The organism is Aetokthonos hydrillicola CCALA 1050 (genome assembly GCF_017591665.1).
Lineage (GTDB): Bacteria > Cyanobacteriota > Cyanobacteriia > Cyanobacteriales > Nostocaceae > Aetokthonos > Aetokthonos hydrillicola.
The window spans coordinates 1-43047 of the sequence record NZ_JAAKGC010000067.1; the positions used below are offsets into that span (position 1 = coordinate 1).

Genomic DNA, 43047 nt, shown 5'->3' on the forward strand with positions numbered 1-43047 from the left:
CTGGTGCGGCATTCCTCGCTCTTCACAATCCCCAAAGCATCCAACCCCGAACACGCTGCTGAAAACGCGGGAGCCGGGGAACTCAATCTGACCCAAACCGAACTTGATCAAATCGACGCAGCCTTCCCGACCGGATCTCGTCCCCGCGTGCTTCCCATGCTGTAAGCCTGATTGGCTCACCTCTAGGCTGCTTGCTCATGAATTGAAGGCACCGCGCTGATGGAAAAGACTTGCTAGCATTTTTGCCTAGCCGCCCACCATTTAGGAGGTTGGCATCGTTAGCTAGTCAAGCTTCCTTGATGGGGGAAAGTAGCTTTGCTACTTTCCCCAGCCGCCACGCAATGGCTGAAACCGTTTCTCTAACAACTTCAAAGAATTTTTTAGGACTATACCCCGTTAATGAAACCTCATTTTACGTTATGTGCAAATGCTAAAGGCCGACTCAGATGTACTGAATCGGCCTTCGCTCAAGAGTCGAAGGAAAGTTAAGCAGCTAAAGCAGCACCCTTATCAGCAGAGTTCATTACTCGGAGCAAATAATTTGTCAAATAATCCCTGTTACCACTGCGAGAGAGCATTTTTCCTTTTTCATCAACAACTTGGTTTTTCCAATCTGGATTCGCCTTAGACCAGTCCATCTCTTTAAGAGGCATGAGCAAGTCTCTGACCTTGAGCGGCTCATCCTTACAGTTGCCAGCTAAGACCTTTCCAACGTCTCCTAAAGCATCAATAAACACCCCATGAGAGCAAATAAAGCCTTTCCTGACATCTGTGGGGGTCATGCTTCCATTGTAGACCGCTTGCCATTGCGGAATAATGTCGAAGAGGGTATGCCAGAAAGTTTTACAGTACTGAGTGTCAAATTCTTCGTTAATACCAGGCATCATTCTTTTAGAAGCATTGTATAGCCATCTATAGACAAGCAGTTTTGGGCTTTTCTTGGTAATGTTGGTCTTCTCTTTCTCTACGAATTGATCTGAGAATAGGGGAACATCGTTGATAATATCGTGGATCGCCTGACTAAGAGGGTCGGCTCCATAGAACAGCGTTAGGTTTTTCGAGACTGGCTTTGCTGTGTTATTCAGAACTTTGAATAATGTTTGGGCTTTGGGAAGATCAATATTCAATAGAAAGTCTACAGTGATCGCTTCATCTTCAAACTTAGCTGCAAGCTCTTCGTTCTCTATGATTTCTCGTATAGCTTGCGAGCGGTGTTGACCGTCCAAGACGCTATACTTTGACCGCAAATGGATTTTAAGTAGCCCGTTTGAAGCATCATCCTTAAAGGGGGTAAACTTCACATCACCTTTGATGGAAACAACCAGCGGGGGGAGGTAGTAATCCTCATTGTTTTCAATGTACTTGCGGATGTCAGCCGCGTGTTTCGGGTCGAGCAGACGCTGCGATCGCTTTTCCGGGGGAACGTCGCCTTCTACAGGTGTAAAACGTTGGGCTACAAACGAAAATGGAACAGATGCGCTGTAGATTTCAAGTCCTTGTTTATTTCTTTTTATCGCTGATATTTGATATAGATTATTTGAACTCATTCCAATTTTCCTTATGATAAATTCTTAATTTAAGCGGTACATTTTTTGGAATGTAGCGTCAAGAAAATTGATATTTCGTAAAAGATTTTTTGTATTTTTGCTTTGACATTAAAGTCTATTCAGAAGCCAGATACTCTCGTTTAAGTAACTTATATCAACTTCTTTTTGTAAAAATTCTATTAGTTCTGCTGTTTTCTTGCCTCTGGCTTTATTTCCTAATTGCACAAATCAATTCGTTGATTTGTTCATTTCCATGTATCCAGGCTCAAAACAAAGGAGTTAGTATGGATTTTTTGACATTAATTAATAATGCTAAAGAAGCATTAAACGCGATCGCAGCACATGACGAGTTTGTTCGCCTTTTAGAATTAGAACTGTGGGACGACCCCGCAATTTCTTTATCAGATGCAAGACAAGCTCTTGACGACCTAGAAAAAATTTACGAATCTGAGGTGCAAAATCCTTCAGGCTAATGAGTAGCTTCTTTGATACACCAAAATCTCTTGAAATTGGTGTATCACCTTTCCATTTTACAGACAACAAAACTGGAGAACCCTTCTAGGCTAAAAGTCGTGAAGGTAACATGATCTTGCCCAATGCTACCTACCAGATTTTGAGTGAGCCTTTTTCTCGGATTTAGAAAACATTTGAAGCAGAAACTTTAATTCATCGTAATCAAGCTGCAATTTGTGGAATTGTTTATAGCTTTCTCCCTGACCAGGCTGTGCGTTGAACCCAAATCTATGTGAAGGATTGTTCCTGGAAGGGAAGAACGAGAACACTTCAACTGCCTGATCCTTGGGAATGTATTTTCCTTCATTGATAAGCCAAATTCTCAAAGCTTCCCTTAACAGCAGTGATAGATATGTAATTTGTAAGCTGGCTGTGTTTCGCAGGCTCCAGTTTAAGTGAACCCCTGCGGTATACCAAAAGCTTGTGCCTTGAAGCCTTCTCAATTCTTGTGCTGAGCAAATTTCTAGCTTGCTCTCAGTAAATTCTCCCTCGTTAACCTGCTCTTGAAGCGTAAGGGCAGCGTCTTCAGTGAGCGGCCAATGCATTACAGCTCCAGCAATTATCTGTTTTTGGAAGAAGAGAGCCTTGATCCCATTCGGGTATGCTGCCCACCATTTCTTTAGCGTGGCAAGATCCAGGGTAGGGGAGGGGGATTTATAGGAGATTAACTCATGAACATGCTGAAGCTCATTGGTGCTGGATATATTGCGTACTGAAAATTCGTCAAGGTCTGCTCCTGCAAGATCTAAAGCACTGGTGTCAGTATCTGATAAATCTACGCCAGTCCAATCGACTAAGGCTCCTTTAGCGCCTTCTAGATTGGCATTACCAAACTTTGCACCGTTGACATTGGCATTGCTGAAGTCTGTCTTCACACAGATCGCACCAGATAAATCAGCGCCTTGCAAGTTAGCTTTTTGCAGGTTGCTTTTAGTTAGGTTTGCATCCATCAGCCATGCTTGACTTAGGTCAGCTTTTCCCATGCGGCAGTGACTCAGGTTAGCGCTAATAAATTCAGCACCAGCGGCGTTGATTTTTGAAAGATTAGATTTTTCCAAATCTAAGCCGACCAGGGTCTCATCCTGCATATCGTAGCCAGTGAAATTTCTCTTACCTTCCAGGGTGTGTTCGTACCAGAGCTTCAAAGCTACTGAAGCATCATATCTAATGTCACAGGGTTTCACGATATTAATGCTTGCGCCCTTGAAAGCAGTCGGATCGTGCGTCACAATCCCATCAAGCTCCCAGGCTTCTAGACAAATAAGTTCAATTTTATTCTCAAACAGCAAATCGTAATATCCAGGTGCCAATCTCGTATCGGTCAAGTGGTGGTCTTCTAAGAAGCAGATTTTATTATCACTTTTCATTTTCGTGATAAACTTGTTCGCCCAGTCACTACCACCTTGTAAGCGACAACAGAAATGGGCTTTTTGAATTGCGAGGTCTGTAATATAAAATTTTAAGTTTTCGCTTTCTATGATCTTCCAGATGATTTCATAGTCATGTTCTTCGATATATTTGTGCTGACCTCCGTCCATCAAGCACTTTAGAAGGGTGTCATGGTTAAGTAGTAGATTTTTCATTTTGCTTTATGGTGAGGGGCGATCGCAAATCTTCCCAGACCGCGACTCGTGTTTTAGTGGCTCTGGCTCTCAGTGCTCTGGTATTTTTACCCTGGGCTGATTTGTCTTTTTTCGTTCTTCTGGAGTTAGAGGGTTGGGGGGAAGGTGTTTCCTCAAGTTCTGTATCAGCTATGTCTTCGTCATCTGGTACGTATTCCAGTAAATCTCCAGGCTGACAGTCAAGTGCTGCGCATAATAGATCCAGAGTGGTATCTTCTAGGCGGCTAGGCATACGTAAGCTGCGGAGCTTAGAAATCGTAACTTCATGGAAATTTATTAAGTCAGCAAGTTCTTTATTTGACAAACCCTTTGCTGCCATGAGAGTTCGCAAGTGGAATTTTATCATGGTCTGTAATAGAGGCGATCTTTTCCTCTATTATAGACCATTTTAAATGTATCGGCTTATCTGTGGTGAAAATTAACTGGTAGGGCTAAAGTGGGGAGGGGAGGGCGATCGCTATTCTTCTCATACCACGACTAGTGTTTACTGGTTGTGACTCTCCTCGCTCTGGAATCTTTGCTTAGCTTAGGCTGATACGTTGTTGTTTTTCAAGTATAATCTCAAATTTATCCAGAATTGAAAATTCGGTTTTCTATATCTGGCGAAAACTCTGGCTTAATGACAGATACTTTTTTCTTATCGAAGATTTTCTATTAAGTTCAAAATGCCAAACCACCGTCCCATACGGGTTTCAGATCTAGTGATCGCATCGCAAAAATAAATAAAGTTGAGATGAGTGTGATGGGTTGAAGGTGATGCCTCAGCTTCTGCCTCAGAACGATAACAACCGATGTAATGATTTATTTTCAACGTCGAGAACAGTTCTTTTATATCCAGTTGTTTAAACCGCTACAGCTAGAAGTTTCCAACAGCATTTCTCTTTGTATTCTTCTAGAGAACTTTAACGGGGAAAATCAGGGTCACGGTAAAGCCTTGTTAAGTTATTATAACTGTTAACAAATTCAGGGTGCTTTTTTCCTACCAGGGTTTGGAAAATTCTTAATGCCTTCATAAACCAAGTTTCGGCTTCGATATATTGCTTTTGAGAGTGACATATACTTCCCAGATTATTATAGCTAATTGCACTGCTAAAATGTTCTTCTCCGAACAACTTTAGTCTAAGTTTCAACCCTATTAAATAATAGTTTTCGGCATCGTTGTAGCGCCCTTGATTTTGGTACAGTACTGCCAAATTATCGTAACTGTTGGCAGTTTCAGTGTGTTCTTCTCCCAATAGTTTTAGTCTAAGCTTCAGCACCATAAAATAATAGTTTTCCGCTTCGTTGTAGCGACCATTGTCACGGTACATTATAGCCATATTGTTGTATGTGATGACCACATAAGAGTGTTCTTCTCCTAGCAGTTCTTGCGTGAGTTCTAAAGCCTTAAGATACAAGCTTTCAGCTTCATTGTAGCGCTCCTGAGCATGGATCACTTCTGCGAGATTGTTATAAGCGGCAGCGGTATCAAGGTGTTTCTCTCCCAGAAATTTTTGGCTAAGTTCCAGCGACTTTGAAAACCATTTTTCAGCTTCACGGCAACGTCCTTGGTCTCTATACAGTCCTGCCAGATCGCTGTAATTTTTGGCAATATTAGGATGTTCTTCTCCTAGCAGTTCTTGCGTGAGTTCTAAAGCCTTAAGATACAAGCTTTCAGCTTCATTGTAGCGCTCCTGAGCATGGATCACTCCTGCGAGATTGCTATAAGCGGCAGCGATATCAACGTGTTTCTCTCCAAGCAGTTTTTGCCTGAGTTCAAGTACCCTCAGATACCAGGTTTCAGCTTCGCTGTAGCGTTCTTGTTCATAGTATATTCTCGCCAGATTATTGTAAAAGGTAACAGTGTTGGGATGGTATTGTCCCGGTGGTTCTTGCCTGAATTCAAGTGATTTAAGACACCAAGTTTCAGCTTCGTTGTATCGTCTCTTGTAACGGTACAGTACCGCCAGATTGTTGTAACTGGTGGCGATATCAATGTGGTTCTCTCCAAGTAGTTTTTGCCTGAGTTCAAGTACCCTCAGATACCAGATTTCAGCTTCGCTGTAGCGTCCTTGGTCACAGTACAAATTTGCCAGATTGTTGTAAATGGTTGCGGTAGCAGGATGTTCTTCTCCTAGCAGTTTTTGCGCGAGATCTAATGCTCTCAGATACTTGGTTTCAGCTTCGCTATAACGTCCTTGGACACGGTACAATCCTGCTAAATTGTTGTAACTGTGGGCAAGATCAGGATGTTCTTCTCCCCACAGTTGTTTCCTAATTTCTAATACTCTTAGATAGTTAGTTTCAGCTTCGCTGTAGCGTCTTTGGTCACAGTACAGTCCAGCAAGATTGTTGTAAACGGTGGCTGTGGCGGGATGTTCTTCTCCCAATATTTGTTGCGAAAGTTCTAATGCTTTGAGATAATTGGTTTCAGCTTCGCTATAGTGTCCTTGGTCATAATACAGTCCAGCAAGATTGTTGTAAACGGTGGCTGTGGCGGGATGTTCTTCTCCTAACAGTTGTTTCCTAATTTTTAATGCTTTCAGAAAGTTGGTTTCAGCTTCGCTGTAGCGTCCTTGGTCATGGTACAGTGAAGCCAGAGTGTTGTAACTAGTGGCTGTGTCGGGATGTTCTTCTCCTAACAGTTGTTTCTTTATTTCTAAGGCTTTCAAAAAGGTGGTTTCAGCTTCGCTGTAGCGTCCTTGATCACGGTAAAGTTTTGCCAGATTGTTATAACTAGCGGCGACAAGAGGATGTTTTTCTCCGAGCAGTTTTTTCAAAAGCTTTAATACTTTCAGATACTTGGTTTCAGCTTCACTGTAGCGTCCTTGATCACAGTGCAGCCCTGCAAGATTGTTGTAACAGGTGGCTGTGTCGGGATGTTCTTCTCCTAACAGTTGTTTCCTGATTTCTAAGGCTTTCAAAAAGGTGGTTTCAGCTTCGTTGTAGCGTCCTTGGTCACGGTACAATGAAGCTAGATTGGTGTAACTGTTGGCTGTGTCAGGATGTTCTCCTAACAGTTGTTGCGAAAGTTCTAATGCTTTCAGACAATTGGTCTCAGCTTCGCTGTAGCGTCCTTGATCATGGTAAAGTTTTGCCAGATTGTGGTAACTGGCGGCTGTGTCGGGATGTTCTTCTCCTAACAGTTGTTGCGAAAGTTCTAATGCTTTCAGACAATTGGTCTCAGCTTCGCTGTAGCGTCCTTGGTCACAGTACAGTACAGCCAAATTGTGGTAACTAGTGGCTGTGATGGGATGTTCTTCTCCTAACAGTTGTTGCGAAAGTTCTAATGCTTTGAGATAATTAGTTTCAGCTTCGCTGTAGCGTCCTTGATTCAGGTATAGTGTAGCCAGATTGTTATGACTGATGGCTATATCAGGATGTTCTGCTCCCAAACGTGATCGCACTATATTTAAACATTGCTCATACAAAGGTTCTGCTAATACGTACAAACCTTGCTCTTGATAGAACCTAGCCGGTCCATTAAAGAAATTAATTAAATTATCATCTTTGATTCTAGCTGTGTGTTTTAGTGCAACCTCGGCTAAGTGTGGTATAATACTTTTTACAGAGTTTATTATTTCTTGGGTAATTAAATTGGGAATTACCTTAGCGATCTCCACAAAAGTTTCTACGAAAGCCTCTTTTATTTTGTCGGCTTGTTCTGGTACTTCAAGTAGTTTTAAGTGGAAAAACTCTCTTATTAATGTATGAATAATAATATAATCTTGTGGATCTTCTAACCATTTTATCAAATGGCGATCATAAAGCTGCTGATTTGCATCATCCAACTTTTCCCAATTTAATTTTTTCGCTGTTGTTTCTACCCATTCCCAAGCAAAAATATCTGGCGCGAACAGACTTAGTAACGTACCCACATTTCTTGCAGGGGGCTCAAGTTGTTCCCAACTCAACTCAAACGCAGCTTTCACTCCTTTCTGTGCCGTACTAAACGATTTTTGTAATGTTTTATCCTCTGGGTTGATAGATTCTTCTTTTAATCGCTGGTCTTCCAATCGCCGTAACATTTCCTCCAATTTAAAACTAGGACGTTGTTTCACAATATACCGTCCAACCAGTTCTATCCCTAAAGGGAGGTATCCCAACCACTCACATAATTTTCGAGCGGTTTCTGGCTCTTTTTTAACTCGATTATCTCCGATCAATGCTGTCAAAAGCTTTAAGGCTTGTTCGGGTAATAAAACATCTAAAGGAATGTCTATAATGTTTGGTTCATAAAGTCGTAGTCTTGTTGTCATCAATACCCGAAAGCGGTTTATTTTGGGGAAAAAGGGACTACAGCTATCAAAATCTGTAACATCGTCCAAAACTATAAGTACTAATCCCTCTGGTGGATGCCAATTTTGCCAACACCACTCCACCTTTTCTTCAACACTCATTAACCTTCCACTTTTGTCTTTTTTAGGAACGTTCAGGTGCTTGGCGGCCTGAATAATATTAGAAGCTAAATTTGATCCACTTGCATTCAACCAGAAGATGCCGCCTGGGTAATCAGCCTCATGCTCGCGAGCAAATTGAATTGCTAATTCAGTTTTTCCAACTCCTCCCATGCCAGCTACCGCAGAGATCACTACTTTAGATGATTCCTGGAATGCCTCGTCTATCGTGTTTAATTCTTGCTCTCTTCCAACGAAATTAGCAGAACCATGATGAGCTAAGTTTTGTATGGGGTTTATAGAGCGATCGCTCTGGGGTACATCACCAGCTTGCTCTTCTTCTGGAATAGGCAGTCCGGCTATTTCCCACCATTTAAGACCCAATTTAATGCAAATAGCTTTAAAATTCCTAGTGTCTATAGGTACCCCTTGAAAAAACTTGTTAATCGTACCTTCGCTTAAGGGGATTTGTTCAGCTAGTTCCTTTTTTTGAATGCCTTTTGATTTAAGAGTTTCTATAGCTTTATCTATTCCAGCGTTACATGCATTGATGCTTCGTGTACTCGCCATATATTGATAAAAGAAATTGAAATGTAAAGTTCACCCACAGTACTTTGATTGTTGATGGGTTTTTAAATTATACAACTTAAAAACATTTTTATTGAAATCCGGTTTTGGTATGTTGTAGTAATTATAGAGAAAATATTACATTTCAGCGAAAACATTAAAATGTTTGTCTGTATTATTATTAATATTTGTGTTTTTTAATTAAAATATATTAATTATAGGGTTCGTTCTCTATCGCTCTTCAAGGAATCCCAGAAATAGAAAGCTTATGATATGTCAGGTAGTCTTGCTTCAGTTCTAGAAAAAATCTAAGAAACTCACAAAATAGATAGCTCTACTTTCAAAACTGTCCAATATATCTATGATCGCAAAGGGACAGCTTTGAATGTTGTAGCTCAACAATGTCTAGACAATAAAAATCGCTCTCTTTGACTGATCACTAGCTCAATGTTCACTCTCCTGGCATAATTACCCAGCGATTCTAAGCAGCTGTCCTCAATGAGGATCGATACGTCGTTCTCCACTTATCGAGTATTAGAATTGATTGCCGCTACAAGGGGAAAAATATACTTTAAAATTAGATTTTTGCGAGCTCATCTTTACACTTAAGTGTTTCAGGATGGTATTCTCCTAGCTTATTTTCATAAATTTTCAACGCTTGTAGGTAGTAATGTTTCGCCTGATCACGTTGATCTTGAGATGCATAAACGCTTGCTATACCTTCTAAACTTTGACCTACGTGAGGATGGTCATTCCCCAACAACGACTCTCGCATTTCTAATGATCTCTCAAATAGGGTCAGGGCCTCTTCGTATTTTTTTTGACAAGCGCAAACATTTGCTAAATTGTAAATACTACCTGCGATCGAAGGGTGAGCTTTGTCGAAAAATTTTTCTTTAATATTTAAAGCTTCTTTATGCAATTCTTCTGATTCTCCATATTTCTCCTTATACTTATAGATTATCGCTAAGTTTGAAAGAGTTATTGCATATTCTAAATGTTTATCCCTAGCTAGAAACTTTTGTATTTCTAAAACTTGATTGAAAAGAGCTTGTGCAGCATCATATTTGCTTTGGTATAGAAGAACAGATGCCAAATTATTCAAGCTAGCTGCAACCTCTGGATGCTTATCGCCTAATATGGCCTTTCTTTGTTCTAAGGCTTGTTCATAAAGTTTCTGAGCCTCACTGTACTGCCCTAAACGTATATACACGCCTGCTAGATTATTTAGAGTGTTTGATGTATCGATATCTTGCTTGTCAACAAAAGATTCTTCAATTTTTAGTGCTTGTTCATAACGTACTCGGGCTTCTGCATATTTTCCTTGAGCAGTAAAGTCTAAAGCGAGATTGCCGAGGATCGTTGCGTATTCAAGGTGTTGATTACCTAGCTTTTGTTCTTGTATTTCTAAGGCTTCTTGGTGAATTAATTGTGCTTTTTTATATTGTCCTTGCGCATAGTAAACATTTCCTAAACTGCCTAATATATCTGCAACCTTGGCGTCTATATGTCCAACATCAAGCCTTAATTTTGATAATATGTATTCTAAAATATTTACAGAGCGAGAATACTGTCCTTGCAATTGATGAATTTTCGCCAAATAATGGCGACTGTCTGTCACAACAGGGTGATCGTCGCCCAAGCGTGATCCCATCACTGATAAACTTTGTTCAAGTAAAGGTTGGGCTAACGCATATAAACCCTGTCCCTCATAAAATCGTGCTAACCCTATAAAAACGTGGGTTAAATCTTCATCGTTAACTGCGCCAATAAGTCTTTCTTTTAATTCAGTCAAATGCGGCATGTCATCTTTTACCGACTGAATTAACTTTAAAGTTGGCGCGCGCGGAATTATTTTAGCGATCGCCACAAAATACTCTACAAAAGCACCTTTAATATCATCGGCTTGTCCAGAACGTTCTAACTCCATACCCATGAAGTCTCGAACTAAGGGATGAATGTTATAATAAGCGCCGTCTTTCTTCAACTTTTTAATAAAATGTAATCTATTAAGCTGTTTTTTTGCATTTTTGATATCGGTTACGGTCCAGCCGAGTGATTCACTTATGGATTCAACTGTATCCCAAGAAATTTCAACTGGGTCAAACAAACTCAGTAGCTGACCTATAAGCCTTGTTGCGGAATCAAATTTCTCCCAGCTCAACTTGAAGGCATCTTTTACATCTAACTGAGCGGGACTATCAGCGCCAGGGTCTTGGTTTCGCTCAAGAGCTTCATCATCAAGTCTATTCGCCTTTAGTTGTTCCAAGACTTCTGACAAAGAAATATCTTTTTCATATACTAAATAGTATCCTACTAATTCCAAGGCTAACGGGAGGTAACCCAAATTTTTGCACAATTCCTGCGCAGCTTGTGGTTCATCTTTTATGCGGTCATCTTTCTCAGTTAGAGTGTTAGACAAAAGTTCCAGCGCATCGTCTGGCGACAAAACATCTAGATTTATCTCTTCAATGGTACGAGGATCTAAATCTTGCAATCGTGTAGTTATTAAGACTCTGAAGCGTTTTTCTGTTGGCTTTGCTTCTTTATAAGTTTCCCAGCTTTCTTCGGTAAGATCATCTAATATCACTAGTGCCAGACCTTCTGGCGGTTTCCAGTTTCTCCAGAAATACTCAGCTTGTTGTTTGACAGTGAGGCGCTGCCCGCCAAACTCATCTGGTATTGTAATCCCTCTTCCTGGCGCATAAGCCTTTATTTTTGATATCATTGGCGCATCTCCAAGGGTTAACCAGCAGTATCCTCCTGGATAGTCAGCTTCATGTTCATTTGCATACTGTATTGCCACTTCTGTTTTACCAACGCCTGCAAGTCCACAAACCGCAGATATAGCAACACAGTTTTTTTATCTAGCGCTTGATGGATTGCTGCTAACGTGTCTCGACGACCTGTAAAATTTTTAGAACCCACATAGTCGGTGGCATATGAGGGGCGATCGCTTTGGAGTGCTTCACTAACTAGCTCTTCTTGTGGTATGGGCAGTCCGGCTATCTCCTGCCAAATAAGACCCAATTTACTGCAAATAGCTTTAAAATTCCTAATGTCTATAGTACCCCCTTGAAAAAATTTGTTAATTGTACCTTCGCTTAGGGGTATATTTTCAGCTAGCTGCTTTTTTTGAATGCCTTGTAATTTAAGAGTTTCTTTGGCTTTGTCTATTCCAGGGTGACATGCCTTGATACTTCGAGTACTAGCCATAGGTTAATAAAGGAAATGAGAACGACAAGTTCACCCACAGCATTTTTAATTCTTGATGGGTTTTTAAATTATACAACTTAAAATTATTTTCTAAAAACCTTGTCGTGGGAGCCGTTTAGGGATTCAAGGTAAAAACTTATATTTGTGCAAATAACTGTAATATTTTTCTTTACTATTATTAATATTTGTGTAATTTAATTAAAGTAGGTTAATTCTAAGACTAATCCTTTATTGCGCTTCAAGGAATCTCAGAATAAGAAAGCTTATGATATGTCGGGTAGTATTAGTTCAATCCAAGAAAGAATCTTGGAAAAGCATAAAGTAGATAGCGCTACCTTCAAAACGGTGCAATACGTATATGATCGCAAAGGAGCAAATCTGGATGCTGTAGCTCAGCAATGTCTAGACGATAATATTACTTTATCAAATATTACGAGAGTTGTTAACGCCACCCAAAGCTCAATATTTTCTTTGATAAAAGAAGAAGATGTTGAAGATCTCTCCGCGAGGAGTAAGCAAGAACTAGTAAAAATTTCTGATGAAAGAAATATACCTTTAACTACCAGAGAAAAACGAGATACTCGGTATTCAGGGTTGGACAGTTTTTCCAATTCCTCATTGAAACTAGATGGGCTTGATGAATACAACAAGATTAGAGAAAGTCTTCGTTGGATTAACTGCTTATGCGAATTCTACACGGGAGAATCTCTTCTCAATGAGAGCGGCTCTACAATACCACATACCCAAGAACAGCCCAGTCATATAATGCCTGAATCAGATCCTTTATATGAGTCATGGCTTGCAGGTTATCTTCAGTGCGATCTGAGTAGATAGCCCTCAGGCAGCCACTTCCAGTATCTTGCAGTTAAGTTATACCTATCTTGAATTAAGTTGAAATTGGGCAAAGCTAATTTTGTGGTTAGCTTGAAATAGATGAAATTCAGGATACAAACCTGAATAAATAATTATACGAAGCCAGCCTTACTTCCATTCGTGGGGGTAGTTATTACAAATCCCCCACCTCCCCTTGCAAACGCGATCGCTCATCTACACGATCGCCTGAAAATCCAACAATAAATTAGGAGAGCTATATGCTACACGCAGCGTCAATTTCCTTTGAAGCAATAACTAAATCAGAGCAAAAAAAATCTGCTAACAAGTATATAGATGCCCATAATGAGGCTTTGAACACTGCTGTTATATACAAAATTAAATCTGCTAGCAGATTATTTTCAGAACAAAAAGAAAATTTTCCATTCATTAATGTCGATACCGATTTTAATCCAATAAGGAGCAAAGATCTTTCTCATTACTATGGGTATTATTTATCTCAAATCACCACGAAAAAGAAGTCATTATTTTCAACCACAGTCGATGGAGATGATAGTCAACATGTGATCGACTTGATTCTCGAAAACCTTCAGGACAATTTTTACTTGACTCCGGATAAGCCAATTTCTCCAAACGTCACAATTCATAGTTTAACTGTCACTATGTGTATCAAGATTTTGGATATTCCATTTGCGCAAACTGTGCAGCCAGCTTCATTTATAAGTGATATTAAACCCAAACTAACCCACCGTACATGTAATCACACTTCAGATCAATCATTGGAGTCTTGGCGCAATGCGGTCAGCAAAGCCTATAATTTATCACCAGTGGAATCTGCATACGTATTTTTTAAGCCGTATTGCAACCCGCAAGATACTACGTCAAAAAGGATAGCTGAAGCTATAGCGATGAGGAGTACTCGTAAATAAAGCGGGGAGAGTGATCACATCCGCAAGCGCGATCGCTCACCTTTACAAAATACTGGCAATGTCAATCCTTTGTACATTTTAACATACCTTAGCTTCGGTGCTAACAAAACTTCAAACGCACGTATAGTCCACGTGCTGGGGGAATTCATCATGAATACCCTCAGCCGCTGCCTGGAAACGCGACCGCCTTTACAAGCGATCGCACTACAATCTATCCCCAATAAATAGTCATGAGTATTTTTCTGATTGTTGAAAATGTTGAATATCAGCAAATATACACTGATGCAGCGTATAGTGGTTATGAAATCGACAAACTATGGGAAACCGACTTACTTAATCATCTAAGCTTCATCTGTATTGACCCTCGAATAAACCTAGAGCCTAATTTAGATATAGAAAACGAGATTGTTTCGATCACCAAGGATAGATCTCGTTCCCGAAACAGAATCTTTGATGTCATGTGGAAAATCCGAGTCACAACCAAGGCGCGATTATTAATAGATGCACCATCTATGGAACAAGCGGAGAGTACCGCAGAATCGTGGCTTGGTCAAACCATTGCAATTGTTCCTTCAGACGAAAAGCTTATTTTCAGATTTAACCCTGATGACCTGAAGCTCAATTTTCATCTTTCTGACATTGAGCAGCTACCAAGTAAGGCTGACTCATTTAGGTTGGAAGAAGAGGAAATATTATGTCCCCTTCTATGCCCATTTTGTAGTCACAAAAGTAGATGTAGCTGTGACTTTGATAATCAGATGGAGAAAAATCGAGAGTACATTGAAAAAAGTTATGGCTTAAATCATGAAGAGGCGTTTTTTACCTTTCATAGTCCTGCTGGCACTTTGCACAACCGTCTCGGCAATATAGTCAAATACTTGTAACCCCATCATGACTACAGTGGTTCAAACAAAGCTATTTTGCAAGGGCATCAAAAGAATGAGCAAGCGTCCTTACAAATTGGACAAATTGGATCAAGTCCTTGACAAGCTAAAAAAGGGAGTTCAGTTGCCAAGGTCTAACTGCAACCATCCTCTACTGGGATACAAAAACCTTTTTGATGTCCATATATATGGAGACTGGATTCTTTTGTACCAAAAAGAACTCGGCGTGCTGCGTCTTGTCGCAACCGGAACTCACGCTGATATTTTTGGGTGAATTGAGTGCGATCGCTCATCCTTGAAAGGGGGCGATCGCTCTTCATCAGTCGAAAATTTAGCTTAACCAGTTGTTGCTCTGCAAACGGCGACTAAGCTCAGCATATTGCCTGTACATTAGACAGCAAACTCAACAAATACTACATATTTGTTAACTCCCTCCCCTATCATGGACAAAGCCGTAACGCCATCAGATTGGAAGTCATATTCAAGAAATGTGTCCTGTAATATATCAAAACGTTCCAAGTCTTTTCCGAACGTTCTTTCCATAAAACCAGCAAAAATTCTTATATTCCACCAATCATCCTGGGTCATTTCTGCTCCACACCTAAACTTTTCCATAGCTTGGATAGCTTTCTCAGTAAAGACTTTATCCATTTGAAAATTTTGTTTACAGTAATCGTTAAGTTTACTGATCGAGTTCAATTCGGATATGTCTTTAATCCCATTTTCGTCATGTACATAGTGCTCATCCTCAGACACGCAACCTATAACAGTGAAATATTCGTATCCAAAATTATCAGTGTTCTTTTGAAGAAAACAATCAACATCATTGCAAGCTTGTTGTGGACTCTCAGCGTTGATTACAATGAAATGTAAAACGTGCATAAAATCACCTCTTTTTACAACAATCGGCAAATTAGCAATAACTTTCAGCATTCCAAAATGATGTTTATCGGAATGTAAGGGACGAGTTTAATTCGCAAATATCGAAAAACTCTCCAAACAAGGCAGCAGCGCACAAGTTATTGAAATGAAGCCCAATATCAGAGATTCGAAAAATAAATATGTGATATTACTTACGTTTTTGATAACTTAAGGTTAGACTGAAGTACTTGTTAATATTGTGTTGGTTACTGTCTATAGGCTACAAATTAATTCACAACATTTCTGGATGCGATCGCTAACCAAAAAACTATCTACGTATTTCGACTTTTTATGCAAACGGTCTAAAATTCAAATTTATGCGTACTTACGAGGTTTTTGATTTTGGAAGCTGATGCAAGAACTGCTCTTGAAATCCTGGCTTCTCGCATTTTTGGGGAAGCAGTAACATTTCTAGTAATATTCTTGCTCAATTTGTAAACTTTATGTCTGTGGATCGCCTAACTGTGGTGGGTAAGCTCTACATGTCAATAACATTGACCCACAATCAAGCACCAAAGACGCTCTAATTCTAACCATAACATTAACAATATTCGCGCAATGCTGACTAATTTTCTGGATCGTTGACTCCATCTCACGTACTGTGATTTCACCACTTACTGGGCATTTCAGGCCACCTACGAAACTGTTTATATACCTTTCAAGATTGTACACTTCCAAATGCTTATCTTTAGGTTTATATCTAATCTCTATATAACTTCCTGGCTGAGGATTCTTGGAAACAGGGCAACAAGCGGGGAGATCGAGTTTGTGGGTCTGAAAAACAGGCACAGAAGAGAACTGGTTGGGCATGAACAAAGGTAGTGGCATTTGTTTAATCTCATTTGAGTAAAAATTTTGCAATTTCAGTCTTTTAAAAAGCTTTATCTAACCCCATTCCCAAGTCTTCTTGAAAATTTGAGTCACAATATGATGAGAGCCTTTTTTTGAATTAATAGCGCTTTCAACAAGTGGTAATTGGTCTGGGGAAACATGATACGAAATCGTCTTCCACTTGCCGCTTACTTTCACCTTAAATCGATATTGTGTTGTTTGAACTTTACGTTCTTTATCTCTATAAAAATTGTATAGTGTGCCGCTAGGTTCCTTAAAGTCTTGATAGTTATTGCCTCGTTTTTTGATTCGAGTGATTGATGCATTGATACGAGCGATCGCCTGATAACAAGCCTGCTCTTGCTCTTGTGTATTGCTCGTTCGCAGATACGATTCGTAAATTAGCTTCTCATACTCCAGATTTGTAATCGGATCGTTGCTTCCCTTGTATTTTTCACTGCTCCTCCCCTTGGATAAACCAGCGGCAGCACTATCGGCGCTGAAAAGTAGTTCTTGAATTTCAGGAACACCCAGCGCTTCTTTCTTCAGTCCAAAACCATGTAGCTGAAGATCAGGCCGCTCACCTTTAATCGCCTGCAATACTTCCAAGATGGCGCGAGGGTTGCCATTGCGCTTGCACACGCTGCCCACGCCCACCCACATACCAGGTAGGAGGCGATCACCATATAATTTGATGCACTGTACGTATTCTTCTGGCTCGTAGCCTTGAAGAACAGGCATCAAGTATATGCCAGAGTCTTCGAGAAGAAGGAGCAGTTCATCGTAGCGGGCGATCGTCTTTTGTTGTTGCTGGGCTACAGTGGTATTGTTCAGTTCAAGAACAGCCTTCTCACACATATAGTCTTGGGTAACTCCTGCAAGCAGGTTAGTTAATCCAGCCCACTTCCTAAGATGTGCAGCGTATTCTTCGGCGGGTAAGTGTCCATCGAATTGAGGGAAAAATCCTGATTCACGAGCAAATGCCGCTGAATCGATAACAAGGCGTTTATGCTCGAAGCTAGACAATCTATTACGCTTACCCGTAAGGCGATTGATACTGACGAGACAAAATTCAAATTCGCCACAACCAGACCTGCCATTTGTGGGCTGATGAAAACCATTGATAAAGATGGGTTTTCCTAGTACTAAAGGTATGATTTCTGGGATGCGAGCGCCTGTGTAAGGCTGAACATATTGAGTAAGTAAAGGTTTTGGTTCTGATACACCAAGTTCATTTTGGTTTGGTGTATCAGAAAAAAAGCGTGTTTCTAACCTGGATGCTGTTAAATTAAGTTGCATTGTTTTGGGAGTAAAAAATACGACGATTAACGCATGAAACGATTAAATATGCGTTTCTGTTGCAGCGTTTACTTAAGAAAGATTATTTGCACTTAAACAAAATTTGGAATTGAAAATTGAGGCAAGTAAAACCCCTGGCGGAGAGCGGGGCGGGGATTTGGGAAGCGCTTCGCTTTCAGCCGCTTGATAACCCCTGCCCTGGAGAGTGCATTCTAGGAATTCCCGATCAGCGATCGCCAGGGCAGAGGTTGTCGCGTCTAAATTCCCAAATCCCCTTGAGTCTAAAAAAAACTAAGCTTTCTTTGTTATCGCGCGATATCCTAATAGTTATCGTCAATGACTTTATTAAGCTTAAGTTTAAGCACTGACTTACACATAAGTTAACTGATCTTAAAGGGGAGATATTCTCACCAAATAATTGGAAGTTGAGTATTTCCAGCAAAATAAATCCGTCCTGGAAAAGCCGATAAAATGCTCAAGGCTATTTGCAGGTCATGGGTAATCTCAGGGGGACAATTGTTTATCTTATGTATTAAATCCTCAAAATCCTTGCTAGATAATTTAGTGGCTGTATCATCACGATGTTGTCTCAGTACTTTAGAGAAACATTCTGCTCTCCAGTCTTCTTTGTTATTCACCTCAATTAAAAAGTTTAACTGAGTTTCTGAGAATGGGCAGTAATTCATAATAAGCTTTCTTCTTATTGAATCAGTGAACAGTGCATCTTATGCAATGATTTGCATTTTTGAAGGGCGATCGCTTTTAGTTTGTAGTAGAAATTTTGCCGCTTCAGTGAACAGTGCTGTCCTAACTGATAGTGAAATCAGGACAGTTTTCATCTTGCCAGCCGTAAGGATGAATTGCACACACTAACGTATTTCCTCCATAAGCCTGCCCGTGAAAATTCTGGCAATTCTGACAATGAGAGTAGAGACTCTTTGATTTTATGTTTGACGCAGTTGATAATTGTGTAATTGGTTGGCGATCGCTCTTTTTATCAAAGTAATCCATAAAAACTGCACAAGCACAAAAGGCAACAGATCCTCCAATCAGTAAACAAAAGCTCTCTCTTTGAACATGGGTGATATCGGACTGAATTGATTCAAGTTTTTTACCCGCAAAAATTATGGTATTTGCAACAAGTGTTACGGTTATACCTATAAAGGCTATGCTCATTAAGAAAACGCAAACGACTCCAATAGCTGTTAACAATGACCTTAATTTTGTATTCATGATGCAAAACCCAAACTCACTTCAAATGATAATGACCTTCTGCTAGAAAAGTCGATGCTTTAAATTTCACTTGGATTAATGCACCATAGAATGGATTTAGTTTACATAATGGCGGAATGTGGATCGCTTTATTCCCTACGATAAATGTCTGTTCAAAAGGACAGGAGTCAGGGATAACTCGACAAATAATTTGAGCTATTTGTATTTTGAAAGACAGCCTGAAACTTGTGATTAGTGTGACAGATATTGATGGTTTCATAATGTTTGAAGTTTGTTTATGATAATTAAGCGATCGCCTTGGTTTGACGGTCTACATTTCTCTGCCAAAATTTATTAGAACCAGGGCTTTGAAGATTTCCGCAGCGCATTGTGGTACAACTGCGTTTCCCAAGGCTTTTAACTGTTCTTTGTTTTCCCTACGGATGCTCTGGTATTCTGCGTAGAGTTGGCGATATTCTGCCTGCTCTTCTGGCGCAAGGCTTCTAATTTCTTCACGACTAAGGCGAGGGAAGCTGGGGATTGTTGCGAATTCAAGCTGCTCTTCAAGCTGTTGGTGTCGCAGCAAGTATTTGTCCAGTTCGTTGGAAAGCCCATCATGGCTTCCACAAAGCGTGGATTCAGGGAACATTGTGGAGACACCCCTATCGTGTACCCTAGAGACGCTCCGCTCTTTGCTGGTGTGCGCCAATTGTCTTTGGCATCGATCGCAGCTGGTGTCGGCAATCGCTTTTTGGCAAGAGCAGTTGCAAGATGTAACGTTTGACCTTTTTTGTGGGCGATCATCCCTGGGTGTTCCCCATCTATCGCTTTCGGAGTAGGCAATAATCCAGATTCGTTTGCGCAAGTGGACGGCTCCCACTGCGGCAGCGGAATAAATTCCCCAGAGACACACATACCCCATCTCGGTAAAGCGCCGGATGATTTTACGGAAGAATTCTCCTTTTTCAGCACTGAGAAGTCCTGGCACATTTTCCAGTACTGCCCACCGAGGATGTACATCTTCCAAGATTCTGAAAAATTCATCAAAAAGGTTTCTTGGATCTTGGGATGCTTTTCGCTTCCCAGCCAAGCTAAAGGGAGGGCAGGGGAGTCCGGCAACGATGCCGTCAATAGTTGATATTCCGAGGTGTCGAAGGGTGTTGGCTGATACATCTTTAATATCGGGGATAATCGGCACATTTCTAAAACGTTCAGCGAGTATCTGTTGGCAGAAGGGGTTTATTTCAGAAAAGGCAACTGTTTCAAACCCTCCTGCGATTTGCATCCCTAGAGTCATCCCCCCAACGCCAGCGCATAGTTCCAGGACTTTTTGTGGGTAGGTGACGGCGGGTTTACGCTGTCAGAAGGTCAATACTTTAATATCTGACCGGCTTGTAGCAACAATCGTCTGATTTTCGGGTGTTACAAACTTCCAAATTTCATCTTCCTGACTACCAAATTCCCTAACGGACTGATATTTACAGCCCCGAATCGGCTGTGCCATTAGACCTTGTGAAATATCCTTCACTTCAAAAGCTAACAGTTCAAAGGTGCTTTCCAGTAGATTGAATGGAACCCAGTCAACGGCATGGGTTTTGAGAGCTTCTTCGTTCTGCTCAATATATTGGATGAGGAACTCTTGAACCTTTTTGCTCTCTTCGGGCGAACACTTTTCAAGCAGTTCAGTTAGTGACTGGCGATCGCCCTTGACTTCCCTTTCAATATCACTCCAACTCGTAGCCGCTTCGAGAATAACTTGCGGGGATTTCACTTCCTGAGTTTTTTCAAATTCACTATATGGTTTCCAGATATATCCCGATTCCCCATCATCGATATACGCCCCTAATCTTGTAAGGCGAACAATGTTGCTGGGGAAGGTTATTTCATCGACTTTGTATTGAACAGAATCACCCACACTAAGCCCATATTCTGTGAAAATATCTTCAGCAAGTTTGGCTTGTAGCGTTGTTCCTTCTTCATTGGAAATTGGATGCAGGTGGATGGCATAAATGTCCGTCCATGCGGTCTTATCTAATCGAGAGACTCTGTGAACAGTAGTCCCTTCATCCAGTAGTTCTACTATCTCGCCTTCCCATCCATCTCCTGTGTTTCCAACTTCTAATAATTTTATTTGCTCTGTTTCCGTGATTTGAGAAGGAGTTAGTGAGGCATCAGATTCTTGATAAGTGGTGGGGCTTACTTCTTCAACTACATCGGCTTGGTCTGGTGTTTCCGGCAGCACTTGCTCTGCTGTGTCTTCCAGTGGTTTTTGCTCATCGTCGTTTAGTGGACGGGGGCAGAAACAACCGTATAAATCAGGTAAAGTGTGTTTTTTGACTTTCTTTTCGCCTGAATACTTGAGATTTATAATTCCGGCTTTTGTAACCTTGCTAACTGTTGCTGAGGGTTTGTCATTCCAATGCAATGTGTCGTTTACATTGGGGTAGGCGATCGCGCTTTGCGGGCAGCGCTTCGCTATCGCCTCATGTTCTATGGAGTAGGGGAGGGGAATTACTGCCTGATTCTCTGTAGATTCATTGCGATCGCCTGATAGGTTAGGGGAGGGGCGATCGCTAAGATCTTCTGGAGCTATACTCTGTGCTTGAGTCTCAACGTGATTGTCTAATTCTGCCTGGGCTATATCTTGCTCACATGGTTCTTGGGTTTCATCTGTGAGTTCATTCCCTAAATCCTTCTGTTGAACTTCATCCACATTTGTTAAATCAAGGAATGAAGTTTCTGTTTCAGGATTGATGCCAAATGATGATGCCAAACTTAAACGTGCTTGGATGGACTCCATCAGCCACTGTGTAGGATGGGTTCCATGACCTTCAAAGTCCTGCTCAATTTGATTTGCTTGTTCTCCACTGGGTATCTCAATACATAGATCGCCACCACCAGCCTTGCGGCGACCAATGCGTCGCACAGGTTTTTTCTCTTTTGGCACTGGAGGGATGCGAAGATCCTTCATTTTTTGGGCAACGGATTGCTGAGTGTCTTCATAAGTAATCGCGTCTAATGCAGGCTCTAAATTTTTTGCTCGCAACTGGATCAGCATATGAATGCTAAGTCTTTCGGCTGCCTGTGAAGGGATCTCGTCTGCTACCTCTGCCATTTGAATAAGCTTATTCGCCTGCTTAATGTCTATATCAGCAGCTTCGAGCATTTCCTTATAACGCTTTGGGCTGGTTCCTTTTACATCCCCAAATGTTCTACCAATGTCTATCAGAATATTGGTTGCTGTTGGCCAAGAGGCGATCGCTCTATGAATTCTCTCTACATCGCTTAATCCGGTTTCTTGGGTTTGGTAGGGAGGGGCAGTTGCTGTGGTTGGGCGATCTTGTAGGGTGGTGGACATGTTATGATCTCTCCTGAGTTTTAATGCGTCGCTCTAAATTGACAGTTAGAGCGTTTTTTTGATTAACTACAATTAGGCTTTGCATTTAATTTCTTATTGTATCGCAATTATCTAAAAGTTGCGCGAAACAATGTAAACTTTCACGCCGCTTCTGCGGTTTCTTTGTTGATTTGGTGTATGACCGCGATTTTGAGGGCATAAGCTAGAGCAAGCTTGTGATGATGCGGTATACCGGAAAAATTAATGTCGGCTCCCCATTTCCTCACGCTCGAAGCACACACACCTAAAACCTGGGCTAGAAGTTTGACGCACTTGCGTCTATAGGATGCATGGACTTCATGATTATTTATTTCGGTGGCACTTAGGTGGTTAATGCCGAACCAGATTCGGCAGAATTTTCGGGGCTCAATTCCTTCGTCGGGCAAGAATGATGTTTCAAGCATGGTTCTTTCCTTGCGAAAATTGCGCATATTTTTATATTAGATTCTATTAGATGTTTTTAGAATCTAATAGAGATTTCGTAATGTTTGTTTACAAAAAGAGCTGAAATAGCTAATCAGTCGTTAAACTGAGAGGAAAACATCCATTAGAGTAAGTGTGAATCTATGTGATGGCTGGAAAGCAATCAGATTATAAAAGACCGCGTGTAATTTTCATGTGTTCAACAGGGACCAAGGAGGCATTACTAAAGTTGGCGAAGCGGGAAAAGCGAACCCTCAGTAACTTAATTGAGCGCATTGTTGACGATGCCTTAGCTAATGACCAAGTAAGCCTTGAAGGAAAGGCAACAAAAAATATCTCAGGCGACCCTGGTGGACTTGCACTTACTTTTTTAAATAAAATTTTTAGTGGTAAACCCCCTACAGATATTGAGCGAGAATCTTTGGCAAACAGTTTAGGAATAGATCTAAGTAAGGTAGACGCCTTAGTGGATCGAGTACTGACAGAAAGTAAATGACTTGGGTTAACAAATTAATTTGTGATCGCGTTGAGGACCTCGTTAATGTCCCCAGCGCTTTTTCATTTGCTTAATCCCAGCAGCATGATCTGAGAAATAATCCCCACAAGCGAAAGTTTCTTTCATCATCATAGTTACTATTCATTGCAGTGTTCAACACAGCACTGCCACATTTAACAATAGTTAACGAAAATTGCAGCTAATTAGCGTTCAAGATACACTAAGAGCTGTTTCCAGTAGAAAGCAATGGCAGCACGTAGATACAGAAGGCCACGATTAATGTTTGGCCTTGATGAACAAATTAAAGAGGAAATCGAGCAATGGGCGGAACGTGACGGGAGAACACTATCGAATTTGGTTGAGCAGATGGTTCTTGATTCCTACCACAGACGAAAGGCATCAGGGGCAACGTTCAGAAAACCATATCAAACAGAAACACCTGAAGACTTATCATCAAGTAAATTTTTGTTAATGCTCGCTTCTGGGGCAATCCCTAGCGATGAAGAGGTGATTGAAGCAGCCCGTGAAGCCAAGCTGGATGCTCACGCACTTTTGGCGCTGCGCGATCGCTGTTTCCCCCAACAACCCAACATTAAAACACCCCATGAACCTTGAAGAGCTATCAAAATTGAATATCGGATTTTCTAGGGACGCTTTGGTGCTGAACGTGCAAACCAAGGAAGAAGCTAAACAACTTCTTTACACGAAAGCTAAAGTTTTAGCAGTCTGGGCAAATAAGTTTGGGCGCAGAGAATTTCTGATAAATTTCCCTGGCTCCGGTAATTCGCCCTACCAAATTCCCGCGTCAATCGCAAAAAAATATATTAATAATGATATGAATAACTTGATCGTAATGCCTGGAATTCAGATCGCTGAGATGAAGCTATCATTGCCAATCCTACGGGTTTTTGGAGAGTTTCTCGAATACCCTGAGCGAAAATCTGGTTTAATTAGATTAAGCGATGAGAGGCAAATTGCTGTTTCAGAATCAAGCAGGGCATTATTTTGGGACTGGACTTTAGAAGATGCTGTCATGCAAAGGCGATCAAACTACTGGTACTTGCCAGATTTGGCCGAAGTAAAAAGACTTACTCAAATTAATTTGGAACCAGACAATCCTAACAGTAGGGTAGAATTTTCTTGGCGATGCCCAGGAGAAACTTGGCGAAGATATACAAACGAATATAGGCTTGTAACCGATGCCTACGGTACGGTGTATCAGGTTAGTACAAGTTTTGGTTATGAGGAAATATCGGCACCAGTAGTTTGAAAATCAACAACTGTAGAAGGATAGCCCTTGGCGGGCGGATGAATATAAAATGCCAACTTATGACCCATTGTTGGTAAAACCCCCAAGGTGGTGATGCTGCTCACAGCACCAAACCCAACTCGACATGCTAAATAGTGAAACTTATTCCCATCCCTATTACTGGGCTGCCTTCATCTCATCCGGTGATAGGACTGGACTTTAGTTGGGACAACAAGCTTTTAGCACACTTACATGCTTTCAGGATTGCTTTGTAACCCGAAGGCTGCCGTCCCAAACTCCATTTAAATAAAACCCAATTGCACGTATCGCCTCAAAATCTACAACGTCATGCACATAGGTAATAGCTGACCATTCCTTAAGCTCTAAATTTTCTTTCTGAACTACAGTTTCTTAGTGAACTTAGCCAAAAATATTATCTATTTACGTAAAAGACCTGCGGAATGTGAGTTTATACTAATAAGGGGTCAAATTTTACTGAAAACTGATTTATTGGCGTGTTTCCTTACTTATTCAGCATCAGCATTTACCATTCGCGCTCTCGCTAGGAGAAAATGAATACTCAACTAGCCGCAACTATTGAGCATTATGAAGCAGCGATTAAGCGTCTAAAAGAGGCAGGCTCTTCTATTAATGCTGAAACAATTCTACGAGTTTTGAATGCGCGAGACGCAGTACAGGCAGCTTTAAAGCAGCAAACTTTTATTCCTGCCAGTAATTTAATCAAATTAATCGAGTTAGATGGTGCTTTCAGGGATAGTGCAAAAGTAATTACCAAAGCCATCAATGATAAAACAGCCGAGCAATTAGCTTATTGGCGTGAGAGCGTCCAACCAAATGCAGAAGCTTGGTGGTGGAGATTGGACGCAGTAGCGCCTCACCCTTGGGATGTTTGGGATTGGTTGTGGAAAGCTCTAACCATTGCTGGTTGGACTGCCAACATCAGCTTATTGGTTAATATTGCTACTCGCTTTTTGGGAGGGGGAGTTGGGTTAATAGGAGCAGCAGCAGTTGTTTTACCCAGTATTTTAGCTTTACTACAGGTAAGTAGCGAACTTACCAAAACAGGTCAAGAAGGTTTAAAAAAATTACTGGATAACAGGATTCCCCAGCAATATCACCAAGAAGTAAAGCTTGCTTATACTCTGCTGATGTCTGGAGTGCTGGCCGTTTTTTGGTTGTCTTTACCTGCAATTTCTAACATCTACAACCACAATGGGCTAAAAAATTATGACAACAAGAGTTTAGGAAAAGCCGAACAAGATTACCAAAGGGCCATTTCCCTGAATGCCGATAATACCGAGGCTCATTATAATCTCGGTAATCTCTACGAAGATTGGCAAAATTGGGAAAAAGCCAAAAAAGAATACCAAATCGCAGTTGCAGGGGAATTACCAGAAGCTTACAACAACCTAGCTCGCTTGTACATTCGAGAGAAAAAATATCCCCAGGCTGCTTTTCTACTGACGAAAGGTCTTGAATTAACTAATACGCCAGATTTTAAAAAGCTGGAAGTTAGATACAGCTTGTTTAAAAACCTGGGATGGGCAAGGTTGGAACAAGGCAGGTATGAAGAAGCACAACGAAACCTGCAAGCAGCAATAGGTATTACTAACAACCCTGAAGCAATAGTGCAGAAGCATATCGATAACCTTGGTGCAGCACATTGCTTGTTAGCACAAGTTTTGCAAAAGCAAAAACAACCAACAGCACTCTCACATTGGCAAAAATGTTCTGATTTGGGTTCAAGCCGAAATCCCGATGAAGATACATGGTTACATCTAGGCAAGGTACAATTACGCAAAGGAGGGAAATGATGCGAATATTCCACAATACTAACTGGGTAGCTGTAATATCGCTCAGTCTAGTTTTAGTTCCTGTGGCAACACCTGGATTTAGTCAGCAACGTCAACAACATGGGCTTAATTTTATTTCTGAGATTAAAGGAAGTGTGGAAATGAAGAAACCCGAGTGGAAAAGCTACCAGCGAGCATACGGAGGTGAAACACTAAGCCCCTCAGATAAGTTGCGTTTGGCACAAGGCGCATCAGCGAAAGTTATTTGCGATAACTTGATGAGTTGGGATCTAAATTCTAAAGGTGAATTTGAGGTGTCAAAGGGTTGTCCATCAACAACAAGACAAGTTCTTAGACGACCAAATGCTAAAACCAGTCCGACTCGTGCTGGTAATGACCCCACAATTCCCTACCTTATCAGTCCGCGAAATTCCGCAATTTTGACTCGCCAGCCTACCTTCCGGTGGAATCCTGTAGAAACTGCAACCAGCTATCAAGTAAAAGTATTGGGACCTGATGTCAATTGGTCAACCCAAGTTAACCAGCCCCAAGTTGTTTATTCTAGCAAACAACCTCTTAAACCGGGGTCTCGTTATTGGGTAAACATTACAGCTAGTAATGGTGTCTCCAATGAGAAAGAAGAGGGACGTTTTCGAGGATTTTCTGTGCTGAATGATGCAGACACTAAACAGGTAAACGCTGAGATTGCACAGTTGCAGCAAGAGGCATTAAGCAATGAATCAAAAATGTTGGCTTTGGCACATTTGTATAGAAGCAATGACTTGAATGCTGACGCAATTGATTTATTAGAAGGATTAGTTAAAAAAGGCAGTCGCAGCACTGCTGTTTTCCAACTTTTAGGAAGCACTTACGAACAAGTAGGTTTAAATCAGTTGGCGAGAGAACGTTACTTAACGGCACTCCAACGAGCAAAGGCAGAAAGGAATCTGGCAGGACAAGCAATTATTCGAGCTAGCTTAGGAGAAGTAGATGTCAGCCTAGACCAATTAAAGCAAGCATTCCAGTGGTTCCAAGATGCTCAGGATAACTACCAGTTATTAGGCGATCAAAGACAGGTAGAGGAACTAAAGCAGAAAATGGATGACTTGAAGCGGAGGATTTCCTAATGAGAAAGTTGAGAGTTAAACAGGCGTTAATTTTGCTAAGTGTGTTGCTTATAGCTGGGCTATGGGTTTTGCAACCAGAGTTGATTGTTGGACAACAAACTCCTCCTGCATCAACTGCCCAGTCTGAAGAGTTAGCAGAAGCAGAACGGCTCTATCAGCAGGTAGAGCAACTATACAGCAAGGGTAGATATATTGAGGCGATTCCATTAGCAAATCGTGTAATAGATATTCTTAAGAAAGAACGAGAATCTAAAATTACTGATGTATCATCTGTTATTAGTACTTTAGCACTTCTGTATAAGAGTATCGGGCGCTACAGTGATGCAGAACCTCTTTATCTACAAGCTCTAGAAATGATGAAACGTTCGCAGGGAGATGAGCACCCATATGTAGTAATTGCTAAGAGTAATTTGGCTGCTTTGTACCAAGAGCAGGGACGCTACAGTGATGCAGAACCTCTTTATCTACAAGCTCTAGATATAATAAAACGCTTGCAAATAAAAGGTCATCCCGATTTACTAATTACCGATGTAATAAATACTTTTAGTAATCTAGCAACTTTATACAAAATTCAAGGACGTTATAAAGACGCTGAATCACGCTATTTGGATGCTGTAGAAATGACAAAACCTCTAATGACTAATAAAAAATATACGGATGATATATCAGTACTTTTCAACAATTTGGCAGATTTGTACCAAGATCGCGAATGTTACAAAGATGCTGAATCTCTCTATCTGCAAGCTTTAAATATGCAGAAAAAACTGTGGGGCGAATATCATCCTTTAGTGGCAACTATCATAGAGAATTTAGCCTCTTTGTACGAGAGTCAAGGACTAAATCAAGATACGGAAGCACGCTACTTGGAAGCTTTAAAAATAAGAAAAACCTTTTTACCGAAGAATCATATCGCTATTGCCACAACCCTCAATAATTTAGCTGGGTTTTATCAAAGCCAGAAGCGTTATGATGAAGCCGAAGCTTTATACTCTCAATCCTTAGAAATGATGAATTTTATACTAGGAAAAACCCATCCACATCTAGGAACAATTCTGATTAATTTTGCTAATTTTTATTGGGAAAAAGGTAATATAAATAAAGCAATCTCTCTCAGGCAAGAAGGACTACAAATACAAGAAGATAACCTTGTTTATAATCTCGCCACAGGTTTCGAGCGCCAAAAACGTGATTACATTGGCACAAACATTTTCGGAACTACCAACGCTAGCATCTCTCTACACCTAAATTCCGCACATCATAACCCAGATGCCGCACGTTTAGCCCTGACTACCATTTTTCAACGCAAAGGACGCATTTTAGATGTTCTCACCAATAGTCTACAAATCCTCCGCCAGCATGTTCAAGATTCAAAAACTCAGGAATTATTAACTGAACTTTCCGACACGTATAGTCAACTTGCAGCCTATGTTTACCAACAACTTGAAAAGCCTCCTCTTGAAGAAGATCGCAAACAATTAAATGATAAAGCAAAACAACTGGAAGATAAATTGAGTCGTCGTAGCTCAGAATTCCGTCAGCTATCCCAATCTTTCACATTGAGCTTAGAATCTATACAAAAATTAATTCCCCTTGATGCAGTTTTAATTGAACTGGTGCGATATGAACCTTTCAACCCGAAAGCAGCAGAAAAAAAACGTTTTGGCAAACCCCATTATGCTGCTTACGTCCTCGCTTCGAGTGGTGAACCTCAAGCTATAGACTTAGGAGAAGCTAAAGAAATAGCACAAACTTTAGAAATATTCCGTGAATCTCTGCGCGACTCTAGCACTTCTATTGAACAAGTTAAACACTCGGCACGCGATCTAGATAAACTTATCATGCAACCCGTCCGCAAGCTTTTAGGGAACAAGCGCCAAATCCTAGTTTGTCCCGATGGCGCACTTAACCTAATTCCCTTTGATGCCTTGGTCGATGAAAATAATCACTACCTAGTAGAAAACTATTCCTTCACTTACCTTACCTCGGGACGGGACTTGCTCAGATTGCAAAAACAATTCCCCAGCCAACAGCCTCCAGTTATCATTGCTGACCCTAAATTTGCTGGTAAACCAGCAAATATTCGCTCTATTGATCTATCTCAAAGAAATTTTCCTCCTTTACCAGGTACAGCAAAAGAAGCAGAAGCAATCGCTCCACTTTTTGGAGGAATAAAACCGTTAACGGGTGATCTGGCTACAGTGGAGGCGATTAAACAGGTTAGAAGGCCAAGGATTCTCCATATAGCTACTCATGGTTTTTTTGAAACTGCTCCAAAGGCAGAACAAAATCAAAACACGTTCGATGACAATCCCATGCTACTGTCAGGATTAGTTTTAACTGGAGTTAAGCAAAAGCTAAACCAAAAAGATGGGATTCTTACTGCTTTAGAAACAAGTATATTAAATTTAATGGGTACAAAACTGGTGGTACTTTCAGCCTGTGACACTGGTTTAGGACGCATTTCTGCTGGCGAAGGAATTTATGGTCTACGTCGCGCTTTGGTTATTGCTGGTTCTGAAAGTCAAGTAATCAGTCTGTGGAAAGTAAATGATGTTGCCACTAAAAGATTAATGGTATCTTACTACCAGCGCGTTTTAGGTAAGGAAGGACGCAGCAAGGCACTACAGCAAATTCAACTGGAGATGCTGCGTAGCAAACAGTATCAGCATCCTTATTACTGGGCAGCATTTATACCTTCTGGTGATTGGAGACCTATGGAGCGTTAAGTTGTTTAAAAGTTTTTAGGATGGTAGCTATAAAGGCGATAGCGCTGCGCCCCTTGGGGGATCGCCCAACAATTTACAGTAAAAATATACTAATTTGGGCATTTAGGTGGAATATACGCATAGAGCGGGTTATTTTCGACAAACACGCTATGCGCGTACCGTCGAAAATAACCCGCCACCATAAAAGCAATTAAAATAGACGCCCTTAAAAATATTTTGTAAATCCCAACAAATAACCGAAAGCTGGTAATGTGAAAAAAATCTAGCCGTAATTGCAGTAACGCTATCCTTCCTCCAATCAAGCTTAAGTCAAATTAACCGTAGACGCAGGACGATCGCCAGATCGCATCTCACCAAGTGGAATACGATCGCCCAAATAAACTTTCCCAGCAGAGAAATCAGAATACACGATCGCCAACCACTAAACGTTTTTTAATCGCACTCCCTAAGCCATTGCCCTATTTTTACGCCAAATCGACTTTGTGTGAATTTTCAATTTCACTGATAAAAGGCGAGTTACCAGAGGCACTGATCGCTAGAAAATCTCCTGGGCGATTCATAGCAACATACATTAACCGCCGCTCTGACTCTTCTAAATTATCCCCAAACTGCTTTGGTAAATGGTCAGCCCACATAAAAATAACAGCACGGTACTGCAATCCTTTAGCAGAGTGAATAGTTTGGATCTTGATCCCATAAAATACTAGATGGAAAAAGCCTATTTTAAGGTTTTCCACAACCAAATATTCCTCTTATAGAATCTAGAAACCCGTTTTTTGGATATAAATGTGATTACTGAATCGGTGTTCTAGCAGAGAAGTTAGGCTTGATTCCGTAGTATCGATTTTTTGTCAATGCGTAAGGGGAGCAATACCCTTGCTTCATAGCAAGTAGCCTACTTAAGGCTTGTTTGGAAGTGTCCAAATCATTTTGTGCAGACATTTTCTGAGATGTCTGAAAATCTTCTGCTGCTTTTGTACAGTTTTCTTGTAAATTTTCATTACTACCTAGTACTATATCATAACGAGCGATACCTCGTTGTAAATAAGCTTTTGCCATCTTAGAATTAATAGAGATTGCGTGGTTAAAGTCCTCAATTGCTTGCTGATACTCGTGGTTATATTCGGTAACGTATGAGGCCATTTGAGTGTGAGCAATACCACGTTCAAAGTAAGCTTCTGCGCTCAAAGGATCTAATTTTAGTGCCAAGTTAAAATCCTTGATTGCTTTTTGATATTCTTCTTTAGGGAAACCACTTCTTGGAGCAATCTGCGAGTAGGCCTTACCCCGCCATACATAAGCTTCAGCCTCATTGCTATTCAGTAGCAAAGCTCTATTGAAATCTGCAATTGCTAGATTGTATTCTTTATTACTGTCACTTTTAGATTCGGCTAGTAAGAACAGGACCTTCCCCCGATTTTTATAGGCTTTGAATTCATTAGAATTCAAGCGGATTGCTTGATTATAATCTGCTAGTGCGATTTCATATTCTTTTAAGTTATAGTGAGCATCACCACGGTCTATATAAGCTTTAGCGTTCTTATGATTTTTTTGTAGTGCGTTGGTAAAGCTTTCCACTGCTTGCGGGTATTTTCCCTCCTTATAAAAAGCTTGTCCTTGTTGATAATACTCTGTAAAAGTAAGATTTTTGTAGTTGCCTTGATTATTTGATACTTGTCCCAGGGAAGAGTATTGGACAATAAAGTAATTGAATAAATTTATAAATAAATATAAAAACAAACAAAACAAAGTGAATAAACTACAACCAAAATAAATGCTTTTATTTCTTGATTGAACACCTGGATAATATTTATAAAGTAGCCTAAATAAAGAAGTTGAGAAAGATAATATTTTTGGTAACTGCCATATAAATGACTGTGTATTTTGCTTAAGTTCTGTTTGATTTACATGAACAGTATTGGGTATTAACAAAGATTGTAGTGGTACAAAATTATTAGATTCTGTTGTCCATTCTAGTAACTCTTGATTGATCCAGTTTTGATTAAAAATAAACTTATATAATTGGTTATGAACTCTTAACTTTCCTTGCTGCTTGATCACTAAGCCTGATAGGCGTAAGTCCATCTGTTCTAAAGTATCATCAGATCCAACTTCTTTCTGCTGTAAAATTTGCTCATATAGTTTTAGCCGCTGTATTGTATCACCTCTTTGGCTGAAAATACGTTCCCTTATTGTCTTAAAATGCTGTTGTTTATCCTGCACTTGCCAGTTTTCAATCATCCGCGAATGCACAATTTTCTCTACACAATGTGCTTCACTACCAGCAGAAATAAATTCTTCTTCAACAACGAGGTGACACAACCATTGAGTTAGAAACGGTTGCCCACCTGTCCATACCAAAACCTCTTTGAGTAATGCTTCAGGATCGTCAACTTGTCCTTGCAATCCCTTTTGTAAAGGCTTCGTTTGGTCAAGTTGAAATCCGCTCAGTTCAATTGCTTTACCGATATTAAAAGTGGATTTAATTTTATCTTTAATCAAATCAGCAGGGGCTGCTACACCCAGTAGTGCAAAAATAAGACGATTATATTTCGGATTCTCGGCACGCTTATTATAGCAGGAACGGATAAATGCAAAAAAATCGTCTTTGAAATCTAAACTCAAGACGCTATCGATTTCATCGACGAATATAACTATATTCTGACTAATCTTGTCCAAAAGTTCTTCTTCGAGGAATTTACTTAAACGCATAACTGGAGAAATATAATTAAGCTTGTCCCACCAGCTTCCAAGGTCAATTTCTAAACTAAAGCCACTTATCAAAAGACTAGCAAACCCTCCATAAAATTGACTATCCGTTACTTTGTGGCTACAGATATCCCTCATTTCAATTGCAACACAAGCAAATCCTTCACTTTTGAGGGCTTTCATAGTTTGTATGCGCAAGCTAGATTTTCCCATTTGTCGACAGTTCAACACATAACAGAAATCCCCAGCTTTTAACCCCTCATAGAAATCTGTATCTGCTTGCCTCTTTACATAGGTGGTGGAAGACTCAGGTAGACTGCCTCCAACTTGATATTGGTGTCCAGAGTTGGGCGATGTATTCATAAGATATTCTTAAGTAAGGCGATCACGAAAATATAGACGGTATAATTCATAGCGCGGCATTACAGTATTACTTTGCAGCTTGACTAAACCTAAGTCATCCAACTTAACAGCTATATTGGGGCTTAGCCCAGAGTTGTATGCTACTGGCTTATCTGCTAAGACTACTTTTTTAAATCCTACAACCACGTGTGTATTTTGGTGCAAATTCTTCCATTGCTGTTCTAAGTGGTTGCGATAAATTCCCAGCATTGTAGAAGATATTTGCAACAATTGTTCAAATGTTGTATTCTTCTGCGCCACCTGTTCAAGGGCTCTACTAACCAAATAGGGATGCCCTCCTACCATATGCATAAGCTGGTCAATTTGTTCGCTGTGCCAGACTAATCCATACTGTCTTGACAAATCTTGTATTTGCTCGTGGCTCAAATCTGTTAGTTTTATCTCGGTTCCTGCATTAAATGGTGATTGATTGATATCCAACTGGGTGTATACTTCGGTATGCAATACGAGCAGCCTGAGTTGTTTCCAAAGGTCACGAGTTTTAGAGTCCTCATGCCAAGTTCGCAACATACCCAAAAACTCTCCAGCAATTTCTTGATAAGCGAAAAGCCGGTCTACCTCGTCTAATGCTAAAGCCAGGGGAGGCTCCCCAGACAACAAGTACTTTTCAAAGTAAGTTCTACACTTAATCTTACTATTACCAACACTCCTACTCCAATGTTCATCAACTGGTTGAATTAAATCCAACATTACAGCTGCACTGGTACAGAACCACTGCAAGAAATGATCTAGGTCGCTAAAATCTGTGGTTGTCGCATCCCGCAAGTTTAATACCACTTTTCGATAGCCATGTTTAACCGCTTGCTCCAAAATTCTTGACATTAGAGACGTTTTACCCATCTGCAAGGGGGCTTTTATACGGATAAGTGCGCCTGGCTGTAAAATCTCCTTATAACAACGATTTTCATCAGGAACTCGCTCTACATAGAAAGTTGATGCAAGATGAGATTTCTCTTCTAATTCCTGCCTATGTATCGGGTAAATTGTCAAACTAATTGGCTTCGATCTAGAAACTTGCTGTTCTCTACGTGCCATGTAATGAGCCAGCGCCAGTTTTGCTGCTTCTGCTCCCCGTCGTACTAATTCCTTTTTTTGGTCTAGTGCTAGGGCAAATTTTAGAAAGTCAAAGTTTGATACATCAATCTCAATGTCTATATAGTTAGGGTCTTGAGCGATATACGTAGGAGGTAGGCTGCCTCTTCTCATCATCAGATCAATTGCAGCCCTTGCAATACTCCCTACCTTTGGTGATTCAAGGTACTTTGTCTGTTGTTTGAACCTTACGCCAATTAATACACAATTTTCCTGTTGGGCTCGTGAATGTAAAAGTTCAACTGGGAAATTTAGTAACAGTCCCCCATCTACTAGTTCTTGACCACGATCAAGGCGTGACATCGGTCTGAACAGACCAGGAATAGAAATCGAAGCGCGTACAGCAAATGAGACAGTTGTACCCGGCTCTTTATCTTTATCGAATACTATGGGGCATCCTGATTGACTGTTCAGATCGCAAGCAACGATCGCTAAATATATATTTTTAGAATCATATAAGTCTGCGAAGATGATATCTTGAGGTTGTCCCAGAACATATGTTCCCAAATTACCCCTTAACCACTTATGGAAACGCTTTCCATCGCAGAAAGCATCTCGCTTTAAAACTAGCTTCCAGAACCACTGACGATTGACGAGCTTAGACCAGTTAAGCTGATGAAAGATGTCGATAGTATGCCACGGAGTGTATCCGGCAGCACAGAAAGCTGCGACAATAGAACCAGCAGATGTTCCAGCTGCACCAGCAATACTAAACTTTTGCGATACCTCTTGCCACGCACCAAGGTGAGCCATCCCAAGTGCACCACCACCTTGGAAAGCAATATATGCTGGCATTTTTTGGGTTTTACCTGTCACGCTGCTGATTTTTGAGTATTCCTCATCTGAAATCATTGCCCTTCCTCTCTTTTTCTACTGCAATCGTTTTTTATGGCTAGAATACTCAGCGGAGATCTTTTTGTACTTACTTTAACAAAATTCAGCAGACTGAAAAGTTTTGTGCTTAGGGAGATTGTGCTTAGGGAGAGTGCACTACTGTTTAAGCTATAGTAGTCTATGACCGTTGCACTTGTTAAGGATGGTGATCGCCCATGAAGAACACTGCTTTTAACATACATATATGATGCGTAACCTTGACAGGTTAAGATCATAAACAGATTACCAATCAGCAGTCTTTGCTTCAAAGTTTTTTCAAAATCGTTGTTCAAAAAACAATTTTCGGGTTAGCGATCGCTTCATCAAAAAAATTATCACTCATTTTAACCCGAAAATCACCGTACAATATTTAGTTCGATACTCCCATTTCGTGTTCATTGTCAGCGTAACTACTAATCGAACCCTCAATCCACCCAAACGGTTGTCCAATGAGCTACCTATAAGCTGGATTGTGTAACCGATTGGAACACTTTTTTTGCTCCTTCACGCTCACTTAGATTCTTTGTTGTGACTAAGTACACCTTAATAACTATTATGCGAATTTCGCCACTAGCCGAGATGACTTTGTGGTACGATCGCCTGGGTAAACTTTCGCAGCGTGGAAATGAATCGCCAGCCACTAAACGCTTTTCTGCTCGCACACCCAGAAGACGTATTTTTGTTGAAAACCGCACCTCTCTTCGGGATTAAGGTAACAGCGATCGCACCCCCTGAACACCAGACAACCCCACCAGCAAGTTGGAATTTTCTTGGAGACGTCCAGGAGAAACTTGGCGAAGATATACAAACGAATACAGGCTTGTAACCGATGCCTAGGGTACGGTGTATCAGGTTAGTTATGGTTATGAGGCGATCTCACCACCAGTAGTTTGAAAATCAACAATTGTACAAGGATAGTCTTTGGCGGATAAGTATAAAATGCCAACTTATGACCCAAAGCTGGTAAAATACCCAAGGTTTACGAAGCTTATATTGAGCCCAATTTGTTATCAAAACATTTCACTTATTATCAGTAAATTCCGAGCGAATGGGCACATAACCCGCTTGCTCTACTAATCTTTGACCTTCATCACTCAAGAGTAAGTTGGCATAGGCTATGCCTACTTGTTCATCTAAGCCGCCATCCTGTTTAATGACTACAAAGAGTTGGCGAGTCAAGGGATATGAGTTTTCAATCAACGCCTTTTTATTGATAGTTGTACAGTATTCATTTCCACAGGGGGATACGAAAGGCTGAGAAGATTGGCTGGCTATAGGTAAAAGTCTTACGCTGTTCTGACCAATAGCGTCTGTTATTCCAGCAAAGCTTATACTACCTGGGGTTGTGATAACACGCATGAGGGATGCTGTGGTGTTTTCCACTGCTATGAAGTTAGGACTGAAGGTTTCTTCTTGCAGTACTTTTGATTGAAAGAATTGTGAGATACCACTATCAATTGAAGGACGACCGAAGATAGTAATTTTTAAATCGGGACCGCCAATTTGTTTCCAGTTAGTAATTTTCCCTGTAAAAATATCCTTTATCTGAGATAAGGTTAAACCAGAGATAGGCAATTGAGGATTGACATATATGGCAATGCCATCAAGCGTAATAGGAATTTGTTTCAGGTTAAAGCCTCGACTTTTAGCTTCTTCTAACTCCTCGGATTTTAATGGTCTAGAAGATTGTGCAAAACTCAGCTGACCATCCAAAAGCATATTGATTCCAGACCCAGACCCAGCTGCTCCCGATTGTTGCTCGGTATAGCGCAGCTGAAAATTGGGATGACTTTTCGTTATCTGGGCTTGTACAAACGACGATCGCAGCGGTACAAAGCTTGTAGAGCCTCCATAGTTGTAAAAACCAGCAGGGACGTTGGGCACATCAGCAAGCTTAGCGCACAAGGTATTACCAGGAAAGGATTTATCTGAAGTACACGCAGTAGCCATCTTCGCAGTAAGAGGAATCATCTTCAACGAGGAAAGACTGTTGCTCACAGAAAAGAGCAAAAAGCCAATGCTAATGATAGCTAGAATCGTCCCTCCTCCTACAAGGAGTTTTTTTCTTGAGTTATGTTTCTCTAATTGATAACTATCTAATAAAAAATCATAATCTTGGTTGCTCAATCTTTTCCCTTTTACCCATTCACGCGCTCTTAGTAAAACCTGTCCTTGCAAAAGATATTTATCCTGATAATTGGAAGCAACCCAGAGTGTAATCGCCTTAGCATAAGGTCGTAAATCTGCTAAAGCCTGCTCAACCCATTTTTGATGAAAAATCAGTTCGTAAATCCGGTTGTAAACTCTTAAATAACCTTCTTTCTCTACCACCAAACCTGATAACCGCAGTTCAATCTGTTCGGGAGTACCATCTGCTATAATTTCTTTTTGTTGCAGAATCTCTTGATACATTCCTAATAGCCTTACAGCAGATTCTTCATCTCTTAAAATTCGCTTTCGTATAGTCTTTAAATGTTCTGGCTCATCTTGAGATTCCCAGTTTTTTATGATGTAACATTGCACTAAATTATCAATTAACGATAGGGAATAGGGAACAGCAAAGAGCGAGTTACTAGTTTGTTTAACGATTCCACATTTACCGTTCACTAATAACTTACATACTTTTTGGGTGAGAAAGGGTTGTCCCCCTGTCCACTGCAAAATCTCTTCTAACACTGCTTGAGGATTCTCAACCTGTCCCAACAATCCCGATGCTAAAAGTGTTGCTTCTTCTAACTTAAACCCGCACAGTTGAATGGCTCTACCAATGTTAAAAGGTGTACGATTTCTATCACCGATCAAATCTGAGGGGGTTGCCACACCCAACAGTGCAAAAGTCAAACGTTGGTATTCTCGCTTTTCCGTGCGGTTGTTATAAAAAGCGCGGATAGCAGCAAAGAAATCATCTTTAAAACTAAATCCTAGTAGACTATCAATTTCATCAATAAAAATAACTATATTTTCAGAAATTTGTTGCAGCAGCACTTGTTCGATAAATTCGGCCCAACATTGTACAGGTGAAAGAAATTCTCGCTCTTTCCACCATGTTCGCAAATTAAAATCTTCTGAAAGTTCAAAGCGGTTGACAAGATGTCTTACTAAACCACCATACCATTGCTGTGGCGTGACTTGTTGGGAACCAATGACGGTAATATCTATCGTCGCACAGCGAATCCCATCTTGTTCCAACCTTTGCATGGTTCGCACTCGTAAGCTAGACTTGCCCATCTGTCGGCAGTTTAAGACATAACAATACTCGCCTGCTTTTAGTGCTTGATAAAATTCTTCGTCTGCTTGACGGTAAACGTAACTGAGGGCGTCAACAGGTAAGCTACCCCCTACTTGATAGGTTAATGTTGATTTGTTGTTCATATTAAATCAAGTTAAATTGAACATTGTAGGGTGCGCCTTTGGGAGCTTAATATACTATCGTTAGTTGTTGTCATTGTATATATTGCGTTACGGCTGCGCCTAACTCGTCTTAAAAAATCACAAACAAAATTCAGGGAATCAATCCAAAGCGATCACTCAAATATTTCCGATACAAATTACACCCAATTGTCACTTCATTGCCCGTAAGATTCACTAGTCCCATACTGTGTAATTTATATACCAGCATTGGTGGTAGACGTACCCCATCTGTTGACATCACTAATTTTTTCAGTGCTTCTGCCAATTCAGGATACTGTTCAATTAAGCACCAATATCGACGCAGATGATTGCTGTAAATACCTGCTTCGGTGGCAGCAAATTGTAGCAATTTTTCCAGTGTCAAATGGCGATTTACCTTAAGGGAAGAAAACGCCTCCCCTACTAAATAAGGATGTCCTCCTACCACTGTCATTAACTGATTTACCAGTTGGAAATCCCAATCAAGTCCATGCTGCCGTGCTAAATGATGGACTTGTTCGCTATTAAAATCAGGTAAATCTATTGGTACACCTACATTAAATGGGGACTCATTCACATTGAGAGGAACATAAACTTCTGTAGAGTGAACAATGATCAACCGCAATTTTTTCCAGATATTAAAAATTCTCGCCTCTTCGTGCCAAGCTCGCAATAGGCCTAAAAAATCAGAAGCTACTTCTTGATAAGGGAAAATCCGCTCTACTTCATCCAAACATAAAACTAAGGGACTTGCTGATTTTGTTAAAAGATACTTTTCAAAGTATTCTTTACAGTTCATTTTGGGGCTTGAAAATTCCTCATCCCAGTAATCACTCAATCGGTTTGGCATCCCCAAACTTTTACCCACACTGATACAAAACCATTGCAACAGTTTCTCTAGGTTAGTAAACAAACTTGTCTCTGCATAATGCAAATTTAAACATACAGTGCGATATCCCTTTCGCATCAACAAGGGAAGAATTTTCGCCATGAGTGATGTTTTCCCCCGCAAACCGGGGGCTTTGATCCGCAACAGAGAACCAGGTTGCAAAAGCGTCTGATAACAAGTTTCTTCAATGGGAGGACGTTCAACATAAATAAAGCCCACCTCCTCTGAATCATTTTCTATCTGAACCAAATCTTCACACAAAAAGGCGTCTTCGCTCTCATTGGTATTAGTATCCTGTATGATTTTCCAATCTTGTCCCAATCTGTCACAAAGTTCTAGAAAATTTAGATAATCCACAGGTCTGCCATTTAGAAAATTGCTAACAGTGGAGAGAGAAATACTTGCATCTTCCGCCAAATCCTTACAGCGTGCATATCCTTGATGCTTAACGGCATTTTTAACTTTAGTAATAAATTGTTTAGCAACTCTTACTGAGCGTCCCATCGCTGGATTCCTATAAGGAGAATGCCCTTATCATACAGTTCTCTAAATGCACCGTAAAGAACTCAGTTATAAGTCAATCGTAAGTCATATAAGGGGGAGGTAAATTAATTATATTCTTTCATAAGAAGAAAATTTACCTCAGTTCGGTTTTGAACTGAGGTAAATTTTCGTTGATTAAATAAATTTACGCAGCTAGAGCATTTATTCTCTAGAGGAGGTAGGTGCCAAAAGTCCCGCCAAACCACCTAACGCTCCTGTTCCCAGTCCAATGAAAATTTCAGGAATTTCTTTATCCTGGGATTGCAACCAAACCGCACTACCGATGCATGATAGTATAATTAATGCCAATGCGCTAACTACAATCCGATAAATCCAGCAGTCATTTTGCAGAGGCGTTCCCACATTCGTGACAGGCTCATGGGGATTGTTCCTACTTAAAAGTGCCAGTTCCGCATCTTGAGAAACTGGCTTTGATAGTATAGTCACTGATGAATCTGCTGTTAGAAGTAAATTTTGGTTTGTGTCTACATTGCTGTCAGCTTCAATAATGTTATGTTTCATCACTTGGCTCTCTTTGATGTTTGATGAACAGGTAAGTGGAATTAAAACTATCGATGCTCAGACTTAAATCCGGCTACTCGTCTTGCGCCTCGGTTCATTTAATTCTGCTTAATTTCATTAAACAGTAGCGATAATTTAGAACAGACTGGGGATACTTCCGACTTAATTATTACTTGTGACGAGTTATTGATTTATTACTTACTTTCAACGCACTTCCAATGATGGGGTAAGCTTACCGAAGCTGACGTTTGCCACCACATACCGAATAAAAACCTTACTAACTTTTAAGCGAAAGTTGGTAATGTGAAAAAATTCTAGCGGCACTTGCAGTAACTCTATCCCTTGTCCAATCAAGCTTCAGAAAAAATTAACCTTAGATGCAGGACGATCGCCAGTTCGCACCTCACTAAGTAGAGTGCGATCGCCCGGATAAAGTTTCCCAGCAAGGAAATCAGAATACACGATCGCCAACCACTAAACGCTTTTCTGCTCGCACACCCAGAAGACTTATTTTCATCGGAAACCGCACCTCTCCTCGGGATCAAGGTAACAGCGATCGCACCCCCTGAACACCAGACAACTCCAGCAGCAGGTTGGAATTTTCTTGGAGATGTCTTATAGATTTAACTTCTGGAATCTGTTCCTGCTCCTTGGCGGATATTTGCCTAATCGGGTTGGCTCCACGCGTTTATTGCCCAAGAGAGATCTAGTGATTTTCGGCAAGCGTGGGCTAATCTCAAAGATAATTGCTGCAACTGCTTCTGGGGTGCGGAATCCATTATGGCTTTGCCCAGCGCCACCATTGCAGCCTCTACATCTTTGTTCTCCACTAAAGCTAATTCACCCCAGTAAAGTTCCCAAAAACGCTTATTAGCATCAGCAACCTCATTTACATCCGTTGATGTGGCGATTTTCGCTGCAACCTGAGAAGCCTCTGTGTATAGCTTCAACTGGCGTTCGAGAAACGATTTTGTTGCTTCAATACGACGACTTTCAGCTGACCTTTCCGCGTCAATCTTTGCCTGGAAAAGTTCCTTGTGCGATTTGTCGCGCCAAATCCAAACTCCCCAAAAAAAACTTACTACTGTTCCGAAAGCAGTCAGCAGTTTTAGTGTTTGTTCAAATGAAGACGGAAGTAAACTCAAGGTTAACCTCTAACGATTTATTCAAATATACTTTGGTGGTTTAACTCAAACCTTGCACCTGTCCGTACAAACCCGGATAACATCGAAAGATGTACGATAAAGCTACCTAAATTTTATGGTCTTTTATCGGCAAATCAAGGGTTGTATTTTAATACTGAGTAATCAAATTACATCACATTTTTCAGGTGCAAGATGTGAATTTAATCTTTATTTAAGTGTGATTTTAACCAACGCGTGACCAAATTTTGCACCATATCGTGACCCCAGGTTTGCGCAATTGCAAGGATTTTGAGGCAATCAATCTCCCCGTGCTATGAATCAAACTATGACCGTGTGTTTTAAATGTGAACGATAGTCTAACCAAAAATTAGGAATGTGCATTTTGTAAAAAACCCAGGCCAAAACACATGAATGTGACCTAAAATTTTCAACTTGCGGTCAAAATATGGTTCAATATCCCCACGCGGAGGGTTCAAAAATAGTCTTAGCCAAAAATTAAGTGATAAGCGCGATCGCCCGAAACTTCAATTTTTATTTCTCGCGCATCGCAGTAGGTACAAATGAACTACAAAAACCCTGTTGCTTGCCGTGATTAAGTTTTGAGGTTTTTCAACTCAGTTTATAGTTTTGAACTATACCTTGTCCTATAAGATTTTGAACTATATTGTCACCGTTTGGTCGCGCGTTGGTTCAAATCACAATAAGTATAAAATGCCAACTTGTGACCCAATGCTGGTAAAAATAACTTAACTCTTAAACACGATAGTAGCGCTACTGGTTCTCCAATACAGTTGCCAATATAACTCAGAGCCACTGTTACATGACGATAATTGAAGTCTATCGGGTTATTAAATTGTGTCAGTATTCGTTTCAGACTGCTTAAGCTGTTGCTGGTGTATCAAGATCGGTAAGCAACAAAGTCTCAATGTAAACCACCACATATATGACATTAAAGGACTTAAAAACTCACTGTCACTGATTAAACCATGAGCCATACGATTTCTCAGGTTACTGCCAGCGTGTTCTACCAACAAACATTTTAAATCAAATAGTGTGTTTTCATCGAAGATAGAAGCTATCTCTGGACGATAAAGAGTAGAGTTTAAATTGTGTTCGTTCTGAACACCGCTATAGTTTAGTCCAGAAGTAATTATGCCTCGTCGCCACATTAGGTATCGGATAGAATTTTCAATTTGAGGAATCAGGATATGAGTAGATGTGAAAAAGTCTCCAGTTAGTCCTGCAAACAATCCCTTTGCAAACAGATACTCACGTTTTGGTGGAATAAATGGACTATGCGAAATTACAGAAAGAACATCGTCGATTCTTACGCTGTGTTCTAGAATAATTTGATACTGGAGTTTGGACTAAAAGCTCAGGCAGAAGCAAAGCACGGATAGAATAACAGATAAAAAATAGACATTAGTACTGAAGCACAGATTGATTGTTAGAGAGGAAAGCAGTCAGAAGTTACACTGACT

35 protein-coding genes and 1 pseudogene are annotated in these 43047 nt (G+C 40.5%); 13 read left to right on the forward strand and 23 right to left on the reverse strand.

Annotated elements, in window-relative coordinates; all coding sequences use genetic code 11:
• Window positions 1-485 precede the first annotated feature (485 nt).
• A complete protein-coding gene (locus G4P69_RS25970; RefSeq protein WP_208352244.1) occupies window positions 486-1547 on the reverse strand; it encodes a DNA sulfur modification protein DndB in 1062 nt (353 codons plus the stop codon).
• Window positions 1548-1831: 284 nt separating this feature from the next.
• Here G4P69_RS25970 and G4P69_RS25975 point away from each other — a divergent pair, with 284 nt between their 5' ends.
• Window positions 1832-2020, forward strand: a complete 189-nt coding sequence (locus tag G4P69_RS25975) for a hypothetical protein (protein WP_208352245.1) — start codon at window positions 1832-1834, stop codon at window positions 2018-2020.
• A 126-nt stretch (window positions 2021-2146) separates the two neighbouring features.
• Here G4P69_RS25975 and G4P69_RS25980 read toward each other — a convergent pair whose 3' ends face one another.
• The 6 genes from G4P69_RS25980 to G4P69_RS26005 all read right to left on the reverse strand — a co-directional run bounded on the left by G4P69_RS25980 (window position 2147) and on the right by G4P69_RS26005 (window position 11841).
• Window positions 2147-3643, reverse strand: a complete 1497-nt coding sequence (locus tag G4P69_RS25980) for a pentapeptide repeat-containing protein (RefSeq protein ID WP_208352247.1) — start codon at window positions 3641-3643, stop codon at window positions 2147-2149.
• Window positions 3624-4028, reverse strand: a complete 405-nt coding sequence (locus G4P69_RS25985) for a helix-turn-helix domain-containing protein (protein WP_279606317.1) — start codon at window positions 4026-4028, stop codon at window positions 3624-3626. Before G4P69_RS25985 ends, G4P69_RS25980 begins: the two co-directional genes overlap by 20 nt.
• A 291-nt stretch (window positions 4029-4319) precedes the next feature.
• Entirely contained in the window at window positions 4320-4493 is a 174-nt protein-coding gene (locus G4P69_RS25990; protein ID WP_208352251.1) for a hypothetical protein, read from the reverse strand.
• Between the two features lie 91 nt (window positions 4494-4584).
• Window positions 4585-8628, reverse strand: coding sequence for a tetratricopeptide repeat protein (locus G4P69_RS25995; protein WP_208352255.1), 4044 nt, complete (start codon window positions 8626-8628; stop codon window positions 4585-4587).
• A 574-nt stretch (window positions 8629-9202) separates the two neighbouring features.
• On the reverse strand, window positions 9203-11431 hold the full coding sequence (locus G4P69_RS40305) for a tetratricopeptide repeat protein (RefSeq protein ID WP_208352257.1): 2229 nt from the start codon (window positions 11429-11431) through the stop codon (window positions 9203-9205).
• Window positions 11371-11841 (reverse strand): hypothetical protein, encoded by a 471-nt coding sequence (locus tag G4P69_RS26005; RefSeq protein ID WP_208352259.1) that lies wholly within the window; start codon window positions 11839-11841, stop codon window positions 11371-11373. Before G4P69_RS26005 ends, G4P69_RS40305 begins: the two co-directional genes overlap by 61 nt.
• Window positions 11842-12111: 270 nt before the next feature.
• On the opposite strand from G4P69_RS26005, the gene G4P69_RS26010 reads away from it, so the two are divergent.
• From G4P69_RS26010 to G4P69_RS40500, 4 genes are all read left to right on the forward strand, one after another.
• Window positions 12112-12675 (forward strand): hypothetical protein, encoded by a 564-nt coding sequence (locus G4P69_RS26010; RefSeq protein ID WP_208352262.1) that lies wholly within the window; start codon window positions 12112-12114, stop codon window positions 12673-12675.
• Window positions 12676-12932: 257 nt separating this feature from the next.
• Window positions 12933-13601 (forward strand): hypothetical protein, encoded by a 669-nt coding sequence (locus G4P69_RS26015; protein ID WP_208352265.1) that lies wholly within the window; start codon window positions 12933-12935, stop codon window positions 13599-13601.
• 230 nt (window positions 13602-13831) lie between these two features.
• Complete coding sequence (locus G4P69_RS26020; protein ID WP_208352269.1) at window positions 13832-14485, forward strand: hypothetical protein; 654 nt, start codon at window positions 13832-13834, stop codon at window positions 14483-14485.
• 55 nt (window positions 14486-14540) lie between these two features.
• On the forward strand, window positions 14541-14759 hold the full coding sequence (locus tag G4P69_RS40500) for a type II toxin-antitoxin system YafQ family toxin (RefSeq protein ID WP_390693094.1): 219 nt from the start codon (window positions 14541-14543) through the stop codon (window positions 14757-14759).
• Between the two features lie 116 nt (window positions 14760-14875).
• On the opposite strand, the gene G4P69_RS26030 is transcribed toward G4P69_RS40500, so the two are convergent.
• The 8 genes from G4P69_RS26030 to G4P69_RS26065 form a co-directional block, all read right to left on the reverse strand.
• The gene (locus G4P69_RS26030) at window positions 14876-15418 is read right to left on the reverse strand and encodes a hypothetical protein (RefSeq protein ID WP_208352277.1); all 543 of its coding nucleotides are present in this window, start codon (window positions 15416-15418) and stop codon (window positions 14876-14878) included.
• Between the two features lie 873 nt (window positions 15419-16291).
• Window positions 16292-17536: a deazapurine DNA modification protein DpdA family protein gene (locus G4P69_RS26035; RefSeq protein WP_208352281.1), complete on the reverse strand. Its 1245-nt coding sequence runs from the start codon at window positions 17534-17536 to the stop codon at window positions 16292-16294.
• A 407-nt stretch (window positions 17537-17943) separates the two neighbouring features.
• Window positions 17944-18222, reverse strand: a complete 279-nt coding sequence (locus tag G4P69_RS26040; protein WP_208346372.1) for a hypothetical protein — start codon at window positions 18220-18222, stop codon at window positions 17944-17946.
• A gap of 121 nt (window positions 18223-18343) precedes the next feature.
• Window positions 18344-18769, reverse strand: a complete 426-nt coding sequence (locus tag G4P69_RS26045; RefSeq protein ID WP_208346374.1) for a hypothetical protein — start codon at window positions 18767-18769, stop codon at window positions 18344-18346.
• A 16-nt stretch (window positions 18770-18785) separates the two neighbouring features.
• Window positions 18786-19028: a Mo-dependent nitrogenase C-terminal domain-containing protein gene (locus G4P69_RS40505; protein WP_208346370.1), complete on the reverse strand. Its 243-nt coding sequence runs from the start codon at window positions 19026-19028 to the stop codon at window positions 18786-18788.
• A 51-nt stretch (window positions 19029-19079) separates the two neighbouring features.
• On the reverse strand, window positions 19080-20072 hold the full coding sequence (locus G4P69_RS26055; RefSeq protein ID WP_279606319.1) for a DNA cytosine methyltransferase: 993 nt from the start codon (window positions 20070-20072) through the stop codon (window positions 19080-19082).
• A gap of 36 nt (window positions 20073-20108) precedes the next feature.
• Entirely contained in the window at window positions 20109-22106 is a 1998-nt protein-coding gene (locus G4P69_RS26060; RefSeq protein ID WP_208352287.1) for a hypothetical protein, read from the reverse strand.
• A gap of 140 nt (window positions 22107-22246) precedes the next feature.
• Window positions 22247-22549, reverse strand: coding sequence for a hypothetical protein (locus G4P69_RS26065; RefSeq protein WP_208352289.1), 303 nt, complete (start codon window positions 22547-22549; stop codon window positions 22247-22249).
• A gap of 248 nt (window positions 22550-22797) precedes the next feature.
• On the opposite strand from G4P69_RS26065, the gene G4P69_RS26070 reads away from it, so the two are divergent.
• From G4P69_RS26070 to G4P69_RS26095, 7 genes and pseudogenes are all read left to right on the forward strand, one after another.
• The gene (locus G4P69_RS26070; protein ID WP_208352291.1) at window positions 22798-23064 is read left to right on the forward strand and encodes a hypothetical protein; all 267 of its coding nucleotides are present in this window, start codon (window positions 22798-22800) and stop codon (window positions 23062-23064) included.
• 279 nt (window positions 23065-23343) lie between these two features.
• The gene (locus G4P69_RS26075) at window positions 23344-23679 is read left to right on the forward strand and encodes a ribbon-helix-helix domain-containing protein (RefSeq protein WP_208352295.1); all 336 of its coding nucleotides are present in this window, start codon (window positions 23344-23346) and stop codon (window positions 23677-23679) included.
• Complete coding sequence (locus tag G4P69_RS26080) at window positions 23669-24334, forward strand: hypothetical protein (RefSeq protein ID WP_208352298.1); 666 nt, start codon at window positions 23669-23671, stop codon at window positions 24332-24334. The genes G4P69_RS26075 and G4P69_RS26080 overlap by 11 nt, the downstream gene beginning before the upstream one ends.
• Window positions 24335-24452: 118 nt before the next feature.
• Window positions 24453-24536 (forward strand): annotated as a pseudogene (locus G4P69_RS40510) (CHAT domain-containing protein); the annotation flags it as partial.
• A gap of 349 nt (window positions 24537-24885) precedes the next feature.
• On the forward strand, window positions 24886-26148 hold the full coding sequence (locus tag G4P69_RS26085) for a tetratricopeptide repeat protein (protein WP_208352301.1): 1263 nt from the start codon (window positions 24886-24888) through the stop codon (window positions 26146-26148).
• Complete coding sequence (locus G4P69_RS26090; RefSeq protein ID WP_208352303.1) at window positions 26145-27254, forward strand: tetratricopeptide repeat protein; 1110 nt, start codon at window positions 26145-26147, stop codon at window positions 27252-27254. The genes G4P69_RS26085 and G4P69_RS26090 overlap by 4 nt, the downstream gene beginning before the upstream one ends.
• A complete protein-coding gene (locus G4P69_RS26095) occupies window positions 27254-29980 on the forward strand; it encodes a CHAT domain-containing tetratricopeptide repeat protein (RefSeq protein WP_208345431.1) in 2727 nt (908 codons plus the stop codon). The genes G4P69_RS26090 and G4P69_RS26095 overlap by 1 nt, the downstream gene beginning before the upstream one ends.
• 464 nt (window positions 29981-30444) lie before the next feature.
• Here G4P69_RS26095 and G4P69_RS26100 read toward each other — a convergent pair whose 3' ends face one another.
• Genes G4P69_RS26100 through G4P69_RS26110 form a run of 3 tightly spaced genes read right to left on the reverse strand, consistent with a single transcriptional unit; the run spans window position 30445 to window position 35056 of the window.
• Window positions 30445-30717: a 3'-5' exonuclease gene (locus G4P69_RS26100; protein ID WP_208352305.1), complete on the reverse strand. Its 273-nt coding sequence runs from the start codon at window positions 30715-30717 to the stop codon at window positions 30445-30447.
• 55 nt (window positions 30718-30772) lie between these two features.
• The gene (locus tag G4P69_RS26105) at window positions 30773-33052 is read right to left on the reverse strand and encodes an AAA-like domain-containing protein (protein ID WP_208344714.1); all 2280 of its coding nucleotides are present in this window, start codon (window positions 33050-33052) and stop codon (window positions 30773-30775) included.
• 9 nt (window positions 33053-33061) lie between these two features.
• The gene (locus G4P69_RS26110; protein ID WP_208344713.1) at window positions 33062-35056 is read right to left on the reverse strand and encodes an AAA-like domain-containing protein; all 1995 of its coding nucleotides are present in this window, start codon (window positions 35054-35056) and stop codon (window positions 33062-33064) included.
• A 646-nt stretch (window positions 35057-35702) separates the two neighbouring features.
• On the opposite strand from G4P69_RS26110, the gene G4P69_RS26115 reads away from it, so the two are divergent.
• Entirely contained in the window at window positions 35703-35903 is a 201-nt protein-coding gene (locus G4P69_RS26115) for a hypothetical protein (protein ID WP_208344712.1), read from the forward strand.
• A gap of 194 nt (window positions 35904-36097) precedes the next feature.
• Here G4P69_RS26115 and G4P69_RS26120 read toward each other — a convergent pair whose 3' ends face one another.
• The 5 genes from G4P69_RS26120 to G4P69_RS26140 all read right to left on the reverse strand — a co-directional run bounded on the left by G4P69_RS26120 (window position 36098) and on the right by G4P69_RS26140 (window position 42816).
• Window positions 36098-38449 (reverse strand): substrate-binding domain-containing protein, encoded by a 2352-nt coding sequence (locus G4P69_RS26120; RefSeq protein ID WP_208344711.1) that lies wholly within the window; start codon window positions 38447-38449, stop codon window positions 36098-36100.
• Between the two features lie 130 nt (window positions 38450-38579).
• On the reverse strand, window positions 38580-39860 hold the full coding sequence (locus G4P69_RS26125) for an AAA-like domain-containing protein (protein ID WP_208344710.1): 1281 nt from the start codon (window positions 39858-39860) through the stop codon (window positions 38580-38582).
• 201 nt (window positions 39861-40061) lie between these two features.
• On the reverse strand, window positions 40062-40421 hold the full coding sequence (locus G4P69_RS26130) for a hypothetical protein (RefSeq protein WP_208344709.1): 360 nt from the start codon (window positions 40419-40421) through the stop codon (window positions 40062-40064).
• A gap of 665 nt (window positions 40422-41086) precedes the next feature.
• Window positions 41087-41566, reverse strand: a complete 480-nt coding sequence (locus G4P69_RS26135; RefSeq protein WP_208344708.1) for a hypothetical protein — start codon at window positions 41564-41566, stop codon at window positions 41087-41089.
• 848 nt (window positions 41567-42414) lie between these two features.
• Window positions 42415-42816, reverse strand: a complete 402-nt coding sequence (locus G4P69_RS26140; protein ID WP_208346585.1) for a DUF4209 domain-containing protein — start codon at window positions 42814-42816, stop codon at window positions 42415-42417.
• Window positions 42817-43047 lie beyond the last annotated feature (231 nt).

What these genes read in the sequence shown, in the direction of transcription:
- G4P69_RS25970 (WP_208352244.1), bottom strand. Translation starts at nt 1,547, where the DNA reads ATGAGTTCAAATAATCTATATCAAATATCAGCGATAAAAAGAAATAAA.
- G4P69_RS25975 (WP_208352245.1), top strand. Translation starts at nt 1,832, where the DNA reads ATGGATTTTTTGACATTAATTAATAATGCTAAAGAAGCATTAAACGCG.
- G4P69_RS25980 (WP_208352247.1), bottom strand. Translation starts at nt 3,643, where the DNA reads ATGAAAAATCTACTACTTAACCATGACACCCTTCTAAAGTGCTTGATG.
- G4P69_RS25985 (WP_279606317.1), bottom strand. Translation starts at nt 4,028, where the DNA reads ATGATAAAATTCCACTTGCGAACTCTCATGGCAGCAAAGGGTTTGTCA.
- G4P69_RS25995 (WP_208352255.1), bottom strand. Translation starts at nt 8,628, where the DNA reads ATGGCGAGTACACGAAGCATCAATGCATGTAACGCTGGAATAGATAAA.
- G4P69_RS26005 (WP_208352259.1), bottom strand. Translation starts at nt 11,841, where the DNA reads ATGGCTAGTACTCGAAGTATCAAGGCATGTCACCCTGGAATAGACAAA.
- G4P69_RS26010 (WP_208352262.1), top strand. Translation starts at nt 12,112, where the DNA reads ATGTCGGGTAGTATTAGTTCAATCCAAGAAAGAATCTTGGAAAAGCAT.
- G4P69_RS26015 (WP_208352265.1), top strand. Translation starts at nt 12,933, where the DNA reads ATGCTACACGCAGCGTCAATTTCCTTTGAAGCAATAACTAAATCAGAG.
- G4P69_RS26020 (WP_208352269.1), top strand. Translation starts at nt 13,832, where the DNA reads ATGAGTATTTTTCTGATTGTTGAAAATGTTGAATATCAGCAAATATAC.
- G4P69_RS40500 (WP_390693094.1), top strand. Translation starts at nt 14,541, where the DNA reads ATGAGCAAGCGTCCTTACAAATTGGACAAATTGGATCAAGTCCTTGAC.
- G4P69_RS26030 (WP_208352277.1), bottom strand. Translation starts at nt 15,418, where the DNA reads ATGCTGAAAGTTATTGCTAATTTGCCGATTGTTGTAAAAAGAGGTGAT.
- G4P69_RS26035 (WP_208352281.1), bottom strand. Translation starts at nt 17,536, where the DNA reads ATGCAACTTAATTTAACAGCATCCAGGTTAGAAACACGCTTTTTTTCT.
- G4P69_RS26040 (WP_208346372.1), bottom strand. Translation starts at nt 18,222, where the DNA reads ATGAATTACTGCCCATTCTCAGAAACTCAGTTAAACTTTTTAATTGAG.
- G4P69_RS26045 (WP_208346374.1), bottom strand. Translation starts at nt 18,769, where the DNA reads ATGAATACAAAATTAAGGTCATTGTTAACAGCTATTGGAGTCGTTTGC.
- G4P69_RS40505 (WP_208346370.1), bottom strand. Translation starts at nt 19,028, where the DNA reads ATGAAACCATCAATATCTGTCACACTAATCACAAGTTTCAGGCTGTCT.
- G4P69_RS26060 (WP_208352287.1), bottom strand. Translation starts at nt 22,106, where the DNA reads ATGTCCACCACCCTACAAGATCGCCCAACCACAGCAACTGCCCCTCCC.
- G4P69_RS26065 (WP_208352289.1), bottom strand. Translation starts at nt 22,549, where the DNA reads ATGCTTGAAACATCATTCTTGCCCGACGAAGGAATTGAGCCCCGAAAA.
- G4P69_RS26075 (WP_208352295.1), top strand. Translation starts at nt 23,344, where the DNA reads ATGTTTGGCCTTGATGAACAAATTAAAGAGGAAATCGAGCAATGGGCG.
- G4P69_RS26080 (WP_208352298.1), top strand. Translation starts at nt 23,669, where the DNA reads ATGAACCTTGAAGAGCTATCAAAATTGAATATCGGATTTTCTAGGGAC.
- G4P69_RS26085 (WP_208352301.1), top strand. Translation starts at nt 24,886, where the DNA reads ATGAATACTCAACTAGCCGCAACTATTGAGCATTATGAAGCAGCGATT.
- G4P69_RS26090 (WP_208352303.1), top strand. Translation starts at nt 26,145, where the DNA reads ATGATGCGAATATTCCACAATACTAACTGGGTAGCTGTAATATCGCTC.
- G4P69_RS26095 (WP_208345431.1), top strand. Translation starts at nt 27,254, where the DNA reads ATGAGAAAGTTGAGAGTTAAACAGGCGTTAATTTTGCTAAGTGTGTTG.
- G4P69_RS26105 (WP_208344714.1), bottom strand. Translation starts at nt 33,052, where the DNA reads ATGAATACATCGCCCAACTCTGGACACCAATATCAAGTTGGAGGCAGT.
- G4P69_RS26110 (WP_208344713.1), bottom strand. Translation starts at nt 35,056, where the DNA reads ATGATTTCAGATGAGGAATACTCAAAAATCAGCAGCGTGACAGGTAAA.
- G4P69_RS26115 (WP_208344712.1), top strand. Translation starts at nt 35,703, where the DNA reads ATGAATCGCCAGCCACTAAACGCTTTTCTGCTCGCACACCCAGAAGAC.
- G4P69_RS26120 (WP_208344711.1), bottom strand. Translation starts at nt 38,449, where the DNA reads ATGAACAACAAATCAACATTAACCTATCAAGTAGGGGGTAGCTTACCT.
- G4P69_RS26125 (WP_208344710.1), bottom strand. Translation starts at nt 39,860, where the DNA reads ATGGGACGCTCAGTAAGAGTTGCTAAACAATTTATTACTAAAGTTAAA.
- G4P69_RS26130 (WP_208344709.1), bottom strand. Translation starts at nt 40,421, where the DNA reads ATGAAACATAACATTATTGAAGCTGACAGCAATGTAGACACAAACCAA.